49 protein-coding genes and 8 pseudogenes are annotated in these 48,871 nt (G+C 69.6%); 33 read left to right on the plus strand and 24 right to left on the minus strand.

Annotation, left to right across the window (positions count from 1 at the left end):
* Nucleotides 1–67 precede the first annotated feature (67 nt).
* Entirely contained in the window at nucleotides 68–1,012 is a 945-nt protein-coding gene (locus AQJ66_RS24015; RefSeq protein WP_061926360.1) for a universal stress protein, read from the plus strand.
* 14 nt (nucleotides 1,013–1,026) lie between these two features.
* Here the strand turns inward: AQJ66_RS24015 and ppk2 (AQJ66_RS24020) are convergent, their stop codons facing one another.
* The gene (ppk2, locus tag AQJ66_RS24020) at nucleotides 1,027–1,830 is read right to left on the minus strand and encodes a polyphosphate kinase 2 (RefSeq protein WP_061926115.1); all 804 of its coding nucleotides are present in this window, start codon (nucleotides 1,828–1,830) and stop codon (nucleotides 1,027–1,029) included.
* A 94-nt stretch (nucleotides 1,831–1,924) separates the two neighbouring features.
* Between ppk2 (AQJ66_RS24020) and gap the strand changes: the two genes are divergently transcribed.
* Nucleotides 1,925–2,938: a type I glyceraldehyde-3-phosphate dehydrogenase gene (gene gap, locus AQJ66_RS24025; protein WP_061926118.1), complete on the plus strand. Its 1,014-nt coding sequence runs from the start codon at nucleotides 1,925–1,927 to the stop codon at nucleotides 2,936–2,938.
* On the opposite strand, the gene AQJ66_RS24030 is transcribed toward gap, so the two are convergent.
* The 6 genes from AQJ66_RS24030 to AQJ66_RS24050 all read right to left on the minus strand — a co-directional run bounded on the left by AQJ66_RS24030 (nucleotide 2,913) and on the right by AQJ66_RS24050 (nucleotide 6,534).
* The gene (locus tag AQJ66_RS24030; RefSeq protein WP_061926121.1) at nucleotides 2,913–3,194 is read right to left on the minus strand and encodes a DUF5808 domain-containing protein; all 282 of its coding nucleotides are present in this window, start codon (nucleotides 3,192–3,194) and stop codon (nucleotides 2,913–2,915) included. The two genes, gap and AQJ66_RS24030, sit on opposite strands and share 26 nt — an antisense overlap.
* A 75-nt stretch (nucleotides 3,195–3,269) precedes the next feature.
* A complete protein-coding gene (locus tag AQJ66_RS24035) occupies nucleotides 3,270–4,097 on the minus strand; it encodes a maleylpyruvate isomerase family mycothiol-dependent enzyme (RefSeq protein WP_107119033.1) in 828 nt (275 codons plus the stop codon).
* Between the two features lie 70 nt (nucleotides 4,098–4,167).
* Complete coding sequence (locus AQJ66_RS24040) at nucleotides 4,168–4,689, minus strand: hypothetical protein (RefSeq protein WP_061926127.1); 522 nt, start codon at nucleotides 4,687–4,689, stop codon at nucleotides 4,168–4,170.
* A gap of 140 nt (nucleotides 4,690–4,829) precedes the next feature.
* A complete protein-coding gene (locus tag AQJ66_RS40995) occupies nucleotides 4,830–5,441 on the minus strand; it encodes an adenylate kinase family protein (RefSeq protein ID WP_159052608.1) in 612 nt (203 codons plus the stop codon).
* A gap of 140 nt (nucleotides 5,442–5,581) precedes the next feature.
* Complete coding sequence (locus AQJ66_RS24045) at nucleotides 5,582–5,968, minus strand: ArsR/SmtB family transcription factor (RefSeq protein WP_061926130.1); 387 nt, start codon at nucleotides 5,966–5,968, stop codon at nucleotides 5,582–5,584.
* 191 nt (nucleotides 5,969–6,159) lie between these two features.
* On the minus strand, nucleotides 6,160–6,534 hold the full coding sequence (locus AQJ66_RS24050) for a roadblock/LC7 domain-containing protein (RefSeq protein ID WP_061926132.1): 375 nt from the start codon (nucleotides 6,532–6,534) through the stop codon (nucleotides 6,160–6,162).
* A gap of 407 nt (nucleotides 6,535–6,941) precedes the next feature.
* Here AQJ66_RS24050 and AQJ66_RS24055 point away from each other — a divergent pair, with 407 nt between their 5' ends.
* Nucleotides 6,942–7,637 carry a TetR/AcrR family transcriptional regulator gene (locus AQJ66_RS24055; protein ID WP_107119036.1) on the plus strand — a complete coding sequence of 232 codons (696 nt, stop codon included), beginning with the start codon at nucleotides 6,942–6,944 and terminating at the stop codon, nucleotides 7,635–7,637.
* Between the two features lie 205 nt (nucleotides 7,638–7,842).
* Nucleotides 7,843–8,982, plus strand: coding sequence for an FAD-dependent oxidoreductase (locus AQJ66_RS24060; protein WP_061926138.1), 1,140 nt, complete (start codon nucleotides 7,843–7,845; stop codon nucleotides 8,980–8,982).
* Nucleotides 8,983–9,072: 90 nt separating this feature from the next.
* Here AQJ66_RS24060 and AQJ66_RS40870 read toward each other — a convergent pair.
* Together AQJ66_RS40870 and AQJ66_RS24065 are read right to left on the minus strand one after the other, a co-directional pair.
* Nucleotides 9,073–9,186: pseudogene (locus AQJ66_RS40870) on the minus strand (transposase); the annotation flags it as partial.
* Nucleotides 9,187–9,333: 147 nt separating this feature from the next.
* The gene (locus AQJ66_RS24065) at nucleotides 9,334–9,879 is read right to left on the minus strand and encodes a GNAT family N-acetyltransferase (RefSeq protein ID WP_079060381.1); all 546 of its coding nucleotides are present in this window, start codon (nucleotides 9,877–9,879) and stop codon (nucleotides 9,334–9,336) included.
* 101 nt (nucleotides 9,880–9,980) lie between these two features.
* Between AQJ66_RS24065 and AQJ66_RS24070 the strand changes: the two genes are divergently transcribed.
* The 5 genes and pseudogenes from AQJ66_RS24070 to AQJ66_RS24090 all read left to right on the plus strand — a co-directional run bounded on the left by AQJ66_RS24070 (nucleotide 9,981) and on the right by AQJ66_RS24090 (nucleotide 12,306).
* Nucleotides 9,981–10,508 carry a DUF6584 family protein gene (locus tag AQJ66_RS24070; protein ID WP_061926141.1) on the plus strand — a complete coding sequence of 176 codons (528 nt, stop codon included), beginning with the start codon at nucleotides 9,981–9,983 and terminating at the stop codon, nucleotides 10,506–10,508.
* A 151-nt stretch (nucleotides 10,509–10,659) separates the two neighbouring features.
* Nucleotides 10,660–10,907: pseudogene (locus AQJ66_RS37550) on the plus strand (phosphotransferase); the annotation flags it as partial.
* A 153-nt stretch (nucleotides 10,908–11,060) separates the two neighbouring features.
* Nucleotides 11,061–11,405 (plus strand): hypothetical protein, encoded by a 345-nt coding sequence (locus AQJ66_RS24080; protein WP_159052609.1) that lies wholly within the window; start codon nucleotides 11,061–11,063, stop codon nucleotides 11,403–11,405.
* Nucleotides 11,402–11,728 (plus strand): hypothetical protein, encoded by a 327-nt coding sequence (locus tag AQJ66_RS24085; protein WP_061926150.1) that lies wholly within the window; start codon nucleotides 11,402–11,404, stop codon nucleotides 11,726–11,728. Before AQJ66_RS24080 ends, AQJ66_RS24085 begins: the two co-directional genes overlap by 4 nt.
* A 209-nt stretch (nucleotides 11,729–11,937) precedes the next feature.
* Entirely contained in the window at nucleotides 11,938–12,306 is a 369-nt protein-coding gene (locus tag AQJ66_RS24090) for a VOC family protein (RefSeq protein WP_061926152.1), read from the plus strand.
* 264 nt (nucleotides 12,307–12,570) lie between these two features.
* Here the strand turns inward: AQJ66_RS24090 and htpG are convergent, their stop codons facing one another.
* Nucleotides 12,571–14,469 (minus strand): molecular chaperone HtpG, encoded by a 1,899-nt coding sequence (gene htpG / locus AQJ66_RS24095; RefSeq protein WP_061926155.1) that lies wholly within the window; start codon nucleotides 14,467–14,469, stop codon nucleotides 12,571–12,573.
* Between the two features lie 272 nt (nucleotides 14,470–14,741).
* Nucleotides 14,742–15,266, minus strand: coding sequence for a winged helix-turn-helix transcriptional regulator (locus tag AQJ66_RS24100; RefSeq protein ID WP_061926157.1), 525 nt, complete (start codon nucleotides 15,264–15,266; stop codon nucleotides 14,742–14,744).
* Nucleotides 15,267–15,367: 101 nt separating this feature from the next.
* Between AQJ66_RS24100 and AQJ66_RS24105 the strand changes: the two genes are divergently transcribed.
* The gene (locus tag AQJ66_RS24105) at nucleotides 15,368–16,168 is read left to right on the plus strand and encodes a crotonase/enoyl-CoA hydratase family protein (protein ID WP_061926160.1); all 801 of its coding nucleotides are present in this window, start codon (nucleotides 15,368–15,370) and stop codon (nucleotides 16,166–16,168) included.
* Here the strand turns inward: AQJ66_RS24105 and AQJ66_RS39735 are convergent.
* From AQJ66_RS39735 to AQJ66_RS24120, 3 genes are all read right to left on the minus strand, one after another.
* Entirely contained in the window at nucleotides 16,155–16,403 is a 249-nt protein-coding gene (locus AQJ66_RS39735) for a hypothetical protein (RefSeq protein ID WP_061926163.1), read from the minus strand. The two genes, AQJ66_RS24105 and AQJ66_RS39735, sit on opposite strands and share 14 nt — an antisense overlap.
* Nucleotides 16,400–17,395: a polyphosphate kinase 2 gene (gene ppk2, locus AQJ66_RS24115; RefSeq protein WP_061926164.1), complete on the minus strand. Its 996-nt coding sequence runs from the start codon at nucleotides 17,393–17,395 to the stop codon at nucleotides 16,400–16,402. The genes AQJ66_RS39735 and ppk2 (AQJ66_RS24115) overlap by 4 nt, the downstream gene beginning before the upstream one ends.
* 233 nt (nucleotides 17,396–17,628) lie before the next feature.
* Nucleotides 17,629–18,174 carry an oleate hydratase gene (locus tag AQJ66_RS24120; protein WP_061926167.1) on the minus strand — a complete coding sequence of 182 codons (546 nt, stop codon included), beginning with the start codon at nucleotides 18,172–18,174 and terminating at the stop codon, nucleotides 17,629–17,631.
* On the opposite strand from AQJ66_RS24120, the gene AQJ66_RS24125 reads away from it, so the two are divergent.
* Nucleotides 18,164–19,384, plus strand: a complete 1,221-nt coding sequence (locus AQJ66_RS24125; RefSeq protein ID WP_061926170.1) for a metallophosphoesterase — start codon at nucleotides 18,164–18,166, stop codon at nucleotides 19,382–19,384. The genes AQJ66_RS24120 and AQJ66_RS24125 overlap by 11 nt on opposite strands.
* A gap of 136 nt (nucleotides 19,385–19,520) precedes the next feature.
* Here the strand turns inward: AQJ66_RS24125 and AQJ66_RS24130 are convergent, their stop codons facing one another.
* Together AQJ66_RS24130 and AQJ66_RS24135 are read right to left on the minus strand one after the other, a co-directional pair.
* Nucleotides 19,521–20,522 (minus strand): NADP-dependent oxidoreductase, encoded by a 1,002-nt coding sequence (locus tag AQJ66_RS24130; RefSeq protein WP_061926173.1) that lies wholly within the window; start codon nucleotides 20,520–20,522, stop codon nucleotides 19,521–19,523.
* Between the two features lie 27 nt (nucleotides 20,523–20,549).
* Nucleotides 20,550–21,236: an SDR family oxidoreductase gene (locus AQJ66_RS24135; protein ID WP_061926174.1), complete on the minus strand. Its 687-nt coding sequence runs from the start codon at nucleotides 21,234–21,236 to the stop codon at nucleotides 20,550–20,552.
* A gap of 110 nt (nucleotides 21,237–21,346) precedes the next feature.
* Here AQJ66_RS24135 and AQJ66_RS24140 point away from each other — a divergent pair, with 110 nt between their 5' ends.
* The gene (locus tag AQJ66_RS24140) at nucleotides 21,347–21,907 is read left to right on the plus strand and encodes a TetR/AcrR family transcriptional regulator (protein WP_061926178.1); all 561 of its coding nucleotides are present in this window, start codon (nucleotides 21,347–21,349) and stop codon (nucleotides 21,905–21,907) included.
* A gap of 399 nt (nucleotides 21,908–22,306) precedes the next feature.
* Here AQJ66_RS24140 and AQJ66_RS24145 read toward each other — a convergent pair whose 3' ends face one another.
* Together AQJ66_RS24145 and AQJ66_RS24150 are read right to left on the minus strand one after the other, a co-directional pair.
* Nucleotides 22,307–22,714: a DUF2690 domain-containing protein gene (locus AQJ66_RS24145; protein ID WP_061926181.1), complete on the minus strand. Its 408-nt coding sequence runs from the start codon at nucleotides 22,712–22,714 to the stop codon at nucleotides 22,307–22,309.
* A 240-nt stretch (nucleotides 22,715–22,954) separates the two neighbouring features.
* Nucleotides 22,955–23,656 carry a lytic polysaccharide monooxygenase gene (locus tag AQJ66_RS24150; protein ID WP_061926185.1) on the minus strand — a complete coding sequence of 234 codons (702 nt, stop codon included), beginning with the start codon at nucleotides 23,654–23,656 and terminating at the stop codon, nucleotides 22,955–22,957.
* Nucleotides 23,657–24,213: 557 nt separating this feature from the next.
* Between AQJ66_RS24150 and AQJ66_RS24155 the strand changes: the two genes are divergently transcribed.
* Nucleotides 24,214–25,737: a chitinase gene (locus AQJ66_RS24155; RefSeq protein ID WP_061926188.1), complete on the plus strand. Its 1,524-nt coding sequence runs from the start codon at nucleotides 24,214–24,216 to the stop codon at nucleotides 25,735–25,737.
* Nucleotides 25,738–26,018: 281 nt separating this feature from the next.
* Nucleotides 26,019–26,114 (plus strand): annotated as a pseudogene (locus tag AQJ66_RS38970).
* A gap of 68 nt (nucleotides 26,115–26,182) precedes the next feature.
* On the opposite strand, the pseudogene AQJ66_RS24160 reads toward AQJ66_RS38970, so the two are convergent.
* Nucleotides 26,183–27,006: pseudogene (locus AQJ66_RS24160) on the minus strand (DUF1684 domain-containing protein).
* A gap of 200 nt (nucleotides 27,007–27,206) precedes the next feature.
* Nucleotides 27,207–27,914, minus strand: a complete 708-nt coding sequence (locus tag AQJ66_RS24165; protein ID WP_079060383.1) for a glutathione S-transferase C-terminal domain-containing protein — start codon at nucleotides 27,912–27,914, stop codon at nucleotides 27,207–27,209.
* 557 nt (nucleotides 27,915–28,471) lie between these two features.
* Here AQJ66_RS24165 and AQJ66_RS24170 point away from each other — a divergent pair.
* From AQJ66_RS24170 to AQJ66_RS24195, 6 genes are all read left to right on the plus strand, one after another.
* Complete coding sequence (locus tag AQJ66_RS24170) at nucleotides 28,472–29,599, plus strand: LLM class flavin-dependent oxidoreductase (RefSeq protein ID WP_061926193.1); 1,128 nt, start codon at nucleotides 28,472–28,474, stop codon at nucleotides 29,597–29,599.
* Nucleotides 29,600–29,790: 191 nt separating this feature from the next.
* Nucleotides 29,791–30,942 carry a PP2C family protein-serine/threonine phosphatase gene (locus tag AQJ66_RS24175; protein WP_061926364.1) on the plus strand — a complete coding sequence of 384 codons (1,152 nt, stop codon included), beginning with the start codon at nucleotides 29,791–29,793 and terminating at the stop codon, nucleotides 30,940–30,942.
* Nucleotides 30,943–31,468: 526 nt separating this feature from the next.
* Nucleotides 31,469–32,770 (plus strand): MFS transporter, encoded by a 1,302-nt coding sequence (locus AQJ66_RS24180; RefSeq protein WP_079060384.1) that lies wholly within the window; start codon nucleotides 31,469–31,471, stop codon nucleotides 32,768–32,770.
* Nucleotides 32,767–34,542, plus strand: coding sequence for an alpha/beta hydrolase family protein (locus AQJ66_RS24185; RefSeq protein WP_061926198.1), 1,776 nt, complete (start codon nucleotides 32,767–32,769; stop codon nucleotides 34,540–34,542). The genes AQJ66_RS24180 and AQJ66_RS24185 overlap by 4 nt, the downstream gene beginning before the upstream one ends.
* Nucleotides 34,543–34,809: 267 nt before the next feature.
* Nucleotides 34,810–36,711, plus strand: a complete 1,902-nt coding sequence (locus AQJ66_RS24190) for a RiPP maturation radical SAM C-methyltransferase (protein ID WP_061926199.1) — start codon at nucleotides 34,810–34,812, stop codon at nucleotides 36,709–36,711.
* Between the two features lie 85 nt (nucleotides 36,712–36,796).
* Entirely contained in the window at nucleotides 36,797–37,462 is a 666-nt protein-coding gene (locus AQJ66_RS24195) for a DUF5825 family protein (RefSeq protein ID WP_061926201.1), read from the plus strand.
* Nucleotides 37,463–37,696: 234 nt separating this feature from the next.
* On the opposite strand, the pseudogene AQJ66_RS40170 reads toward AQJ66_RS24195, so the two are convergent.
* Nucleotides 37,697–37,871: pseudogene (locus AQJ66_RS40170) on the minus strand (IS701-like element ISCARN75 family transposase); the annotation flags it as partial.
* Nucleotides 37,872–37,906: 35 nt separating this feature from the next.
* Between AQJ66_RS40170 and AQJ66_RS38980 the strand changes: the two are divergent.
* From AQJ66_RS38980 to AQJ66_RS37560, 6 genes and pseudogenes are all read left to right on the plus strand, one after another.
* Nucleotides 37,907–38,110 (plus strand): hypothetical protein, encoded by a 204-nt coding sequence (locus AQJ66_RS38980; RefSeq protein WP_159052611.1) that lies wholly within the window; start codon nucleotides 37,907–37,909, stop codon nucleotides 38,108–38,110.
* Nucleotides 38,111–38,531: 421 nt separating this feature from the next.
* Nucleotides 38,532–39,362 (plus strand): alpha/beta fold hydrolase, encoded by an 831-nt coding sequence (locus AQJ66_RS24200; protein ID WP_061926203.1) that lies wholly within the window; start codon nucleotides 38,532–38,534, stop codon nucleotides 39,360–39,362.
* 145 nt (nucleotides 39,363–39,507) lie between these two features.
* Nucleotides 39,508–39,816: an SDR family NAD(P)-dependent oxidoreductase gene (locus tag AQJ66_RS24205; RefSeq protein WP_079060385.1), complete on the plus strand. Its 309-nt coding sequence runs from the start codon at nucleotides 39,508–39,510 to the stop codon at nucleotides 39,814–39,816.
* Nucleotides 39,813–40,571 carry an SDR family oxidoreductase gene (locus AQJ66_RS24210; protein ID WP_061926206.1) on the plus strand — a complete coding sequence of 253 codons (759 nt, stop codon included), beginning with the start codon at nucleotides 39,813–39,815 and terminating at the stop codon, nucleotides 40,569–40,571. Before AQJ66_RS24205 ends, AQJ66_RS24210 begins: the two co-directional genes overlap by 4 nt.
* 37 nt (nucleotides 40,572–40,608) lie before the next feature.
* Entirely contained in the window at nucleotides 40,609–41,226 is a 618-nt protein-coding gene (locus AQJ66_RS24215) for a VOC family protein (RefSeq protein WP_061926207.1), read from the plus strand.
* 61 nt (nucleotides 41,227–41,287) lie between these two features.
* A pseudogene (locus AQJ66_RS37560) lies at nucleotides 41,288–41,470 on the plus strand (IS110 family transposase); the annotation flags it as partial.
* Nucleotides 41,471–41,541: 71 nt separating this feature from the next.
* Here AQJ66_RS37560 and AQJ66_RS24220 read toward each other — a convergent pair.
* Entirely contained in the window at nucleotides 41,542–42,081 is a 540-nt protein-coding gene (locus AQJ66_RS24220) for a GNAT family N-acetyltransferase (protein ID WP_061926367.1), read from the minus strand.
* 1,176 nt (nucleotides 42,082–43,257) lie between these two features.
* Here AQJ66_RS24220 and AQJ66_RS24225 point away from each other — a divergent pair.
* The 3 genes from AQJ66_RS24225 to AQJ66_RS24235 all read left to right on the plus strand — a co-directional run bounded on the left by AQJ66_RS24225 (nucleotide 43,258) and on the right by AQJ66_RS24235 (nucleotide 45,020).
* Entirely contained in the window at nucleotides 43,258–43,788 is a 531-nt protein-coding gene (locus AQJ66_RS24225; RefSeq protein ID WP_061926209.1) for a hypothetical protein, read from the plus strand.
* Nucleotides 43,789–44,031: 243 nt separating this feature from the next.
* Nucleotides 44,032–44,490, plus strand: coding sequence for a hypothetical protein (locus tag AQJ66_RS24230; RefSeq protein ID WP_244162908.1), 459 nt, complete (start codon nucleotides 44,032–44,034; stop codon nucleotides 44,488–44,490).
* 188 nt (nucleotides 44,491–44,678) lie between these two features.
* Nucleotides 44,679–45,020, plus strand: coding sequence for a hypothetical protein (locus AQJ66_RS24235; protein ID WP_244162909.1), 342 nt, complete (start codon nucleotides 44,679–44,681; stop codon nucleotides 45,018–45,020).
* 88 nt (nucleotides 45,021–45,108) lie between these two features.
* Here AQJ66_RS24235 and AQJ66_RS40175 read toward each other — a convergent pair.
* A pseudogene (locus AQJ66_RS40175) lies at nucleotides 45,109–45,303 on the minus strand (nitroreductase family protein); the annotation flags it as partial.
* Between AQJ66_RS40175 and AQJ66_RS24240 the strand changes: the two are divergent.
* From AQJ66_RS24240 to AQJ66_RS41130, 4 genes and pseudogenes are all read left to right on the plus strand, one after another.
* Nucleotides 45,260–45,445 (plus strand): DUF5670 family protein, encoded by a 186-nt coding sequence (locus tag AQJ66_RS24240; protein ID WP_061926369.1) that lies wholly within the window; start codon nucleotides 45,260–45,262, stop codon nucleotides 45,443–45,445. The pseudogene AQJ66_RS40175 and the gene AQJ66_RS24240 overlap by 44 nt on opposite strands.
* Nucleotides 45,446–45,672: 227 nt before the next feature.
* Entirely contained in the window at nucleotides 45,673–46,380 is a 708-nt protein-coding gene (locus AQJ66_RS24245; protein WP_208611438.1) for a helix-turn-helix transcriptional regulator, read from the plus strand.
* 74 nt (nucleotides 46,381–46,454) lie between these two features.
* A complete protein-coding gene (locus tag AQJ66_RS24250) occupies nucleotides 46,455–47,009 on the plus strand; it encodes a dihydrofolate reductase family protein (RefSeq protein ID WP_061926217.1) in 555 nt (184 codons plus the stop codon).
* Nucleotides 47,010–47,472: 463 nt separating this feature from the next.
* Nucleotides 47,473–47,813 (plus strand): annotated as a pseudogene (locus AQJ66_RS41130) (tyrosine-type recombinase/integrase); the annotation flags it as partial.
* Nucleotides 47,814–48,011: 198 nt separating this feature from the next.
* On the opposite strand, the gene AQJ66_RS38425 reads toward AQJ66_RS41130, so the two are convergent.
* A complete protein-coding gene (locus tag AQJ66_RS38425) occupies nucleotides 48,012–48,722 on the minus strand; it encodes an alpha/beta fold hydrolase (RefSeq protein WP_061926223.1) in 711 nt (236 codons plus the stop codon).
* Nucleotides 48,723–48,871: the final 149 nt, after the last annotated feature.

The raw sequence follows: 48,871 nt of genomic DNA on the forward strand, positions 1-48,871 counted from the left end.
CCCCGCGCACCCCCCGACACGACGCTGGAGTCAGGCCCCGAAGGGCCTGACTCAGGAGGTGGAGAACATGCCCCGCACCATCATCGTGGGTCTCGACGGCTCGCCCGAGAGCCGCGCCGCCGCCGACTGGGCGGCCCGCGAGGCCGAACTGCGCGGACTGCCGGTGAAGCTCGTCCAGGTCTGGGAGCCGATACCCGAGCCCATGGCCCAGGCTCCGCTGCTGGGCTCCGAAACCCATCAGCGCTGGACCGGCCGAGGCGAGACGGACGTGCCCCGGGCCGAAGGCTGGGGGAGGATCCCCCACGAGGCCGCCGAAGGCCTGCGACTGCGCCACCCCGGCGTCGAGGTGACCACCGAGCGGCTCACCGGATCGCCGGCCGAAACCCTGATCGAGGCCGCCGAGGACGCCGAACTGCTGGTCCTCGGCTCGCGCGGTCTGAGCGGCCTCGGCGGCTTCCTGGTCGGCTCCGTCGGCCACGCGGTCGTGGCGCACACCGAGCGACCCGTCGTCCTGGTCCGCGCCGGCGAACAGGCGGCGGACGAGAAGGAGACGGACGGGGCGGGCACCCCCTCCGCGGGCACGGCGGCCGGTCCCGTCGTCCTCGGGCTCGACATCGCCCGCCCCGACGAGGCACTGCTCGAGTTCGCCTTCGACGCCGCCGCCCGCCGGAACGTGCCCCTGCACGTCGTGCACGCCTGGAACCCGCCGCCCTACTACGCCTACGGCATGGCCCTGGAGCCCGCGGTCGAGCGGGAGATGGCGAAGGGCGACGTCGTCGTCCTGAGCGAGGTGCTGCGCCCCTGGCGGGAGAAGCACCCCGGCGTCAAGGTCGTCGAACTGTCGCACTACGGCAGCCCCTCGCTCCTCCTCATCGACGCCTCCCACGAGGCATCCCTGGTCGTCGTCGGCCGGCGGATCCGCCGCTCCGCGGTCGGCGCCCACCTCGGCATCGTCACCCAGGCCGTGCTGCACCACGCCGTCGCACCCGTCGCCGTCGTCGCACACGCGTGACGACCATGACCGGCTCAGAGACCCGCCGCGTGATCGGGGACGTACGTCTGCAGATCCCGGGGCGGGCGCTCGTAGCCGGTCGACGGCGGCCGAGGCGGCAGTTCCAGAACCGCCGGCGGCACGTCCCGGTAGGGGACCGAGCCCAGCAGATGGGCGATCATGTTCAACCGTGCGCGCCTCTTGTCGTCGCTCTCGACGACGTACCACGGGGCCTCGCCGATGTCGGTGTGCACCAGCATCTCGTCCTTGGCCCGCGAGTACGCCTCCCAGCGGGTGATCGACTCGAGGTCCATCGCCGACAGCTTCCACCGCCGCAGCGGATCCTCGAGGCGGCGCCGGAACCGCTCCTGCTGCTCGGTGTCACTCACCGAGAACCAGTACTTGCGCAGCAGGATCCCGTCCTCCACCAGCATCCGCTCGAAGATCGGGCACTGCCGCAGGAAGAGCCGGTGCTCCTCCTGCGTGCAGAATCCCATCACGTGCTCGACCCCGGCCCGGTTGTACCAGGACCGGTCGAACAGCACGATCTCCCCGGCGGCCGGCAGATGCTCCACGTACCGCTGGAAGTACCACTGCGTGCGCTCCCGCTCGGTCGGCTTGGGCAAGGCCGCGATCCGCGCCACCCGCGGGTTCAGGTGCTCGGCGACCCGCTTGATCGTGCCGCCCTTGCCCGCCGCGTCCCGCCCCTCGAAGACCACGACCAGCCGGGCGCCCTCCGCCCGCACCCACTCCTGCAGCCTCACCAACTCGGTCTGCAGACGCTCCAGTTCCTGCTCGTACACCGCGCGCGGCAGCTTCGTCGCCCTCTTGCCGGCCATGCCGCCTCCCTCACCCGACGACTCGCACGTCACTGAGGCCCCGCCCGGGCACCAGGACACCACCGTACTTTCCGATCCCGAGGAGCTCACCACTATGACCGTACGCGTCGGCATCAACGGCTTCGGACGCATCGGCCGCACCTACCTCCGCGCGGCCCTGGACCGCGCGGAGGCGGGTACGCAGGACGTCCAGGTCGTCGCGGTCAACGACATCGCGCCGCCCGCCACCCTCGCCCACCTCCTGGAGTACGACTCGACGTTCGGGCACATCGGACGCGAGGTCACGCACGACGACAGCTCGATCAGCGTCGACGGCCGGCGCATCGCCGTCACCGCCGAACGCGACCCGGAGGCCCTGCACTGGTCCGACCACGGGGTCGACATCGTCATCGAGTCCACCGGCCGCTTCCGCGACCGCGACTCCGCGGCCCTCCACCTGAAGGCGGGCGCCCACACGGTGCTGCTCTCGGCACCCGGCAAGGACGTGGACGCCACCATCGTGATGGGCGTCAACGACGACACCTACGACCGGCACCGCGACCGGATCGTCTCGGCCGCCTCCTGCACCACCAACTGCCTGGCCCCGATGGTCAAGGTGCTCGACGACGCCTTCGGCGTCGACCGCGGTCTGCTGACCACGGTCCACGGCTACACCAACGACCAGTCCCTGCTGGACGGCCCCCACAAGGACCTGCGCCGAGCCCGCTCCGCGGCGCTGAGCATCATCCCGACCAGCACGGGGGCCGCCCGCGCCGTCGGCCTCGTGCTGCCGGAACTGGCCGGCGCGCTGGACGGGACCGCCGTCCGGGTGCCCGTGGAGGACGGTTCGCTGACCGACCTGACGGTGGTGCTGAACCGCGAGACCACGGCGGACGAGATCAACGCCGCCTTCGCCGCGGCCGCCGAGGGACCGCTGAACGGCATACTGCGCGTTTCGACGGCCCCCATCGTCTCCCGCGACGTCATCGGCGACCCTGCCTCCTGCGTCTTCGACGCCGCGCTCACCCAGACCGGTGGCACCCTCGCCAAGGTGTTCGGCTGGTACGACAACGAATGGGGTTACACGAACAGGCTCCTCGACCTCACCGCCCTGGTCGCCGACGACTGAGCTCCCGGACCACACGGGCCAGGTTGACCCCGTAGCCGACGCCGAAGGCGTGCGGGGTGAGAAGGGCGTCGCTGTCCGGATCCCAGTACTCGCGGACGATCTTCTCCGGGGTCGGGAGCCGGAAGTCGTACGGGACTCCCAGGACGGTCCCCGTCCACGTGCGAGCCTCCGACGGCTTGCGCAGCTCCTTCGCCACGGCGGCCGCGACGACGCCGACGGCGATGAGTGCCAGGTTCTTCCGCAGTCGCCTGTTCATGACTGGACGGTACGCGGAGCCCGGGCCCGAGTCCACGACGGTGCGGGAGCTTCGAGACCGCCGGCCCATACCGGATCAGAAGGCCGTGTGGTCGAACCAGCGGTCGAGGACCGTGGCGTCCCCCGAGACGTCGAAGACCGGCTCCTGGAACGACCGCCGGCCGTAGAGCAGCAGCAGAAGATCCGCCGCCGGCCCCCGCACCGCCGCCGTGTCCGGCCCGGACTCGGCAACCCCGCCGGTCAGCAGCCGGAAGCCGGCCGGCTCCAGCCGCACCCGCCATTCCTCACCGGCGGCGCCGTCGGCACCCGTGCACCGGAACGCGATCGTCTCGCCGTCGCCGCGCAGCTTCGTCACCCCGGGTGCGAAAAGCCCCGCGTGCGGCAGGTTCACCAGGAACTCGTCCACTCCGTCCGCCGCCAGCACCGGGTCGACGTCCGGCTCCCGGCCGACGGCACGCTCCGCGTCCACCCGGTGCACCAGCGTCTCGAACAGCATCCGGCGCGCCCAGAACCGCGCACGCGGGTCCTCGCCCCATGTCCACATCGGCGCGTCGGGATCCGTGTCCCGCAGCACGGCCGCCACGTCGGGCACCCCCGCCGCCACCCAGTCGGGGTAGTCCCGCGGGTCGTCGGGCAGCCCCAGCTCCACGTCCCGGCTGCGGGGAAACTCCTGCACGCGCCGGGACAGCAGGGTGCAGAACCAGCGCTGCAGCGAGCCCACGTGCCGGGCGAGCTCGGCCAGTGTCCAGTCGGGGCAGGAGGGCACGGCACCCGCGGGGTCGGTGCCGCGCACCGCGTCGGCGAACCGGCGGGTCTCCCGCTCGATCGCCTCACGGTAGGTCTGGTACGGCAGGGGATGCCCCGCGTTGCTCGTCGTCGCCATCTGCTGTCGCCGTTCTGTCACGGTACGGATCTCGGTGACGATCAGTGTGGCGGCTGGAGTGAACTCGAAGGCAAGTCGGCCTCGGGTGCGGTCAACCGTCGGTCTCGTTGTCGGAACCGGGCGCGTCGCCGATGGCGACGCGGAGCTCATGCATGCCTTGCAGGATGTCGATGAGGGCCTCTTCCGCTCCGCTCAGCGCGCCTCGGGCTCCCTCCGTGTCACCGCGCTCCGCGTGCAGCTGGGCGCTCAGCGCGTACACCGCCGTCATGGCGGCGGCGAAGGCGGCCTCCCGTCCCGGGGGTACTTCTTCCGCATCGGATTCGGAGACCTGCAGCGCGGTGCGCTGCAGCCGGTTCGTCAGGACGTTGAGGGCGAGACCAGGATCCGCTCCCACCTGTTCCCCCCAGCCGAGCAGCGTCTCGAGGACGTCCTCGATCTCCCCGTCCTCGGTCAGACGGGTGGCGGCGGTGATCTCAAGCTCCGTTTTCGCCAGCAGACTGCCCAGCAGGTGCAGGCGGTCTTCACCCTGCGGTCCCTCGGGCCGCTTCTCCGGGTCTGCCGCCGGTTCAGCCGCAAGAGCGGCCAGCGCCGCGTGGATCTGCTCGGCACTCACCGGACGTTCGCTCCTGATACTCACGCCTTCAGCTTCACCCACCGAAGACGTATCCGCCCGCCCAGACCCACGAAAGTGCGACACCCGGACCTCGTTACCGGCCCCCTGGCCGCGACGCCCTCGTCGCGGCCGGCCCGGGCTCAGCAAGCCGAGGAGCCCACGTGCGTAGGCAGAGCGGCCAGCAGCCGTCGGGTGAAGTCGCCGGCGTCTCCGCAGCCGTCGACCACGTGGACCACGCCGGCCAGGCGGTAGCGCGGGAGCGGCGGCCGCGTCTGCGGTGTGTCGACCGCCAGGCGCGTGCGTGCGGTCTCCTCCGTGTCGTCGGCGCGCTGGACGAGGCGCTGCCCGCAGCTGTCGCAGCGACCTGGCGTAGGCGGCTTCCTGGTGTCCAGGTGGTAGCTGTCCCGCAGCCGCCGCAGGTACGTCGTCCGGTCAGGCGGCGCAGCAGCATCCGGTCGGGGACGTTCAGGTGCAGAACCGCGGCGGGCCGCCGCCCGTGGGCAGCCAGGGCGATATCGAGGGCTGCGGCCTGCGCGGCCGCGGAGATGCCGAAGGGCCGGCCGACCACCACGTTGATCTGCAGGGAGCGCGCAGACAACGCCAGCAGCACGCCCACCGCGGCCCCGACTACGACCGTCCCGCGCGGACGGCGCAGTGAGCCGGTGAGTGTAGGCAGGGGATGTCCCCCGCCGGGCAGGCGGAGAAGGGGCATGCGCCGCGCGGCGGCGCGTGGGGAGGACCGTCCCACACAACAGGCGCCGGCTTCGACACGGCGGTGAACGACGTCACGGAGGGCCGCGGAGACCGTGCGCACGCAGACCGGCCTCACGAAGGAGCTCAGCGGCATCTCAGCCGCCGCGCTCCGACGACTGCGGGAGTAGGTGTGGTCCCTTCAGCGCGTGCCGGTCTCAACGGACGCCTTGTTCGCTGCTGTTGCTCGTGGCGGGGAGGCGTCGCCCTGCTGCAGTTCGGCCAGGAGCTGGTTCCGTCCGGCCAGAAGCTCGGTCAGGATACGGCGAGCCGCGCGCAGGAGTTCGGCCACGTCGCCACCGGCGAGTGCGTAAGTGACGGTGGAGCCCTCTCGTGTGGACACGACGATGCCCGCGCGGCGCAGCACGGCGAGCTGTTGCGAGAGGCTGGAGGGCTCGATCTCGATGTCGGCAAGCAAGTCCCGCACGGGGACGGGGCCGTGCTGCAGGAGTTCCAGGACCCTGATACGCGTGGGGTGGCCAAGCATGCGGAAGAACTCTGCCTTGGCTTGGTAGAGGGGGACCTGCATAACGCACTTCCTGCCTGTCGAGGTGGCCTCTCATGGCGCGGCGGCGTCACGCGGACGCAGTCGCGCCATGAGTCTTGCCTGTCCATCTTTCTCGGCCCGGGCGGCTCACGTTCATGAATTGTCATCCTCTCCATGTGATGGCTTGAAGAAGTCTTCAATTCATGGGCATGCGTCAGCCCGTTCCGGAGGGCCTAGACCTCGAGTTGTTCTTCGATCCGCTTGAGTTGGTGGCGGGCCATGGCCAGGTTCGACCGCTCCTTGTCCATGACGAGGTAGAGGAACAGGCCGTTTCCGTTCCGGCCGGTGACCAGCCGGATGAGGTGGTACTGCCCTCCCAGCGTGATCAGGATGTCCTCGATCTGGCTCTTGAGCCCGAGAAGCTCCATGGTGCGCACCTTGGCGCGGATCACGTCCGTGTTGCCGGCCGCGGCCACGGTCAGGTCCAGGTCCTTGCCCCCGCCCAGGGTGCCGAGGGCCATGCCGCTGGTGTAGTCGACGACAGCCGCCCCCAGCGCTCCCTCGATCCCGGCCATCATTTCCTTCAGTGCCACTTCCACAGTCGCCATCGGCGCCCTCCCCTTGGTAGTCGCGCGGCTCGCTCCGCTGGGAACCGCCCGTGATCGCACCGTATCCACACCACCCCGCGGCGAGAGAAGCCTGCTCGAGAACGACCCAAGATGATCGAAAAGGACCTCGGTGTGCTACTCCGGTGATCGGATTTACAGGCCCCGTCGAAGCGGCCGGTGCACTGAAGAAAACGCCGACAAGAGCCGCATCGACGGCCGAGGCAGCAAAACGTAAGCGCTATGGAGTTCCCCCCTTGGGGCACGACCGGCTCCTGGGCAAGGCCGTCCGCCTTCAGGTTTGTGCTGGGCGGCGGGGCCAGGAGAGGCGGTGTTCGGGGCGCAGTAGCCGGCTCATGGGGCCACGGCACACCGAGCTCTCCGTGAAACGCGTTCGTTACGATCACAGCGTGACTGTGAGAAGAGAGCCGATCAGCCGTCGGGAGCGTCCGGCCAAGCCCGCTCTTTCCCGGCAGTGGATCGTGGACACCGCCGTGCGGGTCATGCGGGCCGAGGGGCTGGAGAAGGTCACCATGCGCCGCCTGGCCAAGGAGCTGGACACCGGTCCGGCGTCGCTGTACGTCTACGTGGCCAGCACCGCCGAACTGCACGCTGCGGTGCTGGACGCTCTTCTGGGCGAGGTCGACCTGACCGGCGGGAGCGCCGGGGAGGGCTGGCGCGAGCAGTTGCGTGCCGTACTGGCCTCCTACACCGCCGTGCTGTTCGAGCACCCGCAGCTGGCCCGGTCGGCGCTCGTGGCGCGCCCCAGCGGCGAGCACTACCTGCGGCTGGTGGAGCGCGTCCTGGATCTGCTCTCCCGCAGCGGAGCGGCCCGCGAGCAGGTGGCCTGGGGCGTGGACAAGCTGCTCCAGGACGCCACGGCCACGGCCGCCGAGCAGTCGACGCAGGAACACGACCCCATGGCCGCAGACGACTGGAACGCCACCGGCCGGGCCCTGCAGTCCGTGGACGCGGCCACCCATCCGGCCATCAAGGCGCACATGCCCGCCCTGGTCAGCGGCTCGCCCGGCGACCGGATGGGCTGGAGTTTCGACGTTCTGGTCAACGGCATCACGCACACACCCGTCCCCGGCGCCAAGGGCTGAGGCCGCCTCGCCCGCCTCGTGGATCGACGCACCTCACGACGAACTTGTTCGGAACGAACATGTTCGTTACGGTGGAGGTGTCCGGCCGGGTCGCCTCACGCCCGAGCCGTCCGCCGCCCTGCCGGGGAGACGGGCGCTGCCGGCTCCGCACCTCTTCCCGGGCTGCGCACTGAGGTGCGCCCTGGCTCAGTCATCCGGAGGCCCCATGAGCACCCATCACCCCATCGCGATCATCGGCGGAGGGCTCGGCGGCCTCACCGCCGCCCGCGTCCTGCACGTCAACGGCATCCAGGCCGCCCTCTTCGAGCTGGAGGCCTCCGCCGGGGCCCGCACCCAGGGCGGCATGCTCGACATCCACGAGGACAGCGGTCAGAAGGCACTGCATGCCGCCGGCCTCCACGACGGCTTCCTGAAGATCGTTCACGAGGGCGGTCAGGCGATGCGCCTGGTCGGCCCGGACGCCACCGTCCACGTCTCGGAGACGGACGACGGCACCGGCGGCCGCCCGGAGGTGGACCGTGCAGACCTGCGTGACCTGCTGCTGGACTCGCTGCCCGAGGGCACGGTCCGCTGGGGCAGGAAGGCCACCGGCGTTCAGGCGCTGGGCGACGGCCGTCACGAGGTGACCTTCGCCGACGGGTCCGCCATCACCACCGACCTGCTGATCGGCGCCGACGGGGCCTGGTCCCGCGTGAGGCCGCTGCTCTCGGACGCAACGCCCGCCTACACCGGCATCTCCTTCGCCGAGACGGACCTGTACGACGCCGATGCCCGTCACCCGCGCAGCGCCGCCGTCGTCGGGGACGGGTTCTTCATCAGCCTGGGTGACCGATGCGGCTTCCTCGCGCACCGCGAGACCGACGGCAGCCTCCACGTCTACGCCGCGCTGAAGGCGGGGGAGGGCTGGCTCGACACCATCGACTTCACCGATCTCGCCGCCGCCAAGGCCGCCGTCCTCACCCGCTTCGACGGCTGGCACGAGGACCTGCGGGCCCTGATCGCCGACGCGGACACCATCACCCCGCGCCGCATCCACGCCCTGCCGGTCGGACACCGCTGGGAGCGGGGCGCGGGCGTGACGCTCCTCGGAGACGCCGCCCATGTGATGTCGCCCTTCGCCGGAGAGGGCGCCAACCTGGCCATGCTCGACGGCGCCGAACTCGCCGAGGCGATCGCCGCCCACCGCGGCGACACCGAGGCCGCGCTGACCGCCTACGAGAAGGCCCTCTTCCCCCGCAGCGAGGCCTCCGCCGCCGAGTCCGCCGCCAGCCTGGAGAGGATGTTCAGCGACCAAGGGCTTGAACGGATGATCGAGTTCTTCACTTCCGGCCCGGCAGCCGGGTGACCGCCGCGGACAGCACCACCGACACCATCCACGCGCTCCTTTAGATCTCCCTTTTTCGGGCACGGGGGCATGCTGGTGGGCCCACACGGCGTGGGCGAGCAGGCGATCCCGGATTCCGTCGGCCGACCAGCGGCGGAAGCGTTCGTAGAAGGTCTTCTACGGGTTGCAGCGCTCGGGCAGGTCGCGCCAGGCCGCCCCGGTGGAGCTTCGGCACGATCCCGTCACGACCCGCCATGTGGGCCCGGTGACGGTTGGTCGACGACATGCGGTTCCGCCCTGATGGGCATCGTGCCCTGGACGCCAGGTGCGACGAACTCGCGGTCCGCCACGAGGCCGCCGTCCTCGTAGCCGTTAGCGTCGAGTGGTCGTCACGTACTGGTCCGACGACAACTCGAACACTCGTACTCGCCGACCGCCGGTGGGGTGGACCGTCTCACGGGCCAGACGCATCCCCAGTTTGGTCATGATCCGTTCGGAGGCGTTGTTGCCCACTTGAGCGATGCTGACGATCCGCTCCAGCCCTCGCTCTTCGAACCCGAACCGCACAGCGGCCGCCGCGGCCTCGGTGGCCAAGCCCTGCCCCCAGTGGGAACGTCCCAGCCGCCATCCGACCTCGACCGCCGGCAGTACCTCCGGCAAGTAGTCGGGCACCGAAAAGCCGGTGAACCCGGCCAGCTCGCCAGTGGACCGGATCTCCACGGCGAACAGGCCGAAGCCTTGTGACTCCCACTCGCTCTCCCATGCCTGGACCGCGTCGCGAGTCTGCTGTGCATCACGGACGCTGCCGTCACGGATCCACCGCATGACCTCGGGGTCGGCATTGACGGCAGCCATGGGTGCAACGTCTTCCTCGCGCCAGCGGCGCAGGATCAAACGGGGAGTCTCAAGCCTGACCATCCCATCATTCTGGATCACCGTGGCGGCGTGCCGTCTCAGCGAGGTGGGCGAGCGACAAAACCAGGTCGACGTAGGTCAGTACGGCAGCCGATCATGCGTTCATGCCCCTGATAGAGACCCTTGCCCGAGCCGATGCGGACCTCGCCGCCGGCCGGGTTCCCGCCGCGCGCCAGCGCCTGCGCGGTCTCATCTCGTCCTTCCCGCACGACCTGACGCTCCGCCGCCGCCTGGCCGAGGTGTACCGGCTCTATGGCGACGCCGCCGAGGCCGGACGCTGGATGTACCTCGAAGAGGACCGCGACGCCGACGAGACCGCCGCCTTCGAGGCGCGGTACGGGTCTCCCGGGTGGCGGATGAAGGCCCTCGCCTGGCACGGCCCCGAGGCGAATGCCGCCACCGCCTTCGCGCAGGGGCAGCTGGCCGCGGTGCGGACGGCCTGCGCCGAGGAGCTGGGGCGCCCTGTCCACTGGGACGACCCCGCCTCCTACCGGGACGCTTCGCAGGGGGAGTGCGAGGCGCCCTCCGAGCCGTGGACGGTCGGCGGTGTGCTGGCGGGCTTCGGCTGTCTGGTGGCGGCCCTCATGTTCTTCGCGATCTGGGTGAGAGGGCTCGTTGCTCTCTTCGACTGACTCAGGTCACCAGAGCCGGTGAGGAGGGCGCTGACGGTCCGGTTCGGTGAGACCGTCCCCATGGCGGATGCCCGCGTGAACTCTGGGGCACAGCGCGCTGTTCAGGGGAGCGAGAACCGCTTCGCCTGTCCCCTCAGTACCGTGACATCGCATGACCGACACTGAGATCGAGATCACGGCACAGCTGGTCCGGGACCTGCTGCAGGAACAACATCCCGACCTTGCCGGGCTGGCCATCCGCGAGGTGGCGGGCGGCTGGGACAACCAGATGTGGCGCCTCGGGGACGACTTGGCCGTGCGCATGCAGCGCATGGACCCCACCCCGGAGCTCCAGCTCAAGGACGGCGGTGGCTCCCCGTGCTGGCCCCGCGCCTGCCGCTTGAAATTGTTCTCCCTCTTGGATGAGGCTCATGCGGCAGCCCAACTGTGTGGGTTCACCGATCACGACGCGAGGTGGGGATGCCAAGCTCCACGGCCGTGTGCTGCCCGTGGCCCCGATCGAGCGGTGATCTCACTGCCCGCCTGTCAGTGTCGGTGGTCATCATGGGAGACGTGACCAACCCGTACCTCACCACCGGCAGTATCTGGCGCCTCCGCCACGGCGACCAGGAGATCGCCCGGCTCACCGTGACCGGCGCCGATATGCCTTGGGCTCACGCCGAAGTCGAGACACTTCCTGCTTTCGAGGAGTTTTGTACCCTCTTGGGTGAGCAAGAGCGTGCTGTCGACGAGGAGGACTGGGCTCGGGCCGATGCCTGCTACAGCCGGATACGTGGTGCGCTCACTCTGACGTTTCCCGACGGCGGCCCGGTCAACGAGTTCATGCTGCACATCCACGACGACGGCACCGCCGGCTGGCGCTGGCACGACGAGCCCTTCGACGCGGTGATCCGGTGACGCGCTGGATTCGCTGCTTCTGGGACGAGGAAGCCCTCTGGTTCTACTTCGAGCTGGACGCCGATGGGTATGTGATCCGGCAAGTCGAGTTGCAGGAGCCCGGAAGCAGGGCCCTGACCGCGGCCTCGCTGGCCGAGTGGCAACAAGCCCGAAGGGACGGCCGGTCTGCCAAGTACGAGTGCGTCTACGGTCTCACCGCGGAACCGCCCATCTCCGAGTGGGAGGGGCACAACCCGCAGTCGTTGTCGGCGGATGAGTTCGAGGACGTCTGGTCGACCGCCCGTCGGCAGCTACAGGATCGTCAACGGCGACATCCTTCCTGAACGCACCATGGCTGCGGCCATCGATCAGGGACGTTCCGCCATCCTGAAGTGGCTGGTCGGTCTGGTGGGCGTGACCTTGTTTCGGGGTGCTCGTGCTGGTCGTGGGCGGCAGTCTGTGGTGTAGATCGTCTGGCAGGGCGGTTTCGCCGATGAGTTCACCGTCCTCGAACGGTCCACCCAGTGACAGGACCGTTCTCGACAGGAGTGCCATGTCCACCATTCAGCCAGTGATCTTGACTGCCGCTCACGACGTCCTGCTCGGCTTCTATACGAAACTGTTCGGCGCCGAGGAGATCTTCCGGGTGCCGGAGGAAGGCCCGGTCTTCTACGTCGGCTTGCGCATCGGCGACACCGACCTCGGGCTGGTGGCCAAGGCGCACCCGGGGACCGGGGCGGCGCCGCGGATCTTGCTCAGCATCGGTGTCGAAGACGTCGATGAGACGCTCGGCCGGGTAAAGGCACTGGGCGGCTCGGTCCGCGGCGGCCCCAACGACATGCCGTGGGGACAGCGCGTCGCCCATATCCAGGACCCCGACGGCAACCCGGTGAACCTCACCCAGCCGATCCCGGCTCAGTGACGACTGTTCGCAATGCACCCTCACCCCGCAGGCCAGTGGCCCACCCCTGCAAGTGATCTATAAGACTGAAGTGCCTGACCGGAGTCATATGGGTCCACAGAGGGCTACGGGCGCACTGGTCATGAGCGCCCGTAGCGGACAGTACGAGCGCTCCCGGGTCGACCAGGGCGAACCGCCTTCTCAAAACTCTCGCCCGGGTGGGCACGACGGGCTGAGCCACCCCGCAGCTCAGCCCGTACCCCTGCCCGGCGCCGGCGTCGCTGCCTAGAGGGCGCGCTCCAGCCGGTCTGCCACCAGCTTCACGAACCGGCCGGGCTCCTTGGGCCGGCCGCCCTCGGCGAGCACCGCCAGACCGTGGAGCAGTTCGGCGGTGTCCACCAGTCCGGTGTGGTCCTCGCGCTCCTTGTAGGCGGCGTTGAGCTGCTTGACCAGCACGTGGTCGGGGTTGAGTTCGAGGATGCGCTTCGCCGGCGGCACCTCCTGGCCCATCGCGCGGTACATGCTCTCCAGCGCGGGCGTGAGGTCGTGGGCGTCGGAGACGACACAGGCGGGAGAGACCGTGAGCCGCGAGGACAGGCGTACGTCCTTCACCTCGTCCGCCAACTGCTCCTTCATCCAGCCCAGCAGGTCAGCGTACTCCTCGTCGCGCTTCTCCCGCTCCTTCCCCGTCTCCCCGCCGTCGTCGGCACCGGGGTCGAACTCGCCCTTGGCGACCGAGCGAAGCCGCTTGCCCCCGAACTCGCCGACCGCGTCGGCCCACACCTCGTCCACGGGGTCGGTCAGCAGCAGGACCTCCAGGCCCCTGGCGCGGAACGCCTCCATGTGCGGGGAGTTCTCGATGCTCTGCCGCGACTCGCCGGTCAGGTAGAAGATGTCGTCCTGGCCGTCCTTCATCCGCTCCACGTACTGTTCCAGCGTGGTCGGCTCGTCGTCGGCGCGGGTGCTGGCGAAGGTGGCCACGGCGAGGATGGCGTCGCGGTTCTCGGTGTCGGTGATCAGTCCTTCCTTCAGCACCGCCCCGAACTCGCGCCACAAGCCGGCGAACCGCTCCGCGTCGGCCGTCTTCATGTCCTTGAGCGCGGACAGGACCTTCTTCGTCAGCCGCCGCTGGATCATGCGGATGTGCCGGTCCTGCTGCAGGATCTCGCGGGAGACGTTGAGCGAGAGGTCCTGCGCGTCGACCACGCCCTTGACGAACCGCAGGTAGGGCGGCAGCAGCGCCTCGCAGTCGTCCATGATCAGGACGCGCTTGACGTAGAGCTGCAGGCCGCGCTGGTACCCCTGGGTGAACAGGTCGTGCGGGGCGTGCTCCGGCAGGAACAGCAGGGCCTGGTACTCGAAAGTCCCCTCGGCCTGGAAACGGACGGTCTCCAGAGGGGGGCGCCAGTCGTGGCTGATGTGCTTGTACAGCTCGTGGTACTCGTCGTCGGAGACCTCCTCGCGCGACCGGGCCCACAGGGCCTTCATCGAGTTGAGCGTCTCGGGCTCCGGCGTGGAGCCGTCCTCGCCCGGCTGCGCGGGCATCCGGATCGGCCAGGTGATGAAGTCGGAGTAGCGTTTGACGATCTCCCTGATCTTCCAGGGCGAGGTGTAGTCGTGGAGCTGGTTGTCGGGGTCGGCCGGTTTCAGGTGGAGGGTGACGGAGGTCCCCTGCGGGGCGTCGTCGACGCTCTCCAGGGTGTACGTGCCCTCGCCGTCGGAGCTCCACCGGGTGCCCTGCTCCTCGCCGGCCCGGCGGGTCACCAGGGTCATCCGGTCGGCCACCATGAAACCCGAGTAGAAGCCGACGCCGAACTGGCCGATGAGCCCCTCGGCGCCGGACGCGTCCTCCGCATCCCGCAGCTCCCGCAGGAGTTCGGCGGTGCCGGAGTTGGCGATGGTGCCGATCAGACGCCCGACTTCGTCGTACGACATCCCGATGCCGTTGTCCCGCACGGTGAGGGTACGGGCGTCGCTGTCGGCCTCGATCTCGATGTGCGGGTCGGAGTTCTCGGCGCCGGGCGTGTCGCCGCGCAGCACAGCCAGGCGCAGTTTGTCGAGCGCGTCGGAGGCGTTGGAGACGAGTTCGCGCAGGAAGACATCCTTGTTCGAGTAGACCGAGTGGATCATCAGCCGCAGCAGCTGACGTGCCTCTACCTGGAACTCAAACGTTTCGGTCGGCATGGTGGTCGTTTACCTCACAGGTCCCGTGGTCGCCGGATCTGATCGGAGTCACTTTAACGATTCGGCCGAATGGAACGGGCAGTTCACCGCAACGGCTGCCCCATGGGAATGGAACAGGGTGGCGTTGGACGGTGTCACGGTCGCTTTCCGGCCCGGGCCGGCGCCGCTGGAGGACGTCGGCAGGCCAGGGCCAGTGCGCGGATCGCTTCCGGGAACTGGCCACGATGCCACCGGCATCGGCGCGATCGCCCCTGGCGACTGCCGAGCGCAGTTCAGGTGTTCTCTCGTCGGGGGTGTACCCCGGGAGCGAAGCGTGCCCGTACGTCCGGGCTGTCCAGGAGTCGGGCCGGGTAGCCGGGTCCGGTCCGCACCACGACGTCTTGGTGATGCAGTGGTTCACCGCATGAGGAGCAGACGACTTCTGCCTGGGCGTCGTGGTCGCAGGCGGTGTGGTGCATGACCACGGGGACGCCGGTGCCGTCGGTCAGCCACCGGTCGCCCCATGCGTTGATCGCGGCGAGTACGCCGAAGAAGTCCCGGCCCTTGTCCGTCAGCAGGTACTCGTGGCGGAGCGGCTCGCTCTGGTAAGGGCGGCGCTGCAGGAGCCCCGCGTTCTCCAGGCGTCGAAGCCGGTCGGTGAGGGTGTTGCGCGCGATGCCGAGTGAGTCGGTGAAGCCGTCGAAACGTGACTCGCCGTAGAAGATCTCGCGCAGGACCAGCAGGGTCCAGCCGTCGCCCAGGATGTCCACTGTGCGGGCGATCGAGCAGGGCCAGCTGTCGAACGAGGTCCGTCTCATGCAGCGACCTTATCAGTTTCATCATGAGATTCACTTGTCCTCGGCGTCCCGGTCCGGCTAGCGTCTCGTGAGTCTCATCATGCAACTTACGAGGGGGAGCGATGAGCTCTACGCCTGCGAGCACACCGGCGGTCACCGTTGAACGGGACGGCCACGTGCTGCTGATGGGCCTGAACCGGCCCGCCAAGCGCAACGCCTTCACCAAGCAGATGCTCAGCGAGCTGTCGGCCGCCTATGGTCTGCTGGAGTCCGACGACGACCTGTGGTGCGGGGTCCTGTTCGCCCACGGCGACCACTTCACTGGTGGTCTGGACATGCTCGACGTCGGCGCCGAGCTGGCTGCGGGGAAGTTCGACGGTCCCGAGGGCGGGCGCGACCCCTGGCGCCTGGACGGACCGTGGTCGAAGCCCGTCGTCGCGGCCGCGCAGGGCTGGGTGATGACGCTCGGTATCGAGCTGCTCCTGGCCGCCGACATCCGCGTGGCCGCCAGGGACACGCGGTTCGCCCAGTACGAGATCCGCCGTGGCATCTACCCCTTCGGCGGAGCCACCTTCCGCTTCCCCCGGCAGGCCGGGTGGGGTAACGCCATGCGCTGGATTCTGACCGGCGAGGAGTTCGACGCCGCGGAAGCCCACCGCATCGGCCTGGTGCAGGAACTCGCCGCGGACGGGCCGGCCGCCATCGTCCGCGCCACCGAGATCGCCACCCTCATCGCCTCGAAGGCCGCGCCCCTGGGGGTGCGCACCGTCTTCGCCTCCGCCCACCTGGCCCACGAGTACGGCGAGAGCGCCGCGATCGAGCGGCTGCGCCCGGACATCGCACGGCTGTTCGCGACCGCCGACGGCGCCGAGGGAATCCAGTCCTTCATCGAGCGCCGTGACGCCGTCTTCACCGGCCGCTGACCAGCCACACCGCCACCCCCATCAGGAGGTTTCCAGTGACGACCACGAAGGCCCCTTCTCTGCCGAGAAGTACGTACGCCCGGTGGTCGCCGAGTAGGACGAGCGCGAGGAGACGCCCTGGCCGGTCATCGAGGAGGCCGACAAAGTCGGCCTGTACACCCCCGAGTTCGCGCTGCGCCGACCCGAATCCTGACTTCTCCCGTGCGCGCTGGTCGGCGTAAAGGCAGGCGGTCACCGCGGGCCGGGATGGTTCCCGGGACCGCCGCCTGGTCCGGCCAGCGGTGTCGGCGACAGCGTGGTGGGTTCCTCGCCGGGCTCCAGCAGAGTGTCCGCCGCACCGACGATCAGCGGATCAGGCACACCCACTGCTCCCTGATCCTTGGCCGGGTAGTCGAAGCGGTCCAGAACACTGCGTATCGCCTCCAGTCGGCCCCGCCTCTTGTCGTTGTTCTTCACAACTGTCCAGGGCGCGTGAGCGGTGTCGGTCGCCCGGAACATGTCGACCTTGGCCGCGGTGTAGTCGTCCCAGCGCTCGAGCGAGGCCAGATCGGTGGGCGACAGCTTCCAACGCCGTACCGGATCGACTTGCCGTATCGCGAACCGGGTGCGCTGTTCGGCACGCGACACCGAGAACCACAACTTCACTAGCAGGACGCCGTCATCGGTGAGGAGCTGCTCGAACAGCGGTGCCTGCCGGAGGAACTGGCGGTGCTCCTCCTCGGTGCAGAACCCCATGACTCGCTCGACTCCCGCTCGGTTGTACCAGGACCGGTCGAAGAAGACGATCTCGCCGCCGGTAGGCAGATGAGTCACGTAGCGCTGGAAGTACCACTGCCTCGCCTCCCGCTCGGTCGGCTTGTCCAGCGCCACCACACGGGCTCCGCGGGGGTTCAGCCGCTCGGTGAACCGCTTGATGGTGCCGCCCTTTCCGGCCGCGTCCCGTCCCTCGCAGACCACAGCGATCCGCTGTCCCGTCTCCTTCACCCAACGCTGCAGTTTGAGCAGTTCGATCTGCAGGATCCGTTTGGTCCTCTCGTATTCACGGCGCCCGATGCGGTGGTCGTACGGGTGGTTTTCCCGCCAGGTCCCGATCGGTCGACCGTCACCGTCCAGAAGCACCGGACGCTCCGGTTGCCGATCGTCCACCGCAAGCCCGCGCAACAGATCGTCCCCGCGCCCCGGACTCCGGCCACCCTGTGCTCCCGGCACGTGTTCCTGCTCGGCCACGACGCCGCCTCACCGCCTCACCGCTCGCGCCACCACTGTCCCCTTGCCCCTGCCCTCGCAACACCGCGGCAGACGTACGGGGGAGTGGCCGCCGGCCCCGTGATCACAGCGTGCGTTCTTCTCCCCGCGGGGTGGGTACAGGGCACGACCGCGGGACGCAGACCCGGCTTCCCGGCCCGGAGAAGCCGTGATCCACGCCCACCGAGGGGTGGCAAGAGGCCGGTCCGGACGAGTCAGTCCAGTGCGGCCTTGAGAACGGTGAAGGCGGTCTTCGGGTCGGCCAGAGCGTGGTAGATGCCGGGGATCTCGTGCTCGTCGAGGCCGAGGAGGCCGTAGAGGGCGTGCATCGCGCCGCGGACGGAGTATTCGACGGTGAAGACGACGTCCTCTGGAATCTCGGTGAACTGGCCCAGAAAGGCGAAGTTGGCCGCTTTACGCGGATGGACGAGCGGTCGGTCGTGCACGGTGCGCGGGGCGAATTGGCTGGTGATGTAGGGCATCATCACCGGGATCACGGTCGTGCTCGCCGCGACGTCCTCCTCGATGTCCGTCAGGCCGAGGTGGCCGAGGAGTTCGGTGAGGATCTCCCGGCCGCTGCACTCGGCCATCGGCCTGCCGACGAAGTCCCCCTCGTTGTCGACGAACAGGCCGTAGCCCCACAGCGTGTAGACGTCCTCCGGCTGCCCGTCGAAGTGCGGGGCGTGGGGAACAACCTGAGGCGACCATATACAGTGCGCGGAGATGGCAGCCTGGTCAGGGAGGGGAAGCGTGACCGACACGAGCAGCACCCGACCCGTCGACAGCAAAGCGCAAGCGCCGCGGCGGAGCCGACTGCACCGGGTGATGCGCGGCATACCCCTGATCGCGCCCGTTCTGCTGTGGGCCGTGCCCTGCTGGGTACTCCTGTACACCAGCCAGCACTGGCCGCTGCCTGTCACGCTGGTCGGCACCGCCCTGTTCGCCCTCGGTCTCGTATGTATGCCGCTCGCGATGGTGCGCGGCCACGGCCCGCGCCAGCAGGACCGGGCGGCGATCGTCGGTGACACCCTGCTGGGCGTCAGCTGGGTTCTGTTCACCTGGTCCGTCCTGCTCGGCGTCCTGTTGCGGGTCGCCCTGGTCGTGGCCGGCGTCGAGGACAGTCAGGACCGCGCCCGCATCGTCACTTGGGCGGTCGTCGGCGTGACCGCCGTACTGCTCGTCTGGGGGTACGCCGAGGCCCGCCGCCTGCCACGCGTGCGGCGACTCGACGTGCAACTCCCGCGACTGGGTGCCGGGTTGGACGGGACCCGCGTCGTCCTCATCACCGACACCCACTACGGCCCGCTTGATCGCGCCCGCTGGTCGGCGCGGGTGTGCGAGACGGTGAACACCCTGGACGCCGACCTGGTCTGCCACACCGGCGACATCGCGGACGGCACGGCCGCACGCCGCCGCGCCCAGGCCACCCCACTCGGTACGGTGCGGGCCACCCGGGCCCGTGTCTACGTCACCGGTAACCACGAGTACTACAGCGAGGCCCAGGGCTGGGTCGACCTGATGGACGAGCTGGGCTGGGAGCCGCTGCGCAACCGCCATCTGCTGCTCGAACGCGGAGGCGACACCCTCGTGGTCGCCGGCGTGGACGACGTCACGGCCGAGTCCTCGGGCCTGGCAGGCCACCGCGCCCATCTCGCCGGAGCCTTGAGCGGCGCCGACCCCGACCTGCCCGTCCTGCTCCTGGCACACCAGCCCACGTTCGTCGACCGGGCGGCAGCCGCCGGAATCGACCTCCAACTCTCCGGCCACACCCACGGCGGACAGATCTGGCCCTTCCACCACCTGGTACGCATCGACCAGCCCGCCCTCGCCGGCCTCAGCCGGCACGGCGCCCGCACCCTCCTCTACACCAGCCGCGGCACCGGCTTCTGGGGCCCGCCGTTCCGCGTCTTCGCCCCCAGCGAGATCACCCTGCTCGTGCTCCGCTCCCCGCACCTGCCCACCTCGCCGTAGCAGGGGACGGTCCAGCACATCCGCCTGGAGCTGTCCACGAGCAGGGGGTGCGTTGGCGACAGATGACCAGGGTCGTCTCGCCGAGGACTCCCGGGCCGACGGCTCCAACGAGTCGTATGTGGCCACCTTGGCTCTGTCACGTCATCGTGACGACGACCTTGCCGGCTCTCACGCGCCCGTTCTCGACGTACTCGAGGGCATCTCCTGTTGATTCGAACGGGAAGACGCGATCGACGACGGGCCGGATCGTGCCCTTCTCGACGAGAGCGGTGAGCTCGCGCAACTGGTCCCCGCTCGCCCGCATGAACAGGAACTCGTACGTCACGTGACGGCGTCGGGCGCGGCACCGGGTTCGGAAGCTCAGGGCGGCCATGGCGGCCCTGAGGATCGGACCGCCTCCCAGCTCCCCGGCGAACGCGGCGTCGGGAGGGCCGGCAATGCCGATGACCTTCCCGCCGGGCTTGAGAATCCGCAGGGACTTCTCGAGGTTCTCGCCACCGAGTGGGTCGAGGACGACGTCGTAGTCGTGCAGGACCGTCTCGAACGCCTGCTGTTTGTAGTCGACGACTGTGTCGGCGCCCAAACTCCTCAGGAGGTCGACATGGGCCGTGCTGGTCGTCGTGGCCACGTCCGCACCCAGGTGTTTCGCCAGCTGGACGGCGATGGAGCCAACGCCGCCGGAGCCCGCGTGGACGAGCACCTTCTGGCCCGGCCGCACCTGTGCCCGCTCGACCAGGGCCTGCCAGGCGGTCAGGGCGACCAGCGGGAGGGACGCGGCCTCGGCCATGGTCAGTGCGGTCGGTTTGAGCGCCACGTCGTCCTGGCGTACCGCGAGGTACTCGGCGAACGTGCCGATCCGGTCGCTGTCACAGCGCGCGTACACCTCGTCGCCCGGTGAGAACCCCTTCACGGCCACACCCACCTCGACCACCGTGCCGGCCAGGTCGTTGCCCAGAACGAACGGGACCCGGTACGGCAGGATGGCCTTGAAGTCCCCGTCCCGGATCTTCAAGTCGAGTGGATTGACGCTCGCGGCGTGGATCCGGACGAGGACGTCGTCCGGGCCGACTTGCGGCTCCGGTACTTCAGCGGCGCGCAGGGCCTTGGAGCCGTAGCGCTCGACCATGAAGGCTCTCATCGCCGTCTCCTCTCGTGGATTCCGCGCTCAGGCCGAGTTCGGCGCCAGGGCCAAGCCCTGCTTGACGAGCCGGGTGAGGTCGTCGGCGAGGATCTCGGGCACACCACGCTCGATGCCGTCCAGGGCCTGGGCGGCCACGTCGGCGGGGTCGGCCTTCTGATCCGCCGGAACGCCACTGGCCATGTCGGTGTCCATGTAGCCCACGTGCAGTGCCGAGACGGTGATGCCGCGGGGCGCCAGCTCCTCGCGGGCCGCGTCGGTCAGGGCCCAGGCGGCGGCCTTGGCTGCCGCGTAGGCCCCCAGGCCGGCAGGATGCAGCCAGGACAGCACCGACAGGACGTTCAGCACGGCGCCGCCACCGTTGCCCTCGATGACCGGTGCGAAGGCCCGGGTCACCGTGAGCGGCCCGTAGAAGTTGGTGTCCATCTCCAGACGCACCGCCTTCGGGTCGCCGGCGAGCAAGGGGGTGCCGGTGGAGATTCCGGCGTTGTTCACCAGCAGCGTCGCGTCCGAGGCGATGCGCGCCGCGGCGCGGACCGACTCCTCGTCGGTCATGTCCAGGGCGAGCGGGGTGACACCGGCCAGGTCCACGCTCTCGGGGCGGCGCGCCGCCGCGTAGACCTTGGCTCCGCGCTCCTGGAGCTGGATCGCCAGCCGGCGCCCCAGTCCCCGGTTGGCTCCCGTCACCACAGCGACCGCGTCCTTCAGTTCCATGGTCCGCTCCTTGTACAGCCGCCGCCTGAGCGCGACGCTGAATAGATTATGGATGACATCTAATCTCAGCATAGGATAGATGAGGACTGACATCCAGAAGGAGGTGACCGATGGGCCGCGTATCACAGACACAGGCGCAGGAGAACCGCGAACGGGTCGTGGAGACCGCGTCCCGGTTGTTCCGCGAGCAGGGCACGCAGGTCAGCGTCGCCGACCTGATGAAGGCTGCGGGACTGACCCATGGCGGCTTCTACAAGCAGTTCCCCTCGAAGGAAGCACTCGTGGACGAAGCGACCGCCCACGCCTTCGACGAACTGGCCCAACGGCACGCGGCCGGGATCGAGCGGCACGCCGGGCAACGCGAGGCCGCCCAGCGGGAGCTGATCGACGCCTACCTCTCCGTCGAGCACCGCGACAACGCCGGTGACGGCTGCCCTGTCGCCGGCCTCGCGGCCGACATGGCGCGCACGAGCGGCAATCAGCAGGCTCACCACCTCTACGCCGAGGGAGTGCGCACCTTCGCCGACGCACTCGCGACGGAGGACCAGGACGGCATCACCCGGCTGTGCACCATGCTCGGAGCCCTCGTCCTGGCTCGCGCCACGAAGGACTCGCCTCTCTCCACGGAGATCCTCACCACCGCACGGGCGGCCCTGACGGCAACAGACTGATCCACAAGGCGACCGGCGCGGGCCACATGCACGCGCCAGGCCACTCCGGGACGCGGACCTCTCCCCGTTCTGGCTGGACAACGTCTGTCGAACGCTTCACGCAGCGGTCGGCGATCACTGGCGGGATGGGTGTCCACGAGCGGAGCGGCGCGCGTCCACGTGGTGACGGGCGGACGCCATCGGCGCCGCTCCTGTGACGGGCAAGGCCGAGCGGGACACCGTCGCCCGGGAGCTGCTGCGCCGCCGCGATGCCGTCGTCCCAAGAGCCGGACATGGCTTCGGGAAGCGCAGCACTTCCGGCTCCGGAGTGGTCGAGGTGTTGCCTGAGCAGGCTCAACCCCGAGCCTTCCCTGAGAGGAGCGGGGAAAGCCCGGGGCATTTCGAGTGTGAGCCGGCGGCTCAGTAGGAGCCGGTACAGGCGAGCAGTGTGGTCTCGTTACGGAAGCCGCAGGCGGACGAGGTGATGCCGGCGTCGTTGACCATCACCGTGTGCTGGTCACTGCCGGAGTTGACGCGGCGCTCTTCGTAGGCGCCGCTCGAGTTGCTCACGCTGATCCAGTCGCCCACGCTGGCGCCGGTGATCTTGCCCCAGGCGGCGCGGCATGACGGGCTGTAGCGGAGCTGGATCGTGCGTCCTCCGGACGTCACTTGCTTGGCCGTGATGGCGTCACTGGCGCACGTGGTGCCGTTGGGCTCGACGCCGGTACATGAGGAGCCGTAGCAGGTGCCGGTCGCCGACGCCTCGGCAGCCGGGGCGGTGAAGGCGATCGTCCCCAACAGCAGTGCGGCGGAGGAGAGCCCTACCATCAATCGTCTGTTCAACGTTCCCCCCTGGAGGTAGAGCGCTGCCTGAGTGGCAGCGTCTCAGGTGTCATGGACACTAAGGGGACAACGGACCATTTACAGGTCTCATTCAGGACATCTGGACGTCACCCCCGTCCCTCGGCCCGGCCACGTGGCTAGGAGATCGGTGCTCTTCCCGGCAAGGGCCGTCATCCGGTGTGCGGGGACGAAGCCGGCGGAGCACCGCTCTCGCTCATCTGCCGTCTAGCAGGCCCCGAGGTCCTCCCACACACCCCATGGGCCGGTGGTGCCGGGCGTGTCGCCCGTCACCCACCACTTGGCGCGCCAGTTGTGGCCGCCGTAGGACACGGTGTCACCGCCGTTGTAGACCCGCGCGGCGTCCCAGGCCGGCGTGGTGCAGGTGTCCCCACCGCCACCGCCACCGCCGCCACCGCCTATGTTCACGTCGACGCACGAGTAGAAGGCGTTCGCGGTGTCCGCGATGTTCCACACCGCGAGTACCTTCTGGCGGCCCGTGAAGTCGCCGAAGTCCACCTGCTGGCTGACGTCTGCGGCCGGCTGCTGGTTGTGCCCGTCGAACTCGGCGATCTTCTGGCCACCGATGAAGTACTGCCAGTTGGCGGTGGCGTGCCGTGCCGTGTTGTGCCACGTGAAGGTCGCAGTCGTGCCGACCGGCGTGACCTTCCAGCCCTTGCTGTCGTTGTCGAGTTCGGCGTATTCCGAGTGTCCGCCACTGCAGCTCTGCAGGCCCTTGGGCCCCTCGACGCTCTGCGGTTCGTACTTGATCTGACCGCAGTCGACGACGCCCTCGGCACACTGTTCCTGCCGGCTGGTGGGCAGCGTGACCCAGCCGTGGGCGCTGGCCGTGCCCACCGGGACGCTGACGGCGAGCACCGGAGCGACCAGCGCACCGATCACGAAAGCCGCTCGTCTTTCCTTGTTCATACCGTGTCACTTCCTTCGGAGTCTTCGGAACCGGCGCCTGTCGAGCCCGGTCTTGCCCGTCCAGCGCGGTGCGTGGTCCGCATCGCCTGTCCCGCTCGGCTCGACCGGCGCCATGGGCCCGAGGCGATGCGCGGCATAGGTCTGGACCTGATGTCCGTTAGGTCTAGACCATAGCGTCACGCCCGGCCCGGTCAAGGGTTCGCGCCGAGGGTTCGTTCTCTCGCGCCCCCGCGCGCCACCGGCCCAACGGTCCGCCCTCCGTGACGTTGCGTCTGCCGGGTGCGACAGGTTTCTGCAGTACCGGACGGCTCCCCTCGTGCGAGAGCCGACGGAGTCACGTCGCTCCATGGCGCGCCCCTGGCTGACCCTCCGGGCGTGGTCCAGCCCGTCGTCGTGCGTCCTGCGCAGGGACGAGACGCCAAGCGGCGGCGTAGTGGTCTAGTCCCTTTTTGGTCCAGACCATTGACTCTCTCCTGTGGCGGCCGCTATCCCAGTAGTCGGCAACACCCCCGCCCCCGTAGGGACATTGGCCACCCCCTCCACACACCGGGACTGACATGAGACTCGTGCGCTCCTTCAGCGCGGCCTTCACCGCGGCCGCCACCACGGCGGCCGCGTTAGGCCTATCCCTCACGGCAACCGGCACCGCCCAAGCCGCGACGCCACTGCCCGACCACGTCTTCGCCCCCTACTTCGAGGCCTGGACCGGCGAGAGCCCCGCCGCCCTGTCCGCCCGGTCGGGCTCCAAACACCTGACGATGGCGTTCCTGCAGACCGCGTCCAAGGGTTCCTGCACGCCCTACTGGAACGGCGACACGAGCATGCCGATCGCCGCCTCGACCTTCGGCGCCGACGTCAAGACGATCCAGAGCAACGGCGGTGACGTCATCCCCTCGTTCGGGGGTTACGCGGCCGACACCACCGGCACCGAGATCGCCGACAGCTGCACCGACGTCCAGCAGATCGCCGCCGCCTACGAGAAGGTCATCACCACCTACGACATCTCCCGGCTCGACATGGACGTCGAGGTCGACTCCCTCGACAACACCGCCGCCATCGACCGCCGCAACAAGGCCATCAAGCTGGTGGAGGACTGGGCGGCGGCCAACGGCCGCAAGGTGGAGATCTCCTACACGCTGCCGACCACCACGCACGGCCTCGCGGACAACGCCGAGGCGCTGCTGCGCAACGCGGTGAGCAACGGCACCCGGGTCGACGTCGTGAACCTCATGACGTTCGACTACTACGACAACCAGCCCCACGACATGGCGAAGGACACCCAGACGGCCGCCCAGGGTCTGTACGACCTGCTCGCCGAGCTGTACCCGAGCAAGACCCCGGCCCAGTTGTGGAACACGGTAGGCGTCACCGAGATGCCGGGCGTCGACGACTTCGGCAACGCGGAGACCTTCACCCTGAGCAACGCCCGCACCGTGTACGACTGGGCGGTCTCCAAGGGCATCAACACCCTGTCCTTCTGGGCGCTGCAGCGAGACAACGGCGGCTGCGCGGGCGGGGCCGCCGCGGACAACTGCTCAGGAATCCAGCAGAACCAGTGGGACTTCACGCACATCTTCGCGCCGTTCACCGGCGGCACCACCACACCGTCCGACGACTTCTCCGTCGCGCTCAGCCCGGCCTCGGGGTCCGTGGCGGCCGGCCGGTCCGCCACGGCCACCGTGAAGACGGCAGTGACGAAGGGCGAGGCCCAGAGCGTGAAGCTCAGCGTCAGCGGAGCCCCGGTGGGTGTCACCGCCTCCCTCAGCCCGACGTCGCTCACCGCGGGCGCCACCTCCGTGCTCACCCTGGCGACCACCTCGGCCGCGGCCTCGGGCACTTACAACGTGACCGTCACCGGCTCGGGGACGTCGGGCAGCCACTCGGCGACCTACTCCCTGAGCATCACCGGCGGCTCCGGCAGCCAGTGCACGGACGCCCCGTGGGCCAAGGACAAGGTGTACACCGGCGGCCAGCAGGTCTCGTACAAGTCCCACATCTGGAAAGCCAAGTGGTGGACGACCGGCGAGGAACCCGGCACCACCGGCGAGTGGGGTGTCTGGCAGGACCTCGGCGCCTGCTGACCGCCGTTCCCCCAGTCGGACGGCGCCACCACCCACCCGGCCATGACCGCACTCACCCGGACGCCGACCGCACCGGAGCACCTGGGTGAGTGCCGGGGCGGCCTGACCGCCGCCCTGCGGCACGAGACGGGCGGGTGACGAGGTGTGAGCCGGCCGGCCTGCACGCACCACCAATCCCGCACGGTTCGGCCGGTACCGTCAGCGACGCGTCAGGGCGCGGTCAGCAACTCCTGCCACTGTTGTTCCTGTGACCGGCACGGGAGACCGAGAGCCGGGATCAGGGAGAGGTGCCCGGAGTGGTTGATCGGGGACCAGCGAGCTCGGCTCACGGTCGGGCCCCTTCGGGGCCCACGCAGGTTCGAATCCTGCCCTCTCCGCCGCGACCCGTCCGGCCGGTGGCCAGTGCGCGTCGGTACGGCAAGGAGGGCCCAGCGGGGGAGCGGCCTCAGGAACCGCCCCGCTCGCGGGGGATCTTCTGGCCGGCCTCGATCGCCACGGGCAGCCGGTTCCCGGCCGGCGGCAGCGGGCAGGTGGCCAGATCGGTGTAGGCGCACGGAAGGTTCGCGGCCCGGTTGAAGTCCAGAACGACCGTGCCGTCGGCGGCGGGCGCCTCGAGGGCGAGGGCGCGGTTGGCCGCGTAGGTGGTGACTCCTGAGGTCACGTCCGTGAACAGCACCAGCAGACTGCCCGGGCTGTGGCCGGGGAACGCGGTCAGCGCCAGGGACTGCCCCTCCAGCTCGAACTCGACGCGGCCCGGGGCGTCGTACACGTGCTCCAGGCCCTCGACCGCCGCGCCCACGGTCGTCGGGCGCGGCTCGTCGAAGGCCGTATAACGGCCGGTCACCACCCAGCGGGGATGCGGGGCGTAGGCGGGCGTGCCCGTGAAGGCGGTGCGCAGCGGGGCGTCCGGGTGCCGGGGACGGACGATGTCGCTGCCGCCGCGTTTGGCCACCTCGATCACGGCGTCGCCCCAGACCGCGTCGACACCGCCGCGCTCCGGGAGCACCCCGAAACGGTGCTCGCCGCGTACGGGGGCTGCGTCCACGAACAGTTCCCCCCTTCGTCGAGGATCACCACGACCCCGTCCGGGCCGGTCGACCAGGTGCCCGGAGCGTCCGGGAAGCGCTGCGGTTCGCCGTCGAGCCAGTGCAGGCCGGTGACCGCGAGGAATCCGTGCGGGGCGGCGAGCCGATTCTCCTGCCTGGTGTGCCACTCCTGCCAGTCGCGGGTGAACGCCGCCGGCTCTGCTGTGGTCTCCTGGACGGTCATGCGTGCTCCTTCGTCTCCTGCCGATGGGATGCGGTCGTGAGGTGACGGCCGCCGGGGATCGGCCGCGAGCGGTTCGCGGGTGTACGGGTGGCCGGGCTCGGTGCGCAGATCCTCAGGGCTGCCCGTCTCGACGACACGGCCGGCCCGCATGACGCGACCTGGTGTGCGATCTGACGCCGCGGCACCTTGAGTTCGATGACTCACGCCGCGTCAGACACCGGGTTCTGCCTGCCCCGGAAGGCGGGGTGGTTGCCCAGGCGTCGTACGTAGTCCCGGAGCCGGGGCCGCGCGTTGAGAGCATCGGCCGGCCCGAGATGGACAAGCGCCACCCACAGGTCCACGTCCGCGGCCGTCAGTTCCTCGCCCAGCGCATAGGGGTGCCCGGCGAGCCGACGCTCCAGCAGATCCAGTGCCGACGATCGTCTTGAGGGCTCGGCGCCCGCGGTGAGGTCCCGCTCCACCAGCTCACCGAGAGCGTCGATGTCCGTGGCGCAGGCCGGCGGCCGCTGCACGGCGGGGCGTGCTGCGTCGTGTCCGGACAGCAGGCCGGCGAGGTCGCGGAGGATGTCGGGGGTGTGGTTGCTGACGATGCGCCCGCTCCATCTGTCGCGCAGCGCGGGGGCCGTCAGGGGTCCGTCGTAGTGGTGCACCGTGGCCTCGTACGCGCGGCGCAGTGCGGCGAAGGCGTCCGGGGTCTCGGCGGGGTGTGCCAGGAAGGTGGTGGCGACCGAGTCCGTCAGACCGAGCAGGCCGAGGGTGATCGAGATGCGCAGCGAGCACGGACAACTCGCCGACAGGAACAACTCGTAACGATGCGGTGCCGGGTAGAAGCCGCCGGCCAGACCGGCACCGATACGGCTGTGGAAGCGGTGGGGGAGGGGGGACGGTACGGCTGCTGTCCGGGGCATGACTCTCCCATGGGGAACGAGGAGGCCACCGCTGACCTATGGGCGCCAGCGGCCGAACGCGGAGCGACTGCGCTTGCGGCAACGGTCCGGATCGAACGGACCGCTGGCAGGTCTCCAGGAACAGGGCGTGTACCGCACGGAGTACGGGGGCCCGACCCTGCGCGACCACCTCGGCCTGACGCGTCCCGACGCATCGCGCGACGAGCGTGTGGCGTCATGAAGCTCCTCGCGATCACTCTGGTCCTGCACGCTCCCGACCCGGTGACGGGCATACACCAGACCACTCGCGATCGGTTCCGCGAGGCGCTCGACAACGCGCTGCTCGCCGAAAAGGTGGGTTTCGAGCGATGCGGGCACACCGTGCTGCATCCGCACGCCGACGCCGGGGGACCGACCGAGCACCGGCACCGCGCCTCCCTCGAGCTCTGGCGGTCCGCCATCGCCCCGGCGCTGCGCCGCGACATCCCCGATCCCCCCCTTTCCCCGGGGTCCCGTCCTGGAGAGGTCCGTCCCCGCCCCCGTGTCCGTCCCCGCCGACCGCTGAGGAGGCCTCACCCATGTCCCACATCCCCCTCGGCGTCCTGGACCTGGTGCCGATCTCGTCCGGCTCCGCCGCCACCGACGCGCTGCGCAACTCCATCGACCTGGCCCGGCAGGCCGAGAGGTTCGGGTACGCCCGTTACTGGTTCGCCGAACACCACCTCAATCCGGGCGTAGCCGGCACCTCGCCCGCTGTCCTTCTCGCCCTGACCGCCTCCGCGACCTCGACCATCCGGCTCGGCTCCGGTGCCCTGCAACTGGGACACCGAACCGCCCTGTCCGCGGTGGAGGAGTTCGGCCTGATCGACGGACTGCACCCCGGACGCCTCGACCTGGGACTCGGCCGCTCCGGCGGACGCCCGCCCGCAGGAGCCGCCACCCCGCCGCCCACCGCGACACCGGTGGTCGACGGCCGCGTTCCGAACGGTCTGCGCATCCCGCCCCGGTTCTCCTTCGCGCACCTGCTCGGCTCCCCGCGCGTCGCCCTCCAGCGCGAGCTGCTGCAGCAGCCGCACGCCCAGTCGCAGGCCTATGGCGAGCAGATCGACGACATCCTGGCACTGCTGGCGGGCACCTATCGATCCGCTGACGGCGTCGAGGCCCACGTCGTGCCGGGAGAGGGGGCCGACGTGGAGATCTGGATCCTGGGCAGCAGCGGTGGCGAGAGCGCCGAGGTCGCCGGCCGCAACGGTCTGCGCTTCGCGGCGAACTACCACGTCAGCCCGGCCACGGTACTGGAGGCAACGGAGGGCTACCGCGCCGCCTTCCAGCCCTCCGACGTCCTGGACAGGCCGTACGTCAGCGTCTCCGCCGACGTCGTGGTCGCCGAGGACGACGAGACCGTCCGCGAACTCGCCACCGGCTACGGCCCCTGGGTCCGCAGCATCCGTACCGCCGAGGGCGCGATCCAGTTCCCCACACCCGACGAGGCCCGCGCCCACGCATGGTCCGACGCGGACCGGGCCCTGGTCCAGGACCGCCTCGACACCCAGTTCGTCGGCTCCCCGGACAGGGTCGCCGACCAGTTGGCCCAGCTCCAGGAGGCCACCGGCGCCGACGAACTGCTGATCACCACCATCACCCACGGCCACGCGGACCGCGTACGGTCCTACGAACTGCAGGCCGAGGAGTGGCGCAAGAGGTAGGGCGGAGGACGGGAAGGCCGCGGGTGCGACACCGCGCCGGAAGCCCGGCGCCCCTTCCCGCACCACCTCGCCTCCGCCGTTCGCGAACCGGCGCGTGGCGGCAGACGCGGCGGACGACGCACCTCCGCTCGTCGGGCGGCTTCGCTGGTGGCACTGTGGAACCTGTGAACAAGGAGGACGGCTCCGCCGGCATGTGGCGGCTACGGCGGTCCAGCCGTGCGTTGCTGCTGATTCCGATCGTGCTCATCGTGGTGATCACGCTGGTGGACCAGCTGGTCCCGGAGGACATTCATCTCGGTCCGCTCCTCGTGATCGCCCCCGCCATCACCGCCTCGTTCACGGGTCCTCGGCTCACCGGCCTGATCGGCTCGCTGGCCGTGGCGGCGCAGGCATACATCGGCTGGCACTTCGGTGTCCTCTTCTCACGCAACGTGCTGGTCCAGATCCTGGCCCTGGCGGTGCTCTCGGTCCTGTGCGTGTTCTTCTGCATGGTGCGTGAGCGACGCCAGCGCCAGCTGGCCCAGGTGCGGTCGGTGGCGGAGGCCGCGCAGCACGGCCTGCTGTGGCCGCTGCCGGAACGCATGGGGACCTTGCAGATCGCCTGCCTGTACATGGCCGCCGAGGACGAAGCGAAGATCGGCGGCGATCTGTACGCGGCCACCCGCATCACGGGCGGCGTGCGCATCATGATCGGAGACGTGAGAGGCAAAGGGCTGTCCGCCATCGGCGAGGCCGCACTACTCCTGGGGGCCTTCCGCGAAGCCGCCCACCGGCACACCTCCCTTCCCGACCTGACCGCCGCCCTGGACCACAGCGTGACCCGCTACCTCGCCGACTTCGAGCCGACCGCGGAAGCCGGCGAGCGCTTCGCGACCGCCTTGCTGCTGGAACTTCCGGACGACGACCACAGCGTCCGGATGATCAGCTGCGGCCATCCCCCTCCTCTGCTCCTCAGTCCGGACGGCGCTCTCTCGGTCCCCGGCCTGCACCCCGCACCACCGCTGGGAGCCACCGAAACGGGACCGGACGCCTACACCATCGACACGGCTCCCTTCGAGCCGGGCGACACCCTGCTGCTCTACACGGACGGCGTCATCGAGGCCCGCGACCGCGAGGGCCGCTTCTATCCCCTGGAAACGCGGGTCGCCCACTGGAACACGACCGGCCCCGAATCGCTGCTCCACCACGTCCACCGAGATCTTCTCGCCCACACGCGCGGACGCCTCAACGACGACGCCGCCCTCGTCGCCCTCCACCGCCACCCCGACAGCCACGGACACCGCCGTCACGGCCGCGTCATGCACTCGAGCGGAGCAGGGAGAAGTGGCGCGGGGAGAAGATGAGTACGGCGACTCGGGACGGATGGACGCTGCACCTCCGACCCTGTGGATCAACATGGCCGAAGCCCTGGAGACCGCTGGCGCCGAACCGGTCATCATGGCCACCGCACGTGGCCGGAACGCGCGCCGGCCGGACCGAGTCGGCGACCACGCACGCATACGCCGGAAGACAGCGCGTAGCGCTCGCGCGGCCAGCATGTCGGCGGTGTTTTGCGAAGGGTTTGATTCCGGTAACCGACGCCATACCCCTGAATTTCCCTGAAGATTCTTTATGATTGATCAAGAGTCGGCCGGGCCTGGAATACCTCATTCGACGATAAATCCGCTGCTCACACCCCGTACACACTGGTCACGCGGAGATCGCCGACTGGCGTGTGTGCGGTATTGCGGCAAGCCGGAAGGCTCGCTACAGTGGGCGCACTCCATGGCGAGGAGCGCTGAATTCTCCCCCGCAGAGGCCGGGGATCGATGTGGGAGGGTCCGCCATGAGAACATTTCCAAGTGTCTCACAAGTTAATTCTTCCGACTGATGGTCGGGGCGGCATCGGGTGAATTATCTCCGTCTTCCACCTTCCTTCAGAAGCGGGACTTTCGATTATTCTGGACAGCCGGCGCGATAGACGGGCTCGGCACTCATGCGTCCGTCCTCGTTTTGCCCCTGGTACTGCTAGGGGCTGGATATTCGCCGGGCCTCGTGGGAATGCTCGCATCCATAGCGACGGTGAGCGGCCTGGCGGCCTCCCCGTTCGCGGGCGTCCTCGCGGACAGATGGCCTCGCAAACCCATGATGATCTGCTCCGCGCTCGTGGCGGCTGCCGCCATGGGAACGGTGTTCGCCGCGGTGGCGTGGGGCAGGACCGCCTTCGCCCACCTGCTCGCCGCCGCCCTCGTGGAGCAGGTGGCGAGCACGTGCTACACGGCCGCCGCCCAGGGCACGATCCGCAGGCTCGTCCCTCCATCCGACTACCCTCGCGCGATCGGCAGCCTCCAGGCGCGTGACCAGGCCACCCAGATCGTCGGACCCACCCTCGGCGGCGTCCTGTACCAGGTGGCCAGATGGGTGCCGTTCCTCGCCGATGCCCTCTCCTTCCTCCTCACCGCTGCCCTCGTCCGGGCTGTGCGCGCCGAACTGACGCCCGAACGGGACGGCCCCGCCGCCTCGTTCGTCTCCGATCTGGCCCAGGGCGTGCGGTTCGTTTGGACCGACGGATTCCTGCGCTTCGTCCTGCTGTGGGCCGCGGGACTCAACGCCGTGCTCGGCGCCCTCTACTACCAAGCCGTCTTCAGCGCGCAGGGCCGCGGTGCCAGCGCCTCGTCGATCGGCCTGATCCTCACCATCTCCGGCATCGGCGGACTCGTCGGCGCGCTCACCGCACCCTGGCTGGTGCGACGCCTGCCAAGCGCGCTGATCGTCGCGGCAGCTTCGTGGGCCATGGTGCCGGCCGCCGCCGGGCTCGCGTTCACCACCAGGACCTGGGCCTACGGGCTGCTGCTGGGGGCCGTCTCGTTCATCGCGCAGTCCGTCGTCATCGTCCTGCACGCGCGCGCCGTCCTCGTGGTGCCCGACACCCTGCAGGCCCGCGTCGGCACCGTGCTGGGCACGGCCGGTGAGGGCCTGGCGGCCTTCGCACCCGTCGCGGCCGGGGTCCTCGTCTCCGCGTACGGTGGCCGGACGGTGGGGCTGACCTGCGCGGGCGCCCTCGGCCTGCTGGCGCTGTACGCGACACTCCGCGTGAACCACCTGCGCGGCGGCGGTCCTGAGCCGGATGAAGAGCGGGAACCACATCACCTCCGCGAGTCCGTGTCCGCACCCGACGGGGGCCCGCGGTGACCGGGCGGGGCTACGGCGTGTACCGGCCGGTACTGCCGGCGGTCTGCCCGACCGACCCCGACCTGATGGCCTACGCGGGCGATGCCGACGGCCGTTGCGAGATCTTCGCCTGGGACCGGGCCACCGCTGCCCCCCGCCAGGTGACCGACCGCTCTCACGGCACTCTGCTGTACGCCCTCGACGGTGACGCAGCCGTCTGGTGGTTCGACGAGGACCGCCGCGGCCACGGGCACTGGCGGGTCCAGGACTTCAGGGGTGGGCCGCACTCCCCGGCCTTCCCCGGCGCCGCCCCCGGGCGACCGCGCGGCCTGGCCATGACCGACGGGGGCATGGTGGCCGCCGGGCTCGGAGACCCGGAGGGACTCCGTGTACACCTGGGCCGGCGCGGCGGCCCCGACACCGTGGTGCTGCGGGCCGACCCGCACGCAAGGCTGTGTGACCTGGCCCCCCGCGGTGACCTCCTGGCGGTCTCCGGTCCCGCCTACTCCGCCCGGGCGGTCACCCTCGCCACCCCCGACGGCACCACGGTCGTCACCCTGTCGGGTACCGCCGGCCGCATCTGGGCCCTCGGCTTCCGCCCCGGCTCCGCCGAACCCCTGCTGCTGGTCATGTGCGAGCGGGACGGCCGCTACCGCCTCGGCACCTGGCGACGGCCGGACGGGGTCGAGCTGTATCCCTGGTGCTCGTTCGACACGGAGACCACCGCCCGCTGGTACCCGGACGGCGACCGCATCCTGCTCCGCCAGGACCGCCACGGCCGCAGCCGCCTGTTCACCGCCGATCCGGCACGGCGCACCGTCACGGCACTGCCCGTCCCCGCCGGCAGCATCCTCGACGCCGCCCCTCGTGCCGGCGGCGACGTGCACTACATCTGGACCGACGCGGTCACCCCGCCGCGCACCCTGTCGCTGTCGGGGGCGCGACTGCCGGGTCAGGACGGCTGGCGGCTCCCGACCTTCGGCCGCCACCGGGACCTGTGGACGCCGGGGCCCGACGGCCCCGTGCACACCCTGGTCACCGTCCCCTCCGACCGGCCGCAGCCCTGCCCGCTGGTGTTCCTCGTCCACGGCGGCCCCGCCGACCACGACCGTGACGCCTACGACCCCATGGTCCAGTCCCTCGTCGGGTCCGGTTTCGCCGTGGCCAGGGTCAACTACCGCGGTTCAACGGGCTACGGCCCGGCCTGGCGTGCCGCCTACACGGAGGGAGTCGGCCATACGCAGGTAGCCGATCTGGTGCGGGTCCGCGCCGAGCTGCTGCGCCGCGGAGTCGGCCGCGAGGGCGCGGTCGGCCTGTGCGGAACCTCGTGGGGCGGCTACCTCGTCCTCCTCGCCCTCGGGACACACCCGGAGCTGTGGAACGCCGGGGTCGCCGTCAAGCCGGTGGCCGACTGCGCGACGTCCTTCCGGCACTCCACCCCGGCCCTACAGGCCCTGGACACCGCCCTGTTCGGCGGCACCCCCGACCAGGTTCCCGAGCGCTACGCACGCGCATCGCCCGCCACCTTCGCGGGCACGGTCCGCTCCCCACTGCTCATCGTCGCCGCGCGCAACGACGCCAAGTGCCCGCCCGAGCAGATCGAGGTGTACCTCGCCGCATTGCGCGCGGGCGCGATCCGGCACGAGACGGTCTGGCTGGACTCGGGACACGACGGCTACGACGGCGCCGAGCACGTGGCCGTCATGGAACGGTCCCTGCGATTCCTCGGCCGGAGCCTGGCAGGCACGCCGGCCCGGGACGCACCGGCCCCAGACGTCCCGGCTCCGCAATGAGCCGGGATGAACAGCACCATGACCCAGCCACAGATCCGATCGACAGAAAGGGGGTGTGTGTCATGCAGAAGGACATATTCCACGACGACCCGCTTGAGGACGCCGACGAGAACCGTGCCGTCGGAGTCGGCGTAGTCATCAGATTCCGCAACGCCGAAGAGCAGGACCACGAAGAGCAGTAGCAGTACCGGGGGCCGGCCCGCGCTTCGACGGCGGGCCGGCCCCCGCCCGGCCGTACGATCCCCGACCCATGAAAAGAGGCAAGCCGTGCGCGTACTCTTGGTGAACATGCCCTGGGCGCCGATCGATCTCCCGTCGCTGGCCCTCGGAATTCTCAAGCGCAGCGTCGACGAACACGTTCCCGGCGGCCGGGCCGAAATCATGCACGCCAACATCGATTTCGTGGACTGGGTGACGGAGCGTACCGATTTCTCTCTCGGGGACTACAGTTACTACTCCCTCGCCTCCTATTTCCTCGGCTGCGGCGACTGGGTCTTCTCATCAGCCCTTTACGACGACCCGCAGTGGAGGGCCGCGGAATTCTCCGACGCCATGAACGACCGGCTGTCCGGCAAACGGATGGCGATGACGATGGAACTGCACACGGCCGCCCCCGACTTCGTCCGGCACATCGCCGAACGCATCGTCACGCTCGAACCCGATGTCGTCGGATTCACCTCCACCTTCCAGCAGAACACCGCCGCGCTGGCCGCCGCCAAGCACGTCAAACGGCTCGCCCCGGGGATCGTGACCGTCATGGGAGGCGCCAACTGCGACGGCAAACAGGGCGAGGCCGTGCACCGGAACTTCCCGTTCGTCGACCATGTCGTGCGCGGTGAGGGCGAGGAGTCCTTCCCCGCCCTGCTCAGGGCCCTTGAGGGGGACGGGGATCTCGCCGACGTCCCCGGACTGTGCCGGCGCGATGCGGGCGGCGGGTCCACGACGAACGCCATGAGTACCAAGCCGCTGCCGCCCGCCGCGATCCTGTCACCCGACTACACCGGGTACTTCGAGCGGCTCTCGGCCTCCGCCGCCCGGTCGTGGGTCGAACCGAAACTCGTCGTCGAGGGAGCCCGCGGGTGCTGGTGGGGTGAGAAGCACCACTGCACGTTCTGCGGTCTGAACGGCTCGTTCATGCAGTTCAGGAGCAAGAACCCCAGCGCGTTCTTCGATGAGATCGTCGAACTCGCCCGCAGGCACCGGATTCTGGACATGTACGTCGTCGACAACATCCTCGACATGGGTTACGTCTCCTCGCTCCTGCCGAGGATCATCGAGAGCGGTCTCGATCTCCGGATGCACTACGAGATCAAGTCGAACATGCGCAGCGGCCAGCTGCAGACCCTGGCCGACGCAGGTCTGATCTACGTGCAGCCGGGCATCGAAAGCCTCAGCAGCAGGGTTCTCGGCCTGATGGACAAGGGCGTCACCGGATGCCAGAACGTGCGGATGATGCGGGACGGCGCGGCCGCCGGGTTGTCGGTGGTCTGGAACTACCTCCACGGCTTTCCGGGGGAGGCCGCCGAGGACTACGACGAGGTGACGGTCCAGCTTCCGGCTCTGGAGCACCTCCATCCGCCGGTGGAGGAATCGGCCAGGATCGCCATCGAACGCTTCAGCCCCTACTTCAACAATCCCGGACTCGGCTTCTCGGATCTACGGCCGGCCGAACCGTACCGGCTCACCTACGACCTGCCGGAATCAGAGATGTTCGATCTCGCCTATGTGTTCGACGTACCGCCACGAGGTGTCGGCGAAGACGTCGTGGGACGGCTCAACGCGGCGATCAGGCAGTGGAAGCTGTCCTACCCCGGCAGCCGTCTCACCTACTGCGACCTGGGGGACCGGTTCGTCCTTGTCAGCACCCGGCGCGCCTTCGAGTGGCACGTGCTGGAACTGACCGAGCCCGTCGAAGTCGCCCTGTTCCGGCTGCTCGACCAGCCCCACTCGGTGGCTGCGGCCGTACGCAAGCTCCGGCCGGAGCACGCCGATGCGGCCGGTGACAGCGAGCTGAGGGAGATCCTCCGGCGCTGGCGGGAGCTGGGGCTGATCTTCGAGAACGGGGGCCACGTCGTGCAGGTGGCGGTGCCCGCGGTCAACGAGGAGCTGCTCAGGATGCACTCCCTCCGGCAGCCCACCGCGCACGAACTGGCCGCAGCGCCCGCCTGAGTCCCGCGCGGGCGCGGATACCGTCCGCACCGCACCGACAGTTCCGGCCCACCTGGTCGTTCGAGCCGCAGAAGGAGAGACGACGATGACCGCGGTACCCGCTCCCACCCTGCCCTACGCGTTCACGGTGACCGCTTGGCGTGACCACGACGAAGCCGCGAACGAACTTCCAGGCATGCGCCTGGACCCCCAGGACATCGACGGCAGAGGCGATGACGCCGCTCGACGGCTCTTCGAAGCCGGCGCCCGCCGAGTCGTCCTGCCCCGCCCCGTGGACCTGACCGACGAGACCGACGCCGCCTGGGCGGTACGCGCGCTGAGCTTCGTCGGAGACCTCACCAGCTTGGCGATCGCGGTCGACTGGCAGGTGCGCTTCGCGGCCGGCTCCGATGCCTGGATCCCGCTGAGCCATCTCCACCCCCCGAAGGCGGTCCTTGGGGTGCCGGACCCGGACGGGACGCTACGGCGTTGGCGAGACGGCTACTACATCTGCAAGTGCATCTACCGGCAGGGGCCCGGATTCGTCCAGGTCCGCGACCGGCGCCGCGGCGAACTACGCCGGTTCACCATCGACGAGCCCGAATACCGGGCGGCGATCGAGCTGCTCGCCGACGGAGCCCCGGCCGTCGACGTACCCACCGCGATCACGGACGACTTCCTCCAGGAGGAACTGGCCGCGAGGATCGGAGAGTTCCTCTGGTGGATGCCGTACCGCGTGCGCAGGTGGTCGCAGGCCCCGAGGGTGATCTAGGCACTGTCTCTCAGATCCGGTCATGAGGTCGCCGAGAGCATTGCCCAGCGCAAGGGCCCCGAGGCCGCCCATCAGCGCAGCGGCACAGTCACGTGTGGGACGTCGGCGGGGGAGAGGCCAGGGCGGGTACGGTGCCGGCGTGCGGGGGGTCGCGGAGCATCGCGAAGAGGACGTCGGCCCGGCGTCGTGCGAGGCAGACCAGGGCCAGGGTGTGGAGGCTCGCCCTGCGTGGGCGGCGAGGAGGTGCTGCAGGCCGTCGGGCGTGGGGTGGCCGACCTGTTCAGTCAACTGCCAGCTGTTCTTGCGAGCCACTGGAGCGAGTAGCCCCGCGTACGCCGTCACGCATACGTCGGCGGAGCTCGACCCGGCCGAAGCGGTGCGGCACCGGCCGCCCCGTCCGCGCTCTCATCGGCTCGCGCCCCGCCTGCGGAGTTGCCGCCCCTCGTGGACAGACGCACCCTGGGAAGGGAGCCCGAACCGGCGGGCCCGTGCGAGCCGCCGCTGTCCGGAGCGACCAGCGTCGGCACAGCGAAACACGTCGCCAACGACACAGAAGTGACGATCGCCATGGGGAACTCTGATCGTTTCTCGTTCACCTTGCACAACACCACCACGGCCGTCAGTGATATCGACGCGTCCGCCGACTAGTGGTGCCAGGTCCTCGGGCTCGATGACGCGCTCGACGCCGACGTGGCCCTTCTCGCAGGGGCCCGGCTTCAAGCTGGAACTGCTTCGGACTCCCGACGGCGTCCGGCCGGCCGATCTTGCCGATGGATCTGGGGGACGGCAGTGTCTCCACCGCCGTTCGCAACAACGACGGCAACTTCATCACGTCTTCCAGGAATGCGCGCGCGAATCCGGTCGGCTGACCTCCGCACCGTGGACCCCCCGCGGGCCCGTGCGGGCCGCGGGTGACCGGCTCCGGTCTGCTGCCCGCCAACCGGCAGGGCACGAGGCGAACGGCACCTCGCGGCGGCACCGCGAGGTGCCCGCCGAAGACTCCACTCACCGCCCGCGCGAGGAACGAAGCGTGGGAGGGACCGAACCAACCGCCCGGAAGGGACACCCCATGAGCACGGTCACCACCGCGGACGGCACGAGCATCTTCTACGTCGACTGGGGACCGAGGGACGCGACACCGCTCGTCTTCCACCACGGCTGGCCCCTGAGCTACGTGGACTGGGACAACCAGCTGCTGTACTTCCTCTCCAAGGGCTACCGGGTGATCGCGCACGACCGTCGTGGCCACGGGCGCTCCAGCCAGCCCTCGTCGGGCCACGAGATGGACACCTACGCCGCGGACGTGGCCGCCATGACCGACGCGCTCGAACTGCACGACGCCGTCCATGTCGGACACTCCACCGGAGGCGGTGAAGTGGTCCGCTACGTGGCGCGTGCCGAGCCCGGTCGCGTCTCCAAGGCGGTGATCGTGTCGGCGGTGCCGCCCGTCATGGTCAAGAAGGAGAGCAACCCCGAGGGGACCCCGATCGAGGCGTTCGACGACCTGCGCGCCGGACTCGCCGCCAACCGCGCCCAGTTCTACATCGACGTGGCGTCCGGGCCCTTCTACGGCTACAACCGGCCCGGCGCGGAGGTGAAGCAGGGGCTCATCGACCGGTGGTGGGCGCAGGGGATGATGGGCGCCGTGAACGCGCACTATGAGTGCATCAAGGCGTTCTCCGAGACGGACTTCACCGAGGACCTGGAGAAGATCGATGTCCCGGTGCTCGTCATGCACGGCACCGACGACCAGGTCGTCCCCTATGCGGACGCGGGACCGAAGAGCGCTGAGATCCTGCGGCACGCGACCTTGAAGACCTACGAGGGGTACCCGCACGGGATGCTGTCCGTCTACCCGGATGTCCTCAACCCCGTGATCCTCGAGTTCCTCGAGGCATAGCCGGCCGGTGGCCGCGGCGAGCAGGCCGTGCGGCCGCGTCGTCGCTCAATGCTCCTCGGGTGGCGGTCTCGGCCTCTGCCCGTCCCGCGACCCCGCCGGCACCGGCGGCGCTCGCGCCGTCCGTTCGGATCTGGAGTAGACGCTCATGGAACAGCTCGAAGACAGGGCGGCCGTCGTGACCGGCGGCACCAGCGGGATCGGGCTGGCTACGGCCGAGCGGTTCGCTGTCGAAGGCGCGTACGTGTTCATCACGGGCCGCCGTCAGGACGCACTGGACGACGGGGTCGGCGAGATCGGGCCCAATGCCACCGGGATCCGCGGAGACGTCTCCGACCCGGCTGACCTCGACCGCCTGTGCGCGAGTGTCGCCGGGCGGGACGTGTTTTTCGCGAACGCGCTGGGCGGCGAGTCCGCCATCCGGGAACCGGGCCCGGACAGCGGTGACCTGCCGTGAGTGCCGGCGACGGAGGTGTCCGCCCGGTAGGTGGCGGACCGGCCGGGCAGACGGTCGTGGTGGTGGGCGGCAGTTCGGGAATCGGTCTGGAAACCGCGCGGCAGGTGGTCGCGGCCGGCGGCGATGTGATCCTCGCGGCCCGGAACACCGAACGTCTGAGGCAGGCGGCGCACGAGCTGAAGCCACTGAGTACAGCCGCGTTCGACGCCCAGGACACCGAGCGTCTGGAGCGCTTCCTCCAGGAGTTGCCCGGGCAGGTCGACCACGTGATCCTCACGGCCGGCAGCCCGTCCTACACGCCCCTGGACGAGATCGACCTGGCCGAGGCGGGCCGTGAGTTCGGTGTGCGTATCGCGATGATGCTGGCGGTGGCGCGGGCGAGCCGGGAGAAGGTCAGGGCCGGAGGAACGCTGCTGTTCATCGGTGGTACCGGCGGCAGACGGCCGGCGCCCGGGATGGCCGTGACGGGTGCGCTGACCGCGGTGCTGCCGGCCCTGACCGCCAACCTGGCACTGGAAGTCGCCCCGGTCCGGGTCAATCTCATCGCGGCCGGATTCGTGGACACGCCGCTGTCGGCCTCCCTGCTGGGCGACCGACTCGAGGCACGGCGCGAGCAGTTGAGGAGGACGCTTCCCATCGGCAGGGTGGTCGGTCCCGCGGACGTCGCCGCCCTGGCGCTGCACATCATGGCCAACGGCGCCCTCACGGGTGCCACCTACGACATCGACGGCGGCCAGCAGCTCCTGGCACGCTGACCCCGGGCAGCCCCCTCGACACAGGAGACCACCCACGATGGACATGAAACTCGAGGTCGTTGTAGTGCCGGTGTCCGACGTCGACCGGGACAAGGACTTCTATACCGAGCTGGGCTGGCGGCTCGACGCGGACATCGCCCCCGACGGCGACTTCCGCGTGGTGCAGGTGACTCCTCCGGGTTCGCCGGCGTCGGTCATCTTCGGCACGTCCGTGACGGTGCAGGCACCGGGTTCGGCTCAGGGTCTGCACCTGGTCGTCGACGACATCGAGGCCGCTCGGGAGGAGTTGAAGCGGCGCGGTGCCAACCCCAGCGAGGTGTTCCACGACGCCGGCGGCGTCTTCCACCACGGCGGTACCGGGGCCCGGGTGCCCGGACCCGATCCGCTACGCAGCAGCTACGGCTCCTTCCTGTCGTTCAGCGATCCGGACGGCAACGGCTGGCTTCTGCAGGAAATCACCACCAGGCTTCCCGGGCGGCTGGATCCCGCCGTCACCGCGTTCGCCTCGGCCGAGGACCTGGCCGGCGCCCTGCGGCGTGCCGCGGCGGCGCACGGCGAGCACGAGGCGCGCCTCGGCGCCAGGGACGACGACTGGCCGGACTGGTACGCGCAGCACATGGTCAGCGAACAGGCAGGAACGCAGCCACCTGCTTGAGCCGGCACGGAGCGGGATCCTGCGAGTCGCGACAAGTCCTGCGGCGTCCGGCGGTCGTACCGTCGAATCCGTACCCGGAGCAAACGCCCACTGCCGGCGTCGACACGACCACGGCGACTTGCACAGTGCCGCCCAGCGCCACCTGCTCAACCGTTTCCTCGGACAGCTTCACCACTGTCTCCTGGCCCGGCAGCCGTTCGACGAGCAACGTGCCTTGCCGCCACTCCTTTCAGAACCTGCGTGACCCGCGAACCCGCCTGACTTCGTCAACGAGAACAACGGCACTTCGACAGATCCACGCTGTCGAGCGCGAACTCAGTCAGAGGGCGTGACCGGGGCCCGCAGGCCGAGCCACTGATCGGCGTCCCAGGCGCGGAACCGCTCCACTTCGGTGAACCCCAGCTTTGCCGCGAGGCGCATCGAACGGACGTTGGCGGTCTGGGTGGCGAGCACAACCGGCTCACCCGGAAGGACGTCTTCGAGCCAGTCCAGTGCCGCCGTGCACGCCTCGGCGGCATACCCGAATCCCCACGCCCGCGGCAGGAACAGGTAGCCGAGGTCGACCTTCCCCACGGCAGCGGGGCAAAGGTGTTTCGTTGCTCTCCTGAGCAGGATCTGACCGATCATCGCCCCGTCGAGATCGACGACGAAACTCCCGGGCCGCCGCCCGGGCACCTCGGGCATCTCGCGTTCAAGCTCGTCACGCGGGCGGGGGCCGCCGAGGTAGGTGTGCACCTCCGACGAGGCGTGCAGCTCGATGAACGCCGCACGGTCCCGGGCCTCGGGCTCACGCAACACGAGCCTCTCGGTCTTGATCGGTGCGGGCGGCCACGCAACCGGTCCGAGATCATTCATGTCGGCCAGCCAATCAGCGGCCTCGGTAGCGATCAAGACTCGCGGTCCCTCTTGACTTCTTGTCACCCCAAGATGACTTGTCAGCAACCGTCTTGGCCGTCGATCAGGCCGCGGACAACGGGGTGTGTGATTCAGGGCGCGCCGTCGCGTGGCGCGGTGCACCGGCCGGTGATGGTGCGCATCGAGGGCCTGGTCGACACCGACGGTCTCCAACTGGCGACGGCGGTTTCGGGTTCTCCTGATGTCGGCCCAGCCGGACTGCGGCAGCTCCCTACCCCCTCCTCAGGGTGGCCGGGGCGTGCGGCGGAGCCCCGCAGTCCTGAGGACGGTCAGTGGTGGCTGTCACCATGCCTTGTCGCAGCGATGGTGCTTGCTACGAGGGGGGAAGGCAGCCATGCCTTGGGTACGGCCGTAGGCGTGCTCTGACGGAACACAGGTTCGCGGGCATGCGCGGTGCGCTCCGGGCCCGAGACGGGAAAAGACGATCTTCGCCCTGTTCGCCTTGGCCGTTCTCGGCCTCGGCGATGGTCATGCTTCAGCGGACGGGACGGGCGGCAAGACGGTGCCTGGGCGGCGGTCGACGTCCGCTACCCGATCCGGTTCGATGTGACCCCGACGTGGAGGCGGGGCCCAGCCGACGCCCACGATGTCCTACCCGATCAAGCTCCCGTCCCGGCAGGGGACCCGGTGACGCGGCGGCCGCCGGCACGGCGGCTGAGCGCCCGGTCCCGGGGTGGGAAAGCGCAAGGGGCAGGCTGTTCCGGACCGCCCGGGCCGGGAGCGAGGACGGGCGGGTGTGCGGCGTCGGCGCGGGGCGGGCGACGGTGCCGGCGGAGACGGGGACACCCGGGTGCAGTGCAGCAATGTGTCGCTGAGCTGGGCGTTCAGCGGGCTCAGGCGCGGCGAGCCATTAACACGGACCACCTCACTGGGCCCGCAGCGACGCGCCGAAGCCGATAGGCGCGCCCACGTCTAAGATCCACCTGAATGTACTAATAGTACTTCAATATGCTTTTGAAGGAGGCTTCGTGATGATTTGTCAGGTGTTGTGAACGTGCCGTAAATACCCTGATCGGAGCCCCGGGCTGACATCCCGGCGGGACCGATATGACCGTTCTGGGTATGTTCGTGGCGAGCCGACTGACGGGTCGGCACTCCCGAACAGGAGATAGCGAAATGCAGCTTCGTTCCACCGTGGTCACCGCCGCCGTTTCGGCCGCCGCCGCTCTCGCCGCGACCGGCATCACCTACGCCTCGGCCGCCTCCGCCTCCGCTCCCGCGCCGGAGCAGGCCGCGGCCACTGCTGCCCCCCACGGCGGTAGCAACAACAACAACAGCAAGGGCAACGAGGGCAACAACAGCAAGGGCAACGAGGGCAACGACGACAACGACTACAACGACAACAACGGGCACCGGGGAGAGGACGAGGGCCGTATCCAGATCAACGAGCGGTCGTACTCCACCCACCCCGGCGACTGCATCACCGTGGTCAGCGGCCTCGGCGCGAAGAGCCTGAACATCCGCAACGACAGCCGCAAGACCGTCGAGGTCTTCCGCGGGGCCGTCTGCGACAACGGCGCCCCCGTCGCCACCGTCGGCCCCCACTCCTCCAGCGACGGCGTGCGCCCGGGATGCGTCGAGGGCATCGACATCGACAAGGGTGTCGTGGCCAGCTTCCGGGTGATCAAGCGCCACCACGAGGACTGAGCGGCCTACCGCACACCGTGGAACCCCGGCCCGCCGGAATCGGGCCGGGGTTCCAGTTTGGACCATTCTCCAACAGCCACCTGCCCGCAGCATCCGAAAAATCCGTGAGGCCGCGCCCCCGCCGGCCGGCCCACCTGCGGATTCCCGTCTGCCGGTGCGCGCCCCCACACCGCCGCTCCGGGCTGTCCGCCTGGTGTTCCCCCGACCCGCGAACGGGTGAGGAGTGACATGAGCATCCGTCTCGTGGAAGACGTCAGCGACCACACCTATCTCGTGGATGGCCTCGCCATCAAGCTGACCCCGGCTTCACCGTGGCTCGGACACCAGGTCCGCTGGGACATGAGCGGCCACCTCAAAGAATCCGTCGACCTGACCCGCGCCACCTGCAACGTGATCATGAAATTCGGGCCGGTGAAGATGCTCGACAAGACCTACACGCTGCCCGACCTGCTCAAGAGGCTGGGCGCGAGGCTGTCGGGTGACCACTCGCCGCCCCCGGGGCCGTGGCGGCAGACGTGGAACCTCCGCCTTCCCGAGACGGTACCGGTCGCGGAACACCGCATCCTGCTGCGCGCCCGGACCGGCAGCGGAAAGAACCTCCTCGCACTGGACATCGCCCTGAACTTCAGCCACCGCTTCCGTCCGCCCATCACGAGCGGCCGAGCAGGCTCACGCATCCCCGACACCGCAGACTGCCGCTGACCGGGTTCCTGCAGGACAACGTGCCAGCCCCGACCGCAGTCGGTGCAGGCGGAAGTTACCCGAACACACTGGCTCGCCCCGCCGGCTTGGGCAGGAAGAAAGGGGATACCCCCCGCATGTCGGACGACACCGTGACAGCGCCCGGGGCCAATTGGGTAGCCAGATGGGCAGGAGCACTGCTGTGTCTCATGGTGGCCGGAATCCATGTCCTGGACCAAGGTGGCATCACCACCACGAGGGACCCCTATTACATCGGCATCGTCTACCACGTCCTCGAGATCGCGGCCGTGGTCGCCGCCGTGCTGCTCCTTGCCGGTCGTGTCCGAGCGGGGTGGCTGCTGGCAGCAGGGGTGGCCGCCGGGCCCGTACTGGGTTACGTCCTCTCCCGAGGACCGGGCCTGCCTGACTACAGGGACGACGTCGGCAATTGGACCGAGCCGCTCGGACTGGTCAGCCTGGCCGTCGAAGGCGCCCTGCTCCTCCTGGCCGTGCCGCTTCTCGCCCGCAACCTGCGCTGCAGGCCCCGGTAACGCGCTGCTCGGGACTGTCGTGTCCGGCGACCGACGTCCGACGACGTCCACCACCAGGCAGTGTCCTGTCGATCTCGGCTGTCAGCGGTCACAGTCCGGTGAAGCTTACATTCTCCGTCATGTCCGCCCGCCCGGTACGTAGCGTTGGCACGCCTTCCTTCCCAGATCCCACCGAGATGCCGCAGAAGAGCACGAGCCCGTCATCGGCTCCGGCTACCTGGCTGACAGTCTTGCGGTACATGGTCCACATCACCTGGGAGCAGCTGTGCAGTCCTTGCGCCCGCCTTCTGCTGGCCCTGATCCTCTTCGGTGCGGGTTTCGCGCTGAAGGCGCTGTGGTGGATCGCGGTGATCGTGCTCGTCGTGTGGTTGCTGGGCTTCGTCGTCCGTACGGCGGACAGCGGCGGCCGCTGGTACCGCTGGTAGCCGATGGACGGCAGGCGCGATGAGCGCGCCACGCGACAGGTGAGTGGGGCCCGGCCGGATACTCCTTGGGGTGTCTGCGGGCAGTGCGTGAGCGGCCGTGCTGCGCGACTCGAAGCGGAGTGCTGGGGCACCGCCCCGAGGTCAGGGCTGATTGTCCGGTGGGGTGTCAGACTTCGGGTCGGGCGCGGCGTGTGATTGGGGGAGGGGAACCGGGGTTGGGTTTGGAGATGGAGAGCCGTCCGTCGGATCTGGGCTACATCGAGCGGGTGTGGCGCAGCCGCAGCGAAGGCGTCAGCGAGATGACGTCGGTCGCGACGTCGCACTGGGAGCTGGTGTTCTGGGAACGCCGAGGCGAGGCGCGGGCGGCGGTGCTGGGCCCGGAGGCGCAGGCGTCTCGCGCCCCGGTTCCCGGGGATGCTGTCTTCTTCGGGATCAGTTTCGCGTTGGGCACCTCGATGCCGCACATCCCGGTCAGCCGGCTGGTGGGCGGCAACGCGGCGATCCCCGATGTGACGCGGCGTTCGCTGTGGCTGAAGGGGACGGCCTGGCACGTTCCCGGCTTCGACAACGCAGAGGCGTTCGTGCTGCGGATGGTGCGCGAAGGAATCGTGGACCTGGATCCGACTGTAGCCGCGGTGCTCGGCGGCGCGGCCCCGGATGTTTCCGATCGCACCCTGCAGCGGCGCTTCGTCGCGGCGACCGGCCAGACCCAGGGCGCCATCCGGCAGATCCACCGGGCACGCCAGGCGGCGGTGCTGATCCAGGAGGGGATGCCGGCCCCGGAGGTCGTGCACCGGCTGGGGTACTTCGACCAGCCGCACCTGGCACGTTCCCTGAAACGGTACGTGGGGCGGACCGCCACGCAGCTGAGTTCACCGAACGCGGCGGAGCCGCTGTCGCTTCTGTACAAGACCTGCCCCTGGGTGCCTGCCTAGTGTTTCTGCCGTAGTCGACGGGCCGGCCAGCCTGGCCGCAGGTGGCCGAGCCCTGGATTCATCGTGGAGGAATCATGCGCAAGGTTGTTTCGGGTCTTTTCCTATCGCTCGACGGTGTCGTCGAGGCGCCCAACGAGTGGCAGTTCGAGTTCGACGAGGAAATGGGCGCCACGCTGGCCGGCACGCTGGAGAGCGCCGACACGATCCTGCTGGGTGGGAAGACGTTCACCGAGTGGGCCGGATACTGGCCGACGGTGACCAGCGGTGAGGACGCCGGTTTCGCGAAGTGGATCAACGAGTCACCCAAGTACGTCATCTCCTCGACGCTGTCCGGCGTCGACGACTGGGCGAACAGCACGCTGATCAAGGGCGACCTGGCAACTGCGGTCAACGAGCTCAAGGCGGGCGAGGGCAAGGACATCACCGTCGCGGGCAGCCCGACACTGGTGCGCTCGCTGCTGGAACTGGACCTGCTGGACGAGCTCGTGCTGCTGATCCACCCGGTGGTGGCCGGCGAGGGCCGCAAGAAGCTGTTCGCCGATGACGCCGCGCTGAAGAAGCTGCGGCTGGTGAGCGCCCGGCCGACCAGCAGCGGAGTGATCATCGCGACCTACCACCCCGCACGCTGAGTCGGCGGCCTCACCGGGCGCGCTGGACGGCGACCACTCGCACGTCCTCGGTCTCCGGCACCCCGAAGAGCTCCACAAGGACGCGGTCGCGGGAGCCGATGACCTGCAGGAGCGAATGGCGCCCATGAAGCGGGCTCGGTGGGGGTGAGGCCTGCGGGCTTCTTCGGTATCGGAGGCTGACCGGGTCGTAAGCATTCCTCCTCAGCAGCAGCCAGGTGACGAGCTCGTCCCCGGGTGGGGACGGCGGCTGACCAAGGGACCACCTCCGGCCCCAGGCGATAACCCTTGCCGTCCAGGCGGTCACGGTCACCGGTGAGGAACCGGACGCAGGGCGGCCATGGACGGCGCCGGTCCCCGGCCACTACCCGGCCCGCTACTTCGCCGCCACCGAAGTTGCCCACCTCGCCGACGGTCTCGCCTGGCCCGGCCCCCATCACCGCGACTACTGGAACGCCCGGATCGCCCGCGACGATCGGACGCGCTGTTGTTCACCACGACGGCGGGCAAGCCGCTGCGCTACAACCATTGGCGCAAGTCGTACTTCGACTCAGCCGTCTCGGCGGCCGGTCTCGCCGACGTGACCCCGCACGACCTCCGGGCCCCTCACGGAACGTGGGTCGCCGACAGGTACGGCGTCATGACCGCCGCGCACCGGCTCGGCACTCGAACGCGAGCGTGACGACTCGGCCCTACGCCCAGCCGGTCGCCGGTCGCGATGACCAGGTGGCCGAAGCGTCGGATGTCTGGTTCAAAGCGCACGACGACGATGGCGACGGCTCCACCGGTGGGCCTGCCCACGCGTGATCTACGACAAGCCGAGGCTCAGGTCATGTGGCGACTCTCGATCCCCCGAGGCAACGTCCTCTGATCAGGAAAGACTGTTCAGGGGCGTTGCCTTGTCGTCCATTGGAAGGTGGTCTGACTGCTGTGTCGACGGACGCGTGGCGGGCAGGGGTGCCCGGCGGCGTGTCGTGGGCCGACCCCCGGTGGCACCCGACCGGATCAGCCCCCGTAGCCGACGGCTAGCGGTGTCCGCAGGTTGTCCGCCGAGGACATGGCCTCGACGATGGCGGTGGGAAGCGGCCTGCAACCGAGTGTGCCGAGCACAAAGTCCGCCGTGACCGACCAGACGTCCACTGAGCGACGGAGCAGTGTGTGGCTTCCACCCACCACCTCGAACCGGCATACGTCCGTGACTTGCCTGGCCCGTTCCGCGTACGCCAGGGACATCGTGGGGGTTGCCTCACTTCGGTCCCGGTCGCCGTGCAGAATCAGCACCTTCCGGCCGGCCAGCTGCTCCACCGAATCGGAGCCCGGCAACCACGGCGCGACCCCGGCGACGGAGACCACATTGGCGTGACCTGCCGCCCAGAACGCCGCCCGGCCGCCGAGGGAATTGCCCACCAGCGTCACCGGGACGTCCCCGTAACGCCTGGCGAGTTCACCGAGCGCCCACTCGGTATCGACCGCAGTACTCGCCTCCTCGCCGTTCCAGCCGCGGTAGCGGTAACGGAGCAGGTGTACGGCGACGCCGCCGTCGGCCCCGCCCTCCGCGATCCGGGCGGCAGGGGCCTTGAGCCCCCACGGCGCCAACTTCATCGGGCCACGATGACTCTTGACCGAGCCACCGGGCAGGAGGAGTGCCACCGCGCGGACGTCCTTGGTGCCTTGATGCGGCGTCAACTCGCAGGAGCGCGATTCCTTGTTCTTCATTTCCACCTTCGCTCGCTCGTCCGGCGGATGATAAAGGCATCCGATCGCTGGTCTCGGTGGTTCAGGCAACTGCGTCGGCCGGCATCTGGAGCAACGGCAACGTCCGACTCAGTGGGGCTTCCTCACGCCCGAAGGGCACGTTGTTACGG

Origin of the sequence: Streptomyces bungoensis (assembly GCF_001514215.1) — a bacterium.
In the GTDB taxonomy this organism is placed as follows: Bacteria; Actinomycetota; Actinomycetes; order Streptomycetales; family Streptomycetaceae; genus Streptomyces; species Streptomyces bungoensis.

Bases quoted from the DNA above. Each gene is read 5' to 3' on its own strand.
- AQJ66_RS24015 (WP_061926360.1), top strand. From the start codon at position 68: ATGCCCCGCACCATCATCGTGGGTCTCGACGGCTCGCCCGAGAGCCGC.
- ppk2 (WP_061926115.1), bottom strand. From the start codon at position 1,830: ATGGCCGGCAAGAGGGCGACGAAGCTGCCGCGCGCGGTGTACGAGCAG.
- gap (WP_061926118.1), top strand. From the start codon at position 1,925: ATGACCGTACGCGTCGGCATCAACGGCTTCGGACGCATCGGCCGCACC.
- AQJ66_RS24030 (WP_061926121.1), bottom strand. From the start codon at position 3,194: ATGAACAGGCGACTGCGGAAGAACCTGGCACTCATCGCCGTCGGCGTC.
- AQJ66_RS24045 (WP_061926130.1), bottom strand. From the start codon at position 5,968: ATGCAGGTCCCCCTCTACCAAGCCAAGGCAGAGTTCTTCCGCATGCTT.
- AQJ66_RS24050 (WP_061926132.1), bottom strand. From the start codon at position 6,534: ATGGCGACTGTGGAAGTGGCACTGAAGGAAATGATGGCCGGGATCGAG.
- AQJ66_RS24060 (WP_061926138.1), top strand. From the start codon at position 7,843: ATGAGCACCCATCACCCCATCGCGATCATCGGCGGAGGGCTCGGCGGC.
- AQJ66_RS24065 (WP_079060381.1), bottom strand. From the start codon at position 9,879: ATGGTCAGGCTTGAGACTCCCCGTTTGATCCTGCGCCGCTGGCGCGAG.
- AQJ66_RS24070 (WP_061926141.1), top strand. From the start codon at position 9,981: ATGCCCCTGATAGAGACCCTTGCCCGAGCCGATGCGGACCTCGCCGCC.
- AQJ66_RS24090 (WP_061926152.1), top strand. From the start codon at position 11,938: ATGTCCACCATTCAGCCAGTGATCTTGACTGCCGCTCACGACGTCCTG.
- htpG (WP_061926155.1), bottom strand. From the start codon at position 14,469: ATGCCGACCGAAACGTTTGAGTTCCAGGTAGAGGCACGTCAGCTGCTG.
- AQJ66_RS24100 (WP_061926157.1), bottom strand. From the start codon at position 15,266: ATGAGACGGACCTCGTTCGACAGCTGGCCCTGCTCGATCGCCCGCACA.
- AQJ66_RS24105 (WP_061926160.1), top strand. From the start codon at position 15,368: ATGAGCTCTACGCCTGCGAGCACACCGGCGGTCACCGTTGAACGGGAC.
- AQJ66_RS24130 (WP_061926173.1), bottom strand. From the start codon at position 20,522: ATGAGAGCCTTCATGGTCGAGCGCTACGGCTCCAAGGCCCTGCGCGCC.
- AQJ66_RS24135 (WP_061926174.1), bottom strand. From the start codon at position 21,236: ATGGAACTGAAGGACGCGGTCGCTGTGGTGACGGGAGCCAACCGGGGA.
- AQJ66_RS24140 (WP_061926178.1), top strand. From the start codon at position 21,347: ATGGGCCGCGTATCACAGACACAGGCGCAGGAGAACCGCGAACGGGTC.
- AQJ66_RS24145 (WP_061926181.1), bottom strand. From the start codon at position 22,714: ATGGTAGGGCTCTCCTCCGCCGCACTGCTGTTGGGGACGATCGCCTTC.
- AQJ66_RS24150 (WP_061926185.1), bottom strand. From the start codon at position 23,656: ATGAACAAGGAAAGACGAGCGGCTTTCGTGATCGGTGCGCTGGTCGCT.
- AQJ66_RS24155 (WP_061926188.1), top strand. From the start codon at position 24,214: ATGAGACTCGTGCGCTCCTTCAGCGCGGCCTTCACCGCGGCCGCCACC.
- AQJ66_RS24165 (WP_079060383.1), bottom strand. From the start codon at position 27,914: ATGCCCCGGACAGCAGCCGTACCGTCCCCCCTCCCCCACCGCTTCCAC.
- AQJ66_RS24170 (WP_061926193.1), top strand. From the start codon at position 28,472: ATGTCCCACATCCCCCTCGGCGTCCTGGACCTGGTGCCGATCTCGTCC.
- AQJ66_RS24175 (WP_061926364.1), top strand. From the start codon at position 29,791: ATGTGGCGGCTACGGCGGTCCAGCCGTGCGTTGCTGCTGATTCCGATC.
- AQJ66_RS24180 (WP_079060384.1), top strand. From the start codon at position 31,469: ATGGTCGGGGCGGCATCGGGTGAATTATCTCCGTCTTCCACCTTCCTT.
- AQJ66_RS24195 (WP_061926201.1), top strand. From the start codon at position 36,797: ATGACCGCGGTACCCGCTCCCACCCTGCCCTACGCGTTCACGGTGACC.
- AQJ66_RS24200 (WP_061926203.1), top strand. From the start codon at position 38,532: ATGAGCACGGTCACCACCGCGGACGGCACGAGCATCTTCTACGTCGAC.
- AQJ66_RS24205 (WP_079060385.1), top strand. From the start codon at position 39,508: ATGGAACAGCTCGAAGACAGGGCGGCCGTCGTGACCGGCGGCACCAGC.
- AQJ66_RS24215 (WP_061926207.1), top strand. From the start codon at position 40,609: ATGGACATGAAACTCGAGGTCGTTGTAGTGCCGGTGTCCGACGTCGAC.
- AQJ66_RS24220 (WP_061926367.1), bottom strand. From the start codon at position 42,081: ATGAATGATCTCGGACCGGTTGCGTGGCCGCCCGCACCGATCAAGACC.
- AQJ66_RS24225 (WP_061926209.1), top strand. From the start codon at position 43,258: ATGCAGCTTCGTTCCACCGTGGTCACCGCCGCCGTTTCGGCCGCCGCC.
- AQJ66_RS24235 (WP_244162909.1), top strand. From the start codon at position 44,679: ATGGTGGCCGGAATCCATGTCCTGGACCAAGGTGGCATCACCACCACG.
- AQJ66_RS24240 (WP_061926369.1), top strand. From the start codon at position 45,260: ATGGTCCACATCACCTGGGAGCAGCTGTGCAGTCCTTGCGCCCGCCTT.
- AQJ66_RS24245 (WP_208611438.1), top strand. From the start codon at position 45,673: ATGGAGAGCCGTCCGTCGGATCTGGGCTACATCGAGCGGGTGTGGCGC.
- AQJ66_RS24250 (WP_061926217.1), top strand. From the start codon at position 46,455: ATGCGCAAGGTTGTTTCGGGTCTTTTCCTATCGCTCGACGGTGTCGTC.
- AQJ66_RS38425 (WP_061926223.1), bottom strand. From the start codon at position 48,722: ATGAAGAACAAGGAATCGCGCTCCTGCGAGTTGACGCCGCATCAAGGC.